Genomic DNA, 55624 nt, shown 5'->3' on the forward strand with positions numbered 1-55624 from the left:
CTTCCTATTACGGCTTATCCAAATTGACAGCGGAGTCATACATAAGGCTCTTCTACGAGCTTTATAGATTACCATATACAATATTGCGGTATGCAAACGTATATGGTCCAAGACAATTGCCAAAAGGTGAAGGTGGCGTTATCGCTGTCTTTTTAAATCGATTAAAAACTGATGGTACTTTAAGTGTCCATGGTGACGGTGAACAAACCAGGGATTTTATTTATGTGACGGACATTGTTGCTGCCAATATTGCGGCATTAGATCGAGGTGCACAACAAACCATTCAGATAAGTACATCGAAGAAAACATCCATCAATGATATTTTAAAACGTTTAGCAGTAATCCATGGCCAATGTATTCAAACTGTTTTTACAGCACCTCGAGAAGGTGATATTAAGCATAGCTGTCTTAATAATGAAAAAGCACAAAATGTACTTAACTGGCATCCAACTGTCGATATATTAAATGGATTAAATGAAACCTATGATTTTCATCAAAGAAATTCATAATGTTAAATTTTTTAAACTCCTCATATAGCTGCAATATAAATCCAACAGTTTGGGCTGGAAACCGATTATTCCTTTTGAAGATTCTTAGAAAGCAATCCTTGATTACTATAGAGAAATTGATTCTTCCTAAATATTTTTGAATCCTATAGTTGATTTTTAATTCTTGAAGTTTATTTCATATGAAAAGGGCAACTCCAAAGAGTCGCCCTTTTTCATATCATTTTTATTTTTTCACAAACAATTCTTCCAAAACTTCACTAACAGCGGCTTTCCCTTGATCGACACAATCCGGTAATCCAAGACCTTCATAAGAACTTCCTGCAAGCTTTATCATTGGGAAATGCTCCTGAATTTCTTTTTTCGCCTTAGCTACTCGGTCTTTATGTCCTACCACGTATTGGGGAGAAGCATTTTTCCATCTAGTAACCACTGAAAATAGAGGATTTTGATCAATATTAATTGTTTTGCGTAGATCTGAGAGAACCACTTTTTCGAGCTCGCTGTCGGATAAGCCCACTGCAGACTCATCACCTGCACGACCTACAAAACCTCGAAGCAACACATGACCTTCTGGTGTGGTAGTTGGCCATTTACGATGTGTCCACGTACAAGCAGTGATGGAATAATCACTGTTTCTCGACACTAAAAATCCAGTGCCTTCTTTTTCTTGTTTGACCGCTTCTTCTTTAAAAGCCATAGCGACAGTAGCTACTGAAGTAGCAGGCATGTCCCGAAAATCACTCATCAATCCATGCTCTTCAAATAATGAAAGAGCTGCGAAATGGGGCGTTGCAATAATCAATTGATCGAGAAGTATTTCTGATTCGTTGTTGAGGAACAGATTTACTTTATCCCCTACTCTTTCGAAACGTTCCACACGGACACCTTTCATCACCGAGTCAGGTTCAAGCTGTTCTTCTATTGCTTCCACTATTGTTTCTAAGCCATTTTTAAACGTACGGAAAATACCTTCTTTGGACTTTTGTACAGGTGGTTTTGGTGTAGTTTTTTTCGAACCGATAATCAAGCTACGATGTTCCTGTTCCAGCTTATAAAACTGGGGAAACGTTGCGTGGAGGCTCATTTTATCAATGTCTCCTGAATAGATTCCTGATAATAAAGGCTCAATTAAATTTTCAACAACTTCTCCTCCGAAACGTCTACGTAAAAATTGTCCAACCGATTGATCTCCATTAACAGAAGACTTAGGTAAAATAAAATCACAAGCTGCGCGCAATTTTCCGCTCCATGAGAACAATCCCGATGTGACGAAAGGCGATATTTGTGTAGGAATGCCCATGACAGACCCTCCAGGAATGGGGTGAAGACCATCATTGACGAGAATATATGCTTGGCCAGTTGCATTGCTTACAAGTTGGTCACTGATGCCAAGATCCTCGGCTAAAATGCCAAAGCTTTTCTTACGTGCCAAAAACGAGTCAGGTCCCCGTTCGATAACAAACCCGTCTTTGCGGACTGTCTGGATCTTTCCACCAAGACGATGTGACGCTTCAATCAAAACCACGTCAAGAGGATACCCTTTTTCTCTCGCTTCTTTCTGCAAGTAAAAAGCAGCCGCTAGTCCAGTAATTCCGCCACCTATTATTGCTACTTTTCGTTTTTCTCGAGACACAGTCATCATCACTTTCGATTTCAGTTTACTTATTTTTCACTTAAATATTTTAATACAACGTCAGACATGGCATCGATAAATAATGGCTGCGTATTTGGCATTTCAGGTCGGTAGTAATTAGCACCGATTTCATCCGTTACTACTTTACACTCATAGTCATTGTCAAACAGCACTTCTAAGTGATCTGTTACAAATCCAACGGGTGTATAAACGAATGTATTATAGCCTTTTTGTTCGTGTAATTCACGAGTTAAATCTTGTACGTCCGGTCCAATCCAAGGCTCTGGAGTTTGCCCAGCACTTTGCCAACCAACTTCATAGTTTTCTACACCTGCAGCTTGCGCTATTAAATCAGCTGTTTCTTTTAATTGGTTTGGATATGGATCGCCATTTGCGATTATTTTTTCTGGTAATGAATGTGCAGAAACAATTAAGCATGCTTCAGCACGTTCTTCCGTTGACATCGAGTTAAACGTTTCAGATACTTTTTCTGTCCAATACTGGATGAATTTCGGTTCATCGTACCAACTTTCAACAGAAGTAATTTGAAGACCGCCTAATTTTTCTGCGGTTTCTTTCGCACGTCCATTATAAGATTTAACTGAGAATGTAGAAAAATGAGGTGCTAATACAATTGAAACTGCTTCTGTGATTTCGTCTTTATGCATTTGCTCAACTGCATCTTCTACAAATGGTTCAATATGTTTTAAGCCGATATATAATTTAAATTCGATCTCATCTTGAACTTCATTCAACCGGTCGCGAAGGGCTGCCGCTTGATCTTCTGTTATTTTAGCTAATGGAGAAATTCCACCGATAGCACGGTAGCGATCTCTTAATTCAGTTAAAGCTTCGGGACTTGGCGGACGGCCATGACGAATATGAGTATAATAACGTTCTAAATCTTCTTCCTTGTATGGCGTACCATAAGCCATGACAAGCAGTCCCATCGTTTTCTTAGACAACTTCATCACCTCATTCAATTATTTACAACATTCATTTTGCTCTGTTCAATTTATTCATGCGAACATAAACGACTTATGAATGTGCTTTTATTTGTTTACGGCTATAATCATGTACAAATTCAGTCAATCGTTTTAAGATATCCGGGTTTACTTCTGGGAATACACCGTGACCTAAATTAAAAATGTGCGAAGGATGTGCGAGACCTTGATCAACGATATCTTTTGCACGTTCCTCAATTACCGACCAATCAGCAAGTAATAGTGACGGATCCAAATTACCTTGAAGTGTTTTCGTTAAGCCCATTGCACGAGCATCTTTGATCGATAAACGCCAATCTAAACCTACAACGTCTACAGGAAGGTCATGCCATTCTTTGGCTAAGTGACTTGCACCTACACCAAATGTCGTTACGGGAACACCTAACTCTTGAATCGCAGTAAAGATACGTGTCATTACCGGTTTAATGAAGATACGATAATCTTCAATATTCAAAGCACCTACCCAAGAATCAAAAATTTGGATAGCTTTTGCTCCAGCATCAACTTGAGCTTTTGTATAGACAATGATCATATCTGCAAGCTTGTCCATTAATGCAAACCAAGCTTTTGGTTCAGATACCATAAATGCTTTTGTTTTATTGTAATTTTTTGAAGGACCGCCTTCAATCATGTAGCTTGCAAGTGTAAACGGAGCTCCTGAGAAACCAATTAACGGTACATTCAGTTGTTCTTGTGTCAAAATTTTAATCGTTTCTAAAACGAATGGGATATGATCCTGTGGGGAAAGCTCTCCAAGTTTCTCAACATCTTGAACTGTTCGTATTGGATTTGAGATAACAGGACCTATACCTGATTTGATTTTCACATCAACACCGATTCCTGGAAGTGGTGTTACGATGTCTTTGTATAGAATCGCTGCATCTACATTGTAATTTTCAACAGGTAAACGAGTAACATACGCGCAAAGTTCCGGTTGATGTGTGATTTCTTCTAATGAATACTTCTCTTTAATTTTTCGGTATTCCGGTTGTGAACGTCCTGCTTGACGCATATACCATACAGGTGTGTGATCAACTTTCTCGCCTCGTGCAGCACGTAGAAATGTATCATTAAACTTTGTCATGATTTTCTTTCCTGCCCTTCAATTTCACATTTTTGTTGTCGCCCTTTTATATTCGTTCTAAATATAGACGTTCTCTACACTATTGTATAGATTTCAGGTGCAAATGTCATAGAATTGTCTAGAATAGAAGACACTCTTTTGACAAAGGTTTGTTTCGAGCTTTTTGATTTGGGGAAGATTATACTGTACATATAGATACGGAGGGAAAAACATGAACATTTATTTAACTTCTGGTACAACTGAATTCATGAATTCTTTAAGAGAAAAACATGCCACAGAACAGATGGTTGTTCTTCACGGCGAAGGTAACGCAGTTCTCCTTCACGAAACAACTGGGCAAACTGTTTTTCAAACACCTCGAAAATACGAAGTCATTGACTCGTCTGGTGAATTAAGTGATCAAGGCTTTTTCGTCTTAAATAACATTCCAGTAACTGATGAAGGGCGTCCAATATTTGAACATCGTTTTAGTAATCGCGCACGTGCAATTGAAAATGAACCTGGATTTATTGCGATTCGCGTATTACGTCCTGTCGGTTCTGATACGTACGTCATTTTGACAGAGTGGACTGGACCAAGTTCATTTGAAGCTTGGCAAACATCTCAAGCCTATAACAAAGCCCACGAAAAACGTGGAACTGATGAAGGCATCGACAAACGCCCTAATATTTTCTCTAGCGCTTCATATGTTACGAAGTATACGACCGCTAAGAAGAATGACTAATCTTTATGATTGTGAAAACGCCAATTCCTATTAAGGAGTTGGCGCTTTTATTTGCTAGGTTAAAATTCGGAGGAATTTTCTAGGGAAATATGTCATTTTGTACAACCTGTATCCTCACTTCGTCAACCTGGAGCATCACTCCGTCAACCAGCACTGTGACTGAGTCACTTATTGAGACAAATCCTATATAGGCAAAAAGAAAAGAGAGTCAGCTCATGCCAACCCTCTTCTTACATATTTGCCATTAGTCGTTTGGCAATTTGTTGATACTCATCTGGTCCAATTCCTGGAGCGAATTCTTCAGGAAGATCTTCGAGGTCTGGAATTTCTGCTCCTTTAGGTGCGCCATCTTTAACGATTAGTGGCTGCCCGTTGCTCGGATTTTCGCCTTTCCAGATAGAGCGAATATCTTTATATTGTCCTTCATCATTCCATGTAAATAAGACGTTTCCTAAACCTTGATCTTCAAACTTTCGCGCGTGATCAAATGCACGATTATCTAAACTTGGAATTGGGAGCATCTTTGTTATATCGACTCCGGTAGCCATTTCAATTGCCCTTGCATATGCAAGTACGTGTGTACCGCCCCGTACAAGTAAATAACCAATCATTTCTCTGGCAGTTTCGTGACTTGTCATTTCATAGACGCGCATCTTATGAGTCCTCGCGCCACATTCCAAGAAGAAATTGTGTAATAAATCCAATACTAGATTACCACTGGAAAATACATAATCCCCACGCCATGGGTTACCCATTGAATCACCGGTCAAAGAGGTTTGTGCCGTTGCGATAAATGCATACGTATTTCGTTTGTCTTTTCCATTTTGCAATGGAGATAAATCTGGATCACCAGCAAACGTAGTCCCTTTTTGCAATAAATTAATGGTATTAGATACCAACTCTACATGCCCAAACTCTTCCGCTGTAATGCTTGCAACAAGATCATAAAACGGCTTAAATTTTGTTTTTTGACGAAAATTAAAGGATTGATACATATAGTTATTCAATGTAGACATTTCACCAAATTTTCCGCCTAGCAATTCTTGTACCGCAGCAGCGGCATTCGCATCCCCGTATTCAGGTATCGGAAGGTCAATCGCCAATCTATTCATACGTTTAATCATGGAATTTCCTCTTCTCATATTTAATCACCTTAGGGAATTAAACCCTTATCGTTATGTGTATGACTGTGATAAAGAGAATATGTTGCTTTAATGTTTATGAGAAAGCCGGTGACACCCATATGATTTGTTGAGTACGTATAAAAAATGGAGTTTTATTCTTTTCGACCACAATATGATCTGGCAACACTTGACTAAGTACTCCTTGCACTGCACTATTATTTGATAACTGAACAACAATATTTTTTCCAATAATTGACGTTAATGTTTGATACACATACGGATCGTAACTGCTGACGTACTCCACCGATTGCTGTGGTTGACCATTCATTAAATTCACACTCCTTCCAATCAATAGTCATAGTGTATGGAAGAAGAAGTTTTATTGTGAATGCAGGTAATTCATAATTAAAGTTGGATTTTATTCATTCGAAATAGGTCTCTATTTCTGCTATTTCTTCAATTCACTCGCACGAGATACTAAAAAATTTCTCATATACTTTTCCAAAAACAACTTATCGGCTAGTTGTCCGATGATGCCAAAAGGAGATTTATATTCAAAAATATCCTTCATAATCGTTCCGTAGCCATTCTCAATAAATTCGTGTGTATGCGTAAAAGAATGAAAAGCACCTTTTACCATGACGTCAGTAAATGACTTTGGTTCTTCTATCTCCGAAATCTTGGCTGTTAATCTTTGTTTCACTCCAAAGTGAATCGCCTCCCAAGTGACTTTATCACCCTTCTTCAAAAATCCCTCTGTAGTGCCATCGACTGCTCGTTCTTTCGTTTGAGATGTTGTCTTCGTATGGATTTCTACGTTGCGAGCAAAATCGAAACATACTTCGACTGGTGATTCTATGTAAGTTTCGATTATTATGATTGGCACCATGAAACACTCCTTTTTACGAAGAAAATAGCAATTTTCTACTATCCAATTTCATACGTTAATCAATAGGTCTCTCGCTAAGTGTTTTGTTCTCCGTTTAAAGTCGAATTTTGCTCAGTTTTGTGAAACTATGAAACTTCAATTGTTCTGCAGTATCCGTAATGTTATAATAACAAACATTCAAACTATTTCGACATTCGAAAGGAGCTTATTATGAAAAATCAATTATTCGAAAAACTGGATACTGCTTTTGAGGAAATGCAAATCATTCGCCGATATCTACATATGCATCCAGAAGTTTCTTTCCAAGAAACCAATACAGCAAAATATATTCAAGATTTTTATGCTGAACTAGGTATTGATTTCACTCCAAATGTTGGTGGAAATGGTGTAGTTGCTCGTGTAAAAGGTGCACTACCCGGCAAAACTGTGGCTTTACGAGCAGACTTTGATGCATTACCCATCCAAGATGAAAAAGAAGTTGAGTACAAATCGACGATCCCAGGTGTTATGCATGCATGTGGTCACGATGGTCATACCGCTACGTTATTGGTTCTAGGAAGAACATTGCATGAAATGCGTGAACAACTATCTGGTGAGTATGTTCTTATACATCAACATGCTGAAGAGTATGCCCCAGGTGGAGCTAAACCGATGATAGAAGCCGGATGTTTAGAAGGTGTCGATGCGATTTTTGGAACTCATTTATGGTCATTGACTCCTGCTGGGACGATTGAATATCGCGTTGGGCCAGTAATGGCTGCGGCAGATCGATTCGAAATCACCATTCAAGGACGTGGCGGACATGGAGCAAGCCCCCACCAAACTAAAGATTCAATCGTCATTGGTGCTCAACTCGTCACAAACTTACAACAAATCGTATCTCGTCGCGTAAATCCCGTGGAATCAGCTGTATTGTCTGTTGGTTCATTCGTTGCTCACAACGCATTTAACGTAATCGCAGATTCGGCGAAGTTAATCGGCACAGTTCGCACATTCAACCCCGAAGTGCGTGACTTAATTGAAAAAGAAATGGAACGTGTTATACAAGGTACGTGTCTTATGAATGATTGCACATATGAATTCTTATTCGAACGCGGATATAACGCTGTCGTTAACCATGAAACTGAAACACAGTTCCTAAAAGAAGTAGCAGAACAAATACCCGGTGTTAGCGATGTTCTTGAATCTGACCAACACATGGGCGGTGAAGATTTTGCTTATTACTTAGAAAAGGTTCCAGGCACTTTCTTCTTCACTGGGGCTCAGCCAAAAGGTGAAGTATTCCCACATCATCATCCGAAGTTTGATTTTGACGAAGGCGCTATGTTAATCGCAGCAAAAACGCTAGGAGCAGCAGTTGTAGATTATCAAGAAGTAAAATAATAAGTTTGCCCGACACCTTTTATCAGGTGTCGGGTTTTCTTTTTGTAACCTATTATCGAAATGGATATAAAGAGCCTTTAAGGATGACTTCATTAATAACAGGTTACTTTAAAATGAGCTATCTTTATCAGGAGAATGATTGACCATTGACCCATAATTCGAATAATCGAGGGTTATAGGCATATTATTAAAAAACAACTGTGTAATCGGAGGCTCAGAATGAGAAGGTCTAATAAAGGAGTATTGCTGCTAGGTTTCGCATTATTTTGTATTGTCGTCTTGGTTATTATCCTATCGTCCCTAACATCTGAATCTGACCAGGACCTTTACCTCCGTGATGTACAGGAGGTTGAAACCGTCACTAGTAAAATGATTGATGCAAACTTTCAACAGGAGCTCATTACTAAATTAAAAGATGAAGGATATAAACCTACCGGGAGTATTGCTTACACGATTTTTAGTATGGATAAAAAAGAAATCACGATTGTTTTACATGGAATCGATACAAGCCGAAAAAAAGCTGAAAAATATATTGAGCAACTAACAAATCAACTTTCTACTTCTTTAGGTTTAGGTACGTTTAAAGTAAAAGTTGTAGAAGATAAGGACTAGGATCCAAAGAAATACCAATTACCTATTGGAAAGGATGTATACATGGACTTGCCAGTTTCAGTTGGCTACAAATCACTTCAAAAACAAACGCCAAAAGTTAACGTTTATTATCCATTCGTAATAGGTTTGGCCAATCATCAGGCTGAATTAACGATAAACTCAACCATTGTTTCTACATTAAATAAAACAATGATTGAGCTTGGGTATCATGATTCAAACCTTCAAGAGATGGTTGGAGAATTTGAAATCAAAACAAATGAAAGGAACATATTTAGTTTGACTCTAACTGTGTATTCGTTCACAGGTGGCGCACACGGCATGACCATAGTTAAATCCCTATCGTTTGATGTAACAACAGGGAAACAGTACGAATTAAAGGACTTATTCAAACCAGATAGTGATTACGTCACGGCTTTATCGTCAATTATTCAACAGAAAATTAAAGATTGGGAAATCCAACTTCTTGGTGAATTCACTAAAATTAGACCCGATCAAGATTTCTACCTTGCTGACCATTCCCTGGTTATTTATTTCCAACTCTATGAAATCACGCCCTACGTTTGGGGATTCCCATATTTCCCTATTCCCATCCTCGACATTCAAGATATCATTCAGCCAAATGGGCCGCTTGAAAAATTATTACCTTTTTGATTTATTAAGAACAACTTCAATTCACATGCTTAACGCTCAAATAATAATGGTCTCATACCCCTGAATCTATAGGGTTATGAGACCATTTACTATTTTCATTATTATTTACTCATCCGTAAGGTAATCTCACTTACAATCAATACAACGATAGGCAATGCGTATAAACTTGCTTGTTCCACACCAACAATCACTAAAGTCACTAGCACAATCAAAGCTTGTAAAACTTGAACCACTCGCACTAGTTTTAAAATACCATTGTTTCTTGCATTTTCTGCAATTGGGAAAAGCATATCCATCCGGAATTCACTAGATGCTGACAGTGCTTGTTTGATTTGAATCGCAGAAGCAAATGCTAACGCTCCAACAAAAATCATCACAACAATAGGAATGTCAATAAATGCTGCACCTATAGCTGACAGTAAAGTTAATCGTAACCATAAGTAAAACGTATCATCAGTACGAACGAAGGTTCTGAATACTAAATAGTCTTGAGCATTCTTCTGATGACTTGGCACTAATCGGTACAATCCATTAAGCCATGGGCGACGGTGAATGCTTCCTTGTATATGAGGTACATCCGTAAAATAATTAGCAAAGCGATAGAAACGTAACATCCGATTTTGTTCCATTTTCACGAAGTGCTCATATGGGAAAGGTTGTCCTTTCAGTTGACGGCTCCAGGAAATAAAATAAAATACAATAGGTATAATTAGTAACAACAAATACAATGGATTCATTGTAAAGGCACTAGCAAGTACAGCGATAGAAATAAATGCACGTACAATGCGATCTCCCCATACCCCTTGCCCTCGGTTCGCCCATCTGAATGCAAACTCTACTTGCACGTTCCACCATTTCAATAGCAACATAATGATAAATACAAGACCTAATGTTTTAGGCTGAATTTTACTCACTTGGCTCAATAACGGAATTGCGACGATAAATGGCACAATTACGATAAAAAGTTGTGACCAGAACGTCCAAGACAATGCCTTTTTCATATACGTCATTAATTTCGTTTCAAGTGGAAGTAAATACACTTGGTCTGGTTCACGTATCAATGTTGTTGGCATACTAAATGAAAGTAAAACTCCAATAACAGTTGCTACCAACCAAGTACCTGGAAAATCACTTGGTACTGTTTTTAACCATTCACTATATTGATAACCACCTGCTCCAAGTACGAACACTACGACAATAGCAAGATGACCAGTGAAAACATATTTTAAGTATTTTTGAAGTTCGTTTACGTAATGAAGAAACCGTTTACGCCAGACGTCATGTAGGTTCTTCATTGTCTCGCTCCTTAGTCATCGCGATGTACAAGTCATCGAGAGTAGCTAGTGGCATGTTAAATGCAACTCGTAAATCTTTCATTGTCCCTTGCGCTCGAATTCGACCGTTGTGCAATAACAAAATGCGGTCACAATACCGTTCTGCTGTAGATAAAATATGTGTAGACATAAGAACGGAAGCACCCGTTTGTTTCTTTTCATTCATTTGATCCAGCAACGATTGAATCCCGAGAGGGTCCAGCCCGACGAAAGGTTCATCAATAATATATAAGGAAGGATTCACTAAGAATGCACACATAATCATCACTTTTTGACGCATTCCTTTAGAAAAGTGTGATGGAAACCAATTTAAACGTTTTTCCATTCGAAATTCTTTTAATAGTACTTCGGACCGAGCGGCTAATGTTGCTTCATCCAAACCATACGCCATAGCTGTAAGTTCCAAATGTTCCTTTAAGGTTAATTCGTCATACAATACAGGTGTTTCAGGAATATATGAAAACGAAGAACGATACGCATCCATGTCTTCTTCCATCGTCACTTTGTTTAAACGAATTTCTCCGTCTCTTGGATTCATTAATCCAATAATGTGCTTAATTGTTGTGCTTTTCCCTGCCCCATTCAGTCCTATAAGACCGACTAATTCTCCGGGTGCTATTGAAAAAGATAAATCATGAATGATTGGTTTACGAGTATAGCCACCTGTAACTCCACTTACTTCTAATACGTTCATCAAATGCACCCCTTTTATTCTATATCTTAACAAAAAAATAACGAATTAGCTTTTCACTAGTCACTTCCATTTATGATAAACTTAGGACCATATCATGAAAGGACGTGACCGCAATGAATGATTGTTTGTTTTGTAAAATTGTAGACGGTTCGATTCCAAGTACTAAAGTGTATGAAGATGAACATGTGTTAGCCTTTATGGATATTATGCCCCTTACAAAAGGCCATACATTATTAATTCCAAAAAAACATCATGAAAACGTCTATGACATGTCCTCTGAAGTAGCGGGACAATTATTTTCCGTTGTGCCGAAAATTGCTAATTCGCTTAAAGCTTCATTCCAACCTGTTGGCTTAAATTTACTGAATAACAACGGTGCTCCTGCTGGACAAAGTGTTTTCCATTTTCATCTTCATTTTATACCGAGATATGATCAAACAGATGGTTTTAAAGCTTCATGGCAAACAAAAGAAAAACAGTATACGAGCGAAATGTTTGCAGAGTATGCTGAACAAATCCGATTAAATCTAAGCAAGTAATCTTGCATTTATCGCTATTAAACTGTAACATGAAATATAAGTTTCTCGCTGTCGATCACAGGATACCTCAGGAGAATCCAAAAATTACATTAGAATAGTTGAGGAGAGATGAGAAAATGAATACAAAAAATTTAGTGTTAATGTCCCTACTGGTTAGTGTAGGAGCAGCATTGTACTTAGTAATCCCAGGTTTTAATGGTGGGATGAAACCAGACTTTATGTTAACGATGATGTTTATTGGGATTCTACTTTTCCCTAAAGTATCACATGTCTTTCTATTAGCAATTACTACCGGCGTTATATCTGGGCTGTTTTCTACTTTCCCAGCAGGATTTATTCCTAACGTCGTCGATAAATTCATTACCGCATTTGTATTTTTTGCAGTAGTTGTGGCGTTGAAACATTTAACGACAAAACTTCCTGTTGCAGTAGCACTTACAGCAGTTGGCACATTCTTATCAGGCGTTATTTTCTTGTCCGTTGCGATTTTTGTACTCGGTGTAGAAATTCCTTTATCGTTTGGGTTCCTTGTTACAACGGTAGTCTTACCAACAGTTGCATTAAATTCCATCGCATTTGTCTTTATTTTCCCGATTGTAACTCAATTGGTGAAAAGATCGAAATTTAAAACAGCTCTTTCAAACTAAATATATAAGTGGTCTGCCATTCTCGGCAGGCCATTTTTTTTACCTCACTTCCGAATTCGAATGGCGTTTTCTTATTCGCTCGTTAAAAGGCTAGTCGTCACCTAGATTGCCGTTTCAATTTCCGATTTTTCTTGTTACAAGCACCCACTCGCACCTAAGTTTGGGCCCACAGGATGTGGGTCATGAAGGCTTTGCGAAATTTCTTAGCACTGCATTTTGCGACGAGTAACCGCAGGAGCACCTCGACGTCGCGGTCTTAGCCTTCGAACCTTAAAACTCATTCATAAACGAGTTTTGACTCTTTTCTTCCAAGGCACTTTGACGACCTAGAATAGCGCTTTTTGCATTTCGTGTTGTCTTAGCTTGTCCAACATGTTTTAATTAATTGAAATGAAGGAATAGTATACATATATATGAAGGGAGTGCTTCTAAAATGAAAGCATCTACATTTTTTATTGGTTTAGTAACAGGTGTTGTTGCAGGATCAGCAGCTGCCTTATTCTCTACTCCTCAATCTGGTAGCGAATTACGATCTAATGTCAAAACTGCATCTTCAGATTGGAAAGAAAAATTATCTCAAGTGAAATTTCAAATAAGTGATTTAAAACAATCTATTGCCCGCTTATCAAAAGAAACGAAAACAGAAATTCCACAAACGATTGATGAATTAAAACAGTCTGTTCAATTGTGGCAGAATCAAACCGAGCCAATACAAGAAAATTTGCAAAATGAAATTTCTTCAATTCAAATGGCTATGGAAGAATTAGAAAAATCGATAGCTAAATATCAAAAAAACCCTTCGCCTATTAACTGAAGGTAAATCTCTGTCCTACATTTATTTGTAGGACTTTTTTTTTTGATAATCTGCTTCAACACACATAGTCAGCAAAATAATGTAAAGCTATTATTGGATGATTTATAAAAATTATTATTGTCATCATAATATTTCAAAAATTCCAACTATGCAGGACTTTACTTTATTGCTATAATGATAGAAAATGATTTTCGCGGAAGAAGGTGGCGACATGTCTGAACAAATGTACACAATGAAAGAGGCAATGCTCTACAGCCAGCGGATTGCACAGCTGTCGAAAGCACTTTGGAAAGCAGTGGAAAAAGATTGGCAGCAGTGGATAAAACCTTATAATTTGAATATTAATGAACATCATATTTTATGGATTTCTTATCATTTAAAAGGTGCTTCTATTTCAGATGTAGCAAAATTTGGTGTAATGCATGTGTCTACTGCATTTAATTTTTCAAAAAAATTAGAAGAACGAGGACTTTTATCTTTTTCAAAACGTGAAGCTGATAAACGAAATACATATGTCGAACTTACAGAACAAGGCCAAGAGTTATTGATGAATATGATTGAACACTACCATGACTCCCAACATTCCGTAATTGAAGGTTCTCTTCCTCTTAAAGACTTGTACGGGAGATTTCCAGAATTTATGGAAGTAATGGCTGTAATTCGTAATATTTACGGTGATGACTTCATGGGGATATTTGAACACTCATTCAAAAACATAGATAAAAGCTTCGATGAAAAGATTGATAATATCAGACCAACAGTGAGGTAAAACTAAGTAATCTAAATGGATGAAAACGCTGTCTAAAATGTAATATTAGTAGACTTGCTTTTTTACCCAAAACATCGTAATGTATGTATCTGCAAGCATATTATTTTATTATAGGAGATGCATACATTGCACTGCTGGAAAACCATTAACGTAAAAAAACAATACGGCTTCGATCGTATTTTCATGTTGTCATTGTTACTTGTCCTTGCCGTATTTTCATTTTTCTATGTAGTAATTGAAATATTAAACGATAATCCCCTTTCTGATGATAGATTTACAATTTTTCTACTAAGTTTTATTTTATTATATCCGACACATAAAGCTATTCATTACCTACCATTGATTCGTTATCGTAATCGAATTCATTTTTCTGTAAAAACACAATTTGGTATTATTCCAATTTTATCTATTCGTGTTAAAGAACCGGTTCCAAAAACACTTTTCTTATTCGCTTTACTTGCTCCATTTTTTATCATTAACACCATTTTAATTACGGGTGCATTTACGTTTCCGGAATTTGGACATTACTTTACAGTGCTGCTTTCATACCATTGTGGTCTTTGTCTAATTGATTTGTTATATATTAAGAATCTTGCTCGGTCACCGAAAAAAGCGTTGATTGAAGAAACGGAAACTGGATATGAAATATTAGTCCCTCCTACTATCTAGTCAGTTTACTGTTCTTTTTCTCGTGATTTTGATATGATTGTGTAGATTGGCAGAGGGGAGGAATAAGCGTGATTATCACAATAGTAGTGCTATTCTCGATAGTGTATTTATTCCAAATAAACCGCATGACCTATGCGTTATGTGCACAACGAGAAATTCCTGAAGAAAAGCAAAATAAGATTTTCAGAACAATAAATGTATTGGTAACGATTTTACTTGTTTCCTTTTACGTAGAAATTTTATTTACAGCATAAAAAAGTCCATTCGCCTGAACTAGGCAAATGGACTTTTTCTTTTTACCAGTAAGAATCTAGGTAAAAAAGCCTTTATTGGAGGCTTTATAGTTGGTTTCAAGCACTAAAATAGCACTCTCCACTCTTTTTCATTAGCACAAGAACGCTGCACCAACGATAATTAATAAGATAAATAGAACTACAATTAACGCAAAGCCAGATTGATCATGATGTCCACCACTCACTTCGCACACCCCCTCTCTCTTTGTTAGAGTATGCTCCTTTGATTGTCTTTCGTAGGCAAATATGGGAACCATTTTTGTTTTTTCTTCGTTTATGTTATAGTAAACACTGCATCAAGAAGAGAAGTTAGGAGAGATTTCCCATGAAAAAATCCGTATTAACATTAACTTTAGCAGCATCAGTTTTAGCTTTATCAGCTTGTAGCGGTGACTCTGCATCTGATGATTCACCTGCAATTGTCACTTCTAAAGCTGGCGATATTTCAAAAAATGAATTATATGAAGAAATGAAACAGTCTGTTGGTAAACAAGCACTTCAAGTATTAATTATCGAAAAAGTCTTAGCTTCAGAATATGAAGTTTCAGACAAAGAAGTAAAGGCTCAATTTGACAAAGAGAAAAAAGAAATGGGCGAAGGCTTTGCTCAATACCTTGAACAACAAGGTCAAACTGAAGAAGGCTATAAAAAGTATATCCGTTTGAATTTATTGCAAGAAAAAGCTTTGACTGAAGGCATTAAAGTTACAGATAAAGAAGTTGAAGCTCAATATAAAAACATGCAAACAGAGTTAAATGCACGTCATGTTTTAGTTGCTGACGAAGCAACAGCTAAAGAAGTTAAAACTAAGCTTGAAAAAGGCGCAGACTTTGCTGAAGTAGCAAAAAAATATTCTACTGAGCAAGCTGCACAAGAATCAGGTGGCGAACTTGGTTGGTTCACACCAGATAAAATGGTAAAAGAATTTTCTGATGCTGCGTTGGCTTTAGAAAAGAATACTATTAGTGAGCCTGTGAAATCGGAATTCGGATTCCACATCATTGAAGTTACAGACAAACGTGAAAAAGATATTGGCACGTTAGAAGAAAATAAAGCTGAAATTACGAAAACTCTAAAAGTACAAAAAGCAGATACTAGTTCATTACTTCCGAAAGTATCGAAATTAATGAAAGAAGCTGACATCAAGATCAAGGATGAAGATTTGAAAGGCGCAATCGATCAAATTTTAAACCCTGAACCAGCAGAACCAGCTGCAGCTGAATAAAAGATTACACATTAAAGGCGCTCCCATAAATGGGAGCGCCTTTTAGTTATTATTTTGATAAGGTATGTGCGCTGTTACGCTTTTCTTACTGTCTAGCTCCCCGGGGCAGGCCGCACCTAAGCTTGGGGCCACAGGACGTGGGTCATGAAGGCTTTGCGAAATTTCTTAACACTGAATTTTGCGACGAGTAACCGCAGGAGCACCACGAAGTCACGAACTTAGCCTTCCTTCCATTTCAATCGGGAACAAGTTCCCGTTTCGAATCTTCCAGCGCCGGTGTCGCCCTAAAATGCCCCGTCACGCTATTCTTACTCAAATGTTGGTTTATAGAATGAACGATTTTCGAGCGGGAATAGTCGCTCTGAGAACTCACCAGGATTCGTTTTATTTAATGCGCGGTCTAGCATGTTCATTTTCGCATCAATATTATCGATGTAGTGAAGCATTTCCGCTTCACGTAGCATTGGTCTTTTGGGGCTTCCCCATTCTTCTTTACCATGATGAGATAGCACCATATGTTGAAGAAGCATGACCTCTTCTCCTTCAATTTGCAATTCTTCTGCAGCTTTTGAAATTTCATTTACCATAATTGTAATATGACCCAGTAAATTCCCTTCAATCGTATAAGAAGTAGCAATAGGTCCAGATAACTCCGTTACTTTACCAACATCATGTAAAATGATGCCTGCATATAGTAAATCTTTATTTAGTGATGGATACAACTCACATAAAGACTTCCCTAGTTTCAACATCGATACAACATGATCAATTAATCCCGAAACGTAGTCATGGTGATTTTTAGTAGCTGCTGGATAAGTCATGATGGCTGCCTGATGTTTTTTCAACAAGTGTCGAGTAATTCGTTGAATGGCGGGATTTTTCATTTCGAAGAAAAATTGCATTAATTCCTCAAACAATACTTCTTTCGGCTTTTCAGCAGATGGTACTAAATCCGCTAGCGAAATTCCCTCTTCTTCTTTTACGACACGAATACTCTTAATTCGCAACTGGTTCTTCCCTCTATAGTGTTGAATTTCACCGCCTACTCGGACAATTGCCTCTGCATGATATAACGTTTCATGTTCTTCCGTTGTGTCCCAAAGCTTTGCTTCAATATCTCCACTCTTATCCTGTAAAATGAGTGTCATAAATTTATTGCCAGTAGTAGTAAATGCTTTGGTAGATTGTTTAATTAATAGAAAGTGGTCTACAGCTTCTCCCACGGCTAATTCTGTAACGCGTTTCATATCGATGGCACACTCCTTTCGTTTTGCAATGCTGCGACATCAATGATGTGCGCTTGCGGCCAAATTGTTGTCATATCTTCATGACATGTAAAGTATAAGAACTGATGATTGTTTTCTAAATCTGTCATTAATTGTACCATTTGTTTCACTCGAAAACGATCGAAATGGACAAATGGATCATCCATTACGATTGGAAGTGGTATCGTGTTTACTAGAGATTCCGACAATGCAAAGCGCAATGAAATATACGCTTGTTCTTTGGTCGCTTGGCTAAGTTCGGCAATTCGATAACGTATACCTTGTGGATTAACAGCTTCAAAAATCCCATCCTCATTTACCTCAAGCGAATCGTAGCGCCCATTCGTTAATTGGTTGAAGAATTCTTGTGCTGTATCAAGAACAAATGGAAGTCGCTTCTCTTTTAAGTTATACATAGTTTGATTGATGGCTTCAGTTATTGCCTTATTGACAGACCATTTGTGAGCGAGTTCTGCGAGTTCTGCTTTCTTTTGTTCAAATTGTTGAAGAGACTGACCATAACCTTCATCACTTAACATAGAATTTGTTTGCTGTCTCAGCGATGCTTTTTCCTCCAACAATTCATGGCGAATCTTAAGAAAATCATTTGATTTCGCACTAAGTTCTTCTGAGGATAAATGCTGTTGTTGTTCGTCATCAATTGCTAAATGAAATTCTCCAATCGAATCTAACTGTGCTTTTATAGCTCGTAAATCATGGTGTAGAGATTGTTTTTCTCTAAATTCACTATCGGCCTGATAGAAAGCAGATTCATCGCTAACTTGAGCTTCATTCCAGAGCAATTGAACTTCATTTGACTGAATCTCAAATAATTGTTGTTTCTCTGTCAATTGCGATACCCATTCTTTTTGTTTTATTTGCGCATTTTCTTGCTCTTTTTGGTCCTCTTTTAGAGAATTGGCAACATCCCTTAATGACCTATATGCTGATTCTACAGAAAGCGATTTGCCCGTAACATCTTTCATAATTCTAAGTCGTTCATGAATTTGATCACCCATCGATTGAAACTCCAGTGATTTCCGAGAAATTAGATGGTGAATTTCTTGAATTTGGCGAATCCGCTTAAAGAGTTCAGGAAACATTTGCGGCTGTAATAAACCATCAAATCCATGGAGTCTAAGAAATTGGCTTAGTGATTCTTTGGCTTCACTATGATTCTGATTAGCAGCTAATAAGTTTTGCTCAATTTTTGTACTCATTTGTTGTTTATCTCGTCGTTGCTCAATAAGCTGCAAAAGTCGATCGTTATATAATCTTACTTGTTCCGCTAGCTGTTCAGTCTTTGACAGCTGTTGTTCCAGTGACACTATTTCTTCACTATAGTCTTTTGTATGTTTTTCAGATTTAGGTTGATTCATGCTCTTTATTAGACCAAATATTATTCCGGTTAATAGAATGCCTCCAATAGCGATTCTCCAATCCCCAAAAGAAATAGCTCCAATAAGAGAAGTAAGTAAGATAAGCGCACTTACAATAAATTGCGTATTTTTCTTCTGAGTTGTTGGCTCTTTCTCAATTTGCTGACGCGCTTTTAATTCTGCCAATTGCCGAATCGAATTTTGTAGTTTTCCAACCTCTTGCTCATCTGCTTCACTTGGTGCTGATTCCTTAAGCTGGTTTAGTTTCCTTACACTTTCTTCACTTTCAATTTGCAAACGTTCCAGACTTTGCATCTCAAAACGAATACTTTCTTCTGCTTGTTGCAACCGGAGCATGACTTGTTGGAAGTACTCTTCTTTTTGAAGAGACACATCCATTGCCATTACCAGATTAAAATGATTTTCATCCTGAATGCCGAGCAAACGAGCTTGTTGTTCTATGTCGAGTTTCAATTGCTCTAACTCATTTGATAACTGTTGCTTGCGAAGATTCCAATGATGCCACTCTGTTTCTTTTGACAACAAATCATCTATTTCTTTTAATCCTTTAGAATTGTGTATGCCATTTGATTGTTGCTCAACTTGTAAAATAGCTTGTTGAAGTTGTTCTATTTGAATGTGGAGCTCTTGTACACGAACTTTTAATGTTTCATATCGTCGAATTCCTTCTGAAGGAAATGATTGTTGATTTATTGCAAAAAGCTTTGTTTCTAGTTGTATTTGCTGTTCGAGTAAAGGTTTTGCTTGTCGGTACTTTGCATATTGCTCGTTGCTTTTTTGAAGTAAACGCTCTTCAATTTTCAAGGAGTCCAGTTGCTGGTCTATTTCGGAGATTCGCAAAATTGCGGGCTCATACTGGTCAAGTTTCATTCTAGCTTCTTTTAATGTTTGCTCGAGTCTTCGAATTTCTTCAATTTTCACGTTCATTTCCGGAATTTTCCCCGACTTTTTAAATAAAGAATTCATTTCTTTTATCGCACGTTGCTCCAGTTTTGTAATAGCATCCACTCCAGTAGTGCCCGATGCGAGGAGTGTTCTGCTTAATTCTTCTTCTGTCATTTTGTCAAAGTGTTGTAATTGATGAATGGAAAACGAGAAAATCGACTCAAACGAAATGCGATCATAGCGATAAAGCACTTTTTTCAAAGCTTCTTCTTCACCTCTTGTCCCGTCCTCAAAGTATAGGGTTACGTCACCTGCAGACTTCCCTTTAACACGTTCAATAACAACTTTTCCGAATTCTGTATGAGTAATATGCACTTGTCCACCGTGCCTACCTCCACCCTTTGGTTCGTATCTAAGCAACCCTTGATTTCGAAGTGGGAACCCAAACAGTACTGATAACAAGAACTGCTGAATGGTTGTCTTACCTGCTTCATTCCACCCAAAAAATACATTAATACCATCTTTAAGTTCAATCGTAGTATCTTCGTGTTGGCCAAAACCATAAATCACAAGCTTGTCTATGCGCATATTAGGTTTTTCACTCCTTTACTACAAGCTCTTTTTGTAACAATGCACTGGCTTTTCTTCCAATAGTCTTATAGTCTTCTTCTGTTAATGGTTCCATGAATCGACTCAACCTAGGGTGTTGATAAACATCACTAACGATTTCTTTCCATTCTTTTGTGTTCCAATTATCCATTACTGAAATCACATTTTCTGTTAGTCCACTCGATTCCATTTCAAAAGTTTCTGAAGTTTCAAATGAAATTGACTGCACCCAAATTAAAGGGTCTCTCATTTCTTGGGTTTCTCGCACCATTGAAAGCCACTCATCCATGGGTGTACCGTCAAGCATTGCTAACGTATTCGCATCAACCTCGGTTAATTTCACTTCTAACACGCCCGCTCCATAATTGTTACGGAATTGATTAATAACTTCTTCAATAGCTTCAAACCATTCATTGGCATGGACGATATCTTTACAAGAACATGTAACTTGTTCGTAAATAATTGCAGATGTAGGAATGAATGTTAGCTGTGCGTTTCCTTTTGTAAGTGTAACGTCATAAAAACCTTTTGGGCCTTTTTCATTCCGATGACGACTTTGAATGTTGCCTGAATAAACAATTGGTGGTTCCATATGTAAAACTTGCTGTTTATGAATATGACCAAGTGCCCAGTAATCATAATTTTTACTAATAAGTTCGTCTTTAGTGAAGGGTGCATAGACGTCATGTGTTTTATCTCCAGCCAAACTTCCGTGCAACATGCCAATGTGAATCGCATCGTTATTGTTTGCCTCTGAATAAGAAGAAATCATAGACTCTTTAACATGACGTTCTTTATAGCTAAACCCACTTATGTAAACGTCTTGTTGTTGAATACGAATATGGACCTGTTCTGTTTTCTTTTGAAACACATGTACATTTGAAGGAAGTTGAAAGCGAGTCCATTTGCCACCAAGATGATCATGATTACCATGACAAATAAACACCGGAATTTGATGATTATTTAATTCTTCCATTCCTTGTTGAAACTTATGTTGTGCTCGTAAGCTACGGTCTTCCCCATCGTATATATCTCCTACGATAAGGATGAAATCCGGTTTTTCATGGACAGCAGATTGAATAAGTGTTTGGAAAGCATTGAACGTACTATCCCGAAGAGTTTTTAATTGATGCTCTGGCATCGACGTAATTCCTTTAAATGGACTGTCAAGATGCAAGTCGGCTACATGAAAAAAGCGAATGGATGTCATATGGGACCCTCCTTCAATAATCGAATACTTGTTCTTATTTTATCATTTGAACGGGTAAATTACTATCTTATGGAAGTATTATGATAAACACTCTTAATAGGGTAGATCGTTCTTATCAAATGTTAAAGAATGCTGTTGATATTTAAAACAAACAAAAGAGTACATTTGCGCCTGGCATGCCGCAAGAGCGTTAAGAATGAGACCCACAAGATGTGGTTTTCATACTTGTTGGCTCATTCGAAGCGTGCAGCAAGCGTAAATGTACGATAGACAACAGGATAGTTTAACAGAGCCTTTATTTTCAAAACATCTCATTAAAATTCAATTTAAGAAATATCACTTCAACTACAAATCGAAACCTTGATTCCATTTACTGAGGATGACAGGTTTCCAGTTCGCTTCGGACGCTTTACCTGCTGCACAATAATCTAGAGAATAAAGAGAGTTGGGCTTGTGACTGCGTCAATCGCCCAACTCTCTTTTTAAAGATTATCCTGCGGCGGGTGTGCACCCTTCGCTCCCTTGCAACCTAAAAGGACACAGTAATTTTGGTTTGGTTTACTACAGAATAGAAGGTTTCTTTAAGTAGATGTTCGTCCGAAGATGCTATTTCGCCTCTATCTGCTTTTTTTATTTTGGCTAAGTTTAAGAATGCTGTCATTTTTAAAACAAACAAAAAAGTACATTTGCGCCTAGCATGCCGCAAGAGCGGCTAGCGCAAATGTACGATAAACAACATTTTAGTTTAACAGAGCGTCACAATAAAAAAACGAGGCATCATCTGCCTCGCTCAAACATTCTATTTCTTGCCTAATTGTATCGCCTTTTTGATATCTTTCAACGATTGAGATGCACCATACATTAACACGCCACCACGGTAAACCCTGGAGCCGAACCAACCTAAGATAAATATCGTTATTAACAGGATGACAATTCCGAGTACTGGTTCCCAAAATGGCAACTCCAGCATACCTACACGCAAGAACATCACTAGAGGGGTAAAGAATGGGAAATACGAAGCCACTGTCACATAGCTAGCCTCTGGATTACCGAGTCCTGAAAACGCAATAAACGATGCGATAATAATGATGAAAGTCATCGGTAATAAAAGTTGTTGTACATCTTCGGTTCTACTTACGAGAGATCCAAGTAACGCTGCAAGAGTAGCATATAGGAAGTATCCAAGTAAAAAGAACACAACTGCAAATATCATCGTGGTTATACTGACGTTTGAGAAACCGAAGAAAGAAAATACTCCGGATGTTAAGTCAGAGGAACTCGTTTTTAATGCGACAAATCCGATCAATCCAAATAATGCGATTTGCAATAATCCAAGAGTTCCAACTCCCGAAATTTTAGCAAACATATGTTTAACCGGAGACACACTTGAAATGATGATTTCCATTACTCGCGACGATTTCTCTGTCGCCACTTCCATCGCAATCATATTTGAATAGTAGAATACAGCGAAATAAATAACGAAGATTAAGACATAAACCAAACCACGTGCTTGGCTTAACTCCTCTTCCGATTTTGAAGAAGCACTCACTGCATCTTGTTCGAATTGAATCGGTACAAATAACTGTGCAACTTCTTCTCCAGTAAGTTTTAGAGAATTCGCTTTAAGGTTCGTTTGCACGGTTTGCAGAGCTTCCCGAAGAGTTATGGGTTGTTCAATAGCATTGGCATTCTTTGACGTGTAAGTTGCTTGAATAGTATCAGTATCATTTAATAGCAAGACGAGAAAACTCGTAATCTCTTCGTCAGTGACCTGCTTCTCCAACTCCTGTATTGATTCAGTTGTTGCTTTCAAAGTTAAGCCACTGTCTTTCGCGTCCAACTGCTGTTGCAGTTGACCCATTAGACTACCACTTTCATCAAGTACGTAAATAGTATCCTTTTCTTTCCCGTCACCAAAAACCCCTACCTCTTGAACTTTTGAAATAATACTAGAAAGGTTAGCCATTAAGAAAATACCGGCTACTACAATCATAGTTGTAATGACGAAGGATTTAGTTTTCGCTTTAGTCCAGAAAGATTGTTTAAATATCGTCCAAAAATCACGCATGTTCTTTCCCTACCTTTTCAATGAAAATATCTTGAAGGGATGGTTCTTCGATTGCAAAATAACGAATATCACCTTTTGTTAATGCTGTACGTAATAGTTCATGTGCCGTCCGTTCTTCTGAAATTTGGAAAAGACCTCCTTCAATTGAAGGTTTAAATGAATTGACACCATCCAATTCCCCTAAAGAGGAAAGGTCGAAATCTGCTTTTATTCTGACATTTTGACGTCCAAACCCGCGTTTCACATCACGTAACGAACCACTGACTATGGCCTCTCCATGATGCATGATACACAGTTGTTCGCACAATTCTTCCACATGATCCATTCGATGACTGGAGAATACTATTGTAGCTCCTTCTAATTGGATGTCCAATATGGCTTTTTTCAACATTTCTACGTTGACCGGATCCAGCCCACTAAATGGCTCGTCTAAAATGATTAAGGATGGCTTATGTACGAGTGATGCTATTAGTTGAATTTTTTGTTGATTTCCTTTAGACAGTTCCTCCACTTTTTTGTTTGCATAATGTGGTACTTCAAAACGTTCCAACCAATCGTTTGAAGCAATTTTCGCATCACTTTTTTTCATGCCACGAAGCTGTCCTAAATAAACGAGTTGATCTTCTACTTTCATTTTCGGATACAATCCCCGTTCCTCAGGTAAATAGCCGATATGTGAACTATTTGCATACGTAATGGGTTTCCCCTTCCAAGTGATAGACCCTTCTGTTGTATCAAGTAACCCTAAAATCATGCGAAATGTAGTAGTCTTCCCTGCACCATTCGCGCCTAAAAATCCGTACATACTTCCCTGCTGAACAGTCATGGTTAAATCACGTACAGCTACGAAATCACCAAACTTTTTTGTCACATGTTCGATTTGTAATGTCATGCTTCCACTCCTAATAAATTTTATCTCGACAACTATTCTACTAATCAAATACATAAACTTATTCTAGAATATATAACGAATTAATTGAAATTTCTTTATGCATTTACTAATTAGAGTTTAGGCTTACAATGTCGAGCTGACTTTCAACCTATTTTTTTGTTTTGAAAACTTGTATAATGAACATACATTCAATTCAGAAAGGTTGGACATTTATGAAACCTTATAAATTCACAGCATTTGAACCAACAGGAAAATTAATTCTTGAAGAAACATGGAATTTTGAATCTGACGTTGAAGCAAAATCAAAAGGCCAAGATATGATAGATGAAAAAGATTTCACTAACAAGACGCATCGATTAGTAAACACTGCCGGTAGACTTATTCTTTTTCATAGTTAAGTTAGATTTGAAGTTTTATTTAACAATAATAATCAAAAAAAGTCTGCTATGACGATAATTCGCTGTAGCAGACTTTTCAATTATTCCCCTTTAAAACTCGGTTTACGTTTTTCTACAAATGCTTGGATTCCTTCTAAGTGGTCTTTCGATCGGCGCATTGTAGATTGTGATGAACTTTCTAGTGCTAAAACACGCTCTAATTCATGAACATGTTGTGTATGTAATATTTGTTTAGTAGCAATCATCGCCTTAACAGGAGAAGATAAGAACTTCGCTGCTGCTAATTCCGCTTGCTCATAAGCTCTCCCTTCGGCAGTGACTTCGTCAATTAACCCTAACGCCAAAGCATCGTGACCATTTAACACTTTCCCTGACCAAATCAATTGTTTCGCTTTTGGAATTCCTACACGTTCTTTTAAGAAGAAATGTCCTGCACCATCAGGGACTAACCCTATCCCGATAAAGTTCATGGCAAGTTTACTATTTTCTTCTGCGATAACGACATCACATCCAAGGACTAAACTAAAACCTAAACCTGCAGCAGCACCATGAACAGATGCAATTGTAATCATTGGAAGTGTATAAAGCGCTTTGGCTAAACGAGAAACTTCCCCCATTACCGTGTCAATATCTAACGGATTTGTTGGATCCATCATAGCTTTTATATCACCGCCAGCTGAAAACGCACGACCTTCTCCTTTTATCAATAAAACCTGTAACTCTTTTTCATCATGTAACCCTTCTAATGCATCGGCGATTTCCTTCATCATTGTGCCATTCATCGCATTCATACTTTGTGGTCTATTCAATGTTAAAATTGCTAATCGACCGTTCTTTTCTAAAGTTAATGTTTCATATGTAATAATAGACACCTCTTTCCGAGTGAATAGTCATTCATAAGATTAATATTCGAGATTCCTTTTGGAAACCCTTTAAATTCGTATAATAATCTATTAAAGAACCTTTTCATGCTAATCTTATTATATTGCTAGAAATTCCAATATCAGCTATATTTAGTTTGAATATTCAGGACTGTTGCATCCAATACTAAGATTGGTGTCTTATTGTAAAACGGTAAACCAGGAGGAACTATGAAGAACGTAGTCTATTTGTTTGGTCCAACTATAATGATCTTTATAGGACTAAGTTATTTTGAGTCCATCCCTATAACATTCGTCTTGTTTTATGGCTGGTTATTTTTTATTCCATTTATAACTTATTTAAGACATTCAAAATTAAAAGAAGCATTTGTTCAGTCCATTAAAAATGGGTTTGCGGTAAAACCTATATTGATTGGCATGATCAGTGGCGTTATTTGTTTACTTTCCATATATGGTTCAGTCGCATTGCTACAAAATCATTTATTTGATATTGATCGACTATCCAAAATACTTATTCAGTGGGGATTCAGTGGGACAAGCGTGTGGGGATTTATTCTAGTATTAATTTTGATTAATCCAATGTTAGAGGAATGGTACTGGCGTGAATTTATGTTCAAGCGTTATCTGGACAAAATAGGCGTACCGAAAAGCGTTATTCTTACATCTTTTTTTTATGCTCTCTACCATATGTTATCCTTGATTCCACTATTTGAGATGCCCTTTAGCTTAATTGCAACAATTCCCGTTTTCTTTGCAGGCTTACTATGGGGATATTTCAGAGTGAAATTTTCATCTATTATCGCACCAGTAATAAGTCATGCGCTCGCTGACATCGGTATTATATTAGTTTACTTGAACTATCTTATGTAATTAAGTTATTTATTGAAACATTTTCCTTTTTAGTAAGTAACTTAAAAAGAAAGGGTGTTTCTATGAACTTTTAATTCAAGTATTTTTTGTAATGACTATCAATCAAAACAGCGATTTACTTCAAAATAATGTTTCTTTTGGTACTATTGATGTTTCAAATCCCTATCCGTATTCATTTATTTGTGCCTTCATCGCTTTCATATCTGCTTTTAAGATTTATGTATAGGGTTAAGAAAACGGCTTAATTTGTTTAGAAATTAGTCAAAAGTAAAGAAAGATTTCTTATTTACACATAAAAAAGACCAACTCCCGAAGGAATTGGTCTTAACATTTAAAGTTTAAAAGCCGCCTTTGCCGTAAATTAAAATAAGAAAGTTTTAGACCACCACTTCTCAAAGTGGGTGTTCGCAGAAACGATCCTGTTTGTCCTCATTGATAATAAAATGAATGAGGCATGCCATTCCAGTTTCTTTAAAAACTCCCTGTTACAGATTAAAGGTTAAAACTTAATATTATTACGTACAATGCAGCTTGTATGATTATTTTACAATACTTGATTTAAACTTTCAATGGTAATTTTGACCTCTTATATATTTTTTTCTTAAGTGACTTATTGAGATTGTCTACTCATTTTAATCATAGGTTATTTTTATAAAGAAATTTTTTTAGTTAGGAGAGAGTAAACATAATTGAAAATATTTTTGCTTTTTTAGGCGTTTTGTCCTTTTTTCTTTTATTTTTATTTGGTTTGCTGTTTCACTTAAGAGACCGTGATTATGATGTAAAGCAAATCAGAATTAAATCAAAGAAATTAGTTCTTGGTTACAAACTTTCAATTTGGGGATTTGTTGGATTTCTATTTTTTTATTCTATCCATCTGTTAATTAGCTTTGGGTTACTAAATAACGACGTGATATTAAAAGGCGAGTCTGCTCAATTGTTTATTTATATTTCGTTAGTTTGTATTATTCTCGGAAAGTATTTGGTGTATAAATCAAAAAGTTCATTACCAAAAACATTATTTTAATTAAGCCCTCTTCTATTCTATAGAAGAAACACTCCTTTAATAAAAGGAATTCTTAAAGAGAAAGCTATGTTAAAGAATACTGTTGATATTGAAGAGATGGTATTTCTTACGTGATTACCGTCAGATTGAAACACTTTTATACTGACAAACACCTGTTTATTTTTTAGAGTAAAACAAAACATTTGCTAATCGGAAAGTTTGGTGCTATGATAAAGAAGAATTATTTTTGTCGGTGTAAAAGATTAGTATACGTTTCAAACTTATCGTCTTAATGATCACTTTGGGCAGGGATAGTATTACATTGTGTGAATTTCACACTAGGAGGCAACAAAAATGGAACAAGGTACAGTAAAATGGTTTAATGCAGAAAAAGGTTTTGGTTTTATCGAGCGTGAAAATGGGGACGATGTATTCGTACATTTCTCAGCAATCCAAAGTGAAGGTTTCAAATCTTTAGACGAAGGTCAAAAAGTAACTTTCGACGTTGAGCAAGGCGCTCGTGGAGCTCAAGCTTCAAACGTAAACAAAGCTTAATTTTAACTTTCAAACAGACTCTACTTAGTAGAGTCTGTTTTTTATTTGTCTAAAATTAAAATCCTCCACTCAACTTCTGAGCAGAGATGTCTTTATACTATTGAATTTTCGAGTATTACGTTTTGTATGAACTCATTTTAATCTACTTTACGATTAAACAAACAAAATCAGTAGGGTGTAAAACACTACACCTAATAGATACGCTCGCAAACTACTTAGACGATTTTCAGGTAGCTCTTCTTTCAGAACGTTTAATATAATAGCTCCTGCTATAAAGGCCGCTAATAGAGATACCATAACTTCTTGAATCCCTAAAAAAGTCCCTGCAGTCCAACCCAACAGAACTGCTAATGACAGTAACCATCTTCCATAACGATCATATACATCTTTATGTGAAGTTCTTAAACTCCAATCATTAGTAATGAAGTGTACAGCCATGGCTATAAAGTAAAAAGTTAGACCTAAATACCCACCATACTCCCCTCTTACTAGTAAATACCCAATAATCGTATTGTAAATAAAGAACATACCTATGTGTATTTGAAAAATCCTCATTGAAGCTTCTGCATTTTCTTCAGCTTTATTTACATGTTTCATTTTCCTCACGATTAATTCTAAACAATAGAAACCCACCAAACCAAACATCGCCATCATATAAATATGATCTTCAAGTAAAATCAAAATTTTATTATCTAACGTATTTTCCAGAATCCCTTGATATGTATTTAACTCTGGTAGTAAATGCACGAAGACATATGCAACTGCCACCCCAGAAGAAAGGGAGAGAAATTGATGCCTTTTATCAGAGTGTAAAAAATGCAGTTTTCTTGAAAAGATATGAACAAACATAAGACCAATGGTAAATAAAAACGTAACAAGTATCATCATTAAGCCAACCCTTCGAAACCATCTATATCACTTTGGATACCCTGTTTCATTCAGAATATCCATCTTCATTGATTTTTTTAATCTAATTTTCTCAAAAAGAAAAACCAGCACTAGGCTGGTTTAAATTCCATCATATAATGATTGAACAGGTTTCATTAAAACACGATTTACTTCTTCAATTAGTCCACTAAGCGCCATTTCTGCTTGAAGCATTTTTTCAATCTTCGGATTTGCTTGTGCGAGCTGCGCTGTTTTTTGTGCGTATTCGATTTCTTCACCTGAAATTTCTACACCTTGCATTTGTTTTTGTTGTAAGGTCATTTGCAAGTCACGAAAGCTCTTGAACAACGCAAGTGCTTGCTCATCATTTTTCACTTCTGTTACAGCTTGTTTAACGGCTGCATACTCTGAAGTATTTCTAAATGTGTTCTCTAAACGATTAATATCGTCATAAATGTTGACTGTCATGTGATCACTCCTACATCAAATTAATTACGTACATGACTCCACCTTGAATTATACCAATTAGTCCTCCAAGTAAAGCACCTAGTACTGTAATCATTTTAAATTCTTTTCTAGAAATACCTAAAATTAAATCTTCTAGACGTTCCACTGGGAAAGTATCGACTTGCTCTTGCACCATCTCTTCAAGCTTTAACCGTTTGATCGTTTCTTCAAGCTTTATTTCACCTTGGGTAAATGCAAATTCCGTTAATTTCGGAGTTAAATTTTGTGACGCCCAATTTGCACCTTCTGGCCAATATGATTGTAACGTAACATTTAGTCGTTTTTCAATAGCTAACTCTTTTTTCAAATACAATTTCACTTGAGTTAATAATGGTTGGTAGTCAAATCCACCCATTAATTCATTTAAAGGTCGATCTTTTAATTTCTCCCATTCTCCTCTAATTACATTTGCAAGAAGTTCAGACGTTCCTGGAGCATTCAAGAATTTTTGTATCTCTGGCTGCACACGATCAACAATAGATGACGAATCACCCATGAACATTTGAATCATGTTTCCAAATGTTCCTTTAGAAGCAAGAAAATTATCTATTAATCGTTTAACCGTTTTCCGACCTTCTTCTGAGGCAAAGTAAGCTTCCCCTTTGCCAATCATATAGGTAACAATTTCTGGAATACGTTCTTCAGCTTGTTGTTGCCACTGCTCAGGGGCAAGCTCACGTACTGTTTTAGAAGCGAATCTTGACTCGAGAGACGTCATCTGCTCATCGAGTATTGAATCTATTTTCCCTTCCAAACGGCTGGGCACATGTTCAATACCAGCTTTGAACAACCATTGGTTTAAGGTCATCTCAGATTCAAACAAGTGTTTTGTAAGTTGGCCTTGAATCCAGAACTCAGCTTTTGTCTGCATATCAATTGAGAAGAAACGTTTTTTAAACGTTTCTGGAGTTAATAAATGTTCAACAACGGTTCGACCAAGTTGTATTGCTAACTCATCCCGCCGCTTTGGAATTAGTCCAGGTGTAAATGGTACTCGCCATTTTCCAATATATTTCGCTTCATGCGGATGAAACAACATTTTAATCGCAAGATGGTTCGTATATCCTCCGATTAAAGCACCAATAAATGCCATGAAAAGTAATGTCCATATAAAGTTCAAGTTCTTCACCTTTTTCTGTCAATCTGTTTTCCAGTATAACAGAAAAGGAAAATTTATTAATAATGTAAAACCTTCATCTATAATGCATTGTACATTGTTGAAAATCTAATTGCGTGTTCCATTTCGTCATGCATCGCAATAAATAATGGATTGTATGCTTCGGGTATCGGCACAGTTAGAAGCATTTCTTTGTAAAAATCAGTTGCTTCGAGTTCATTCTCAAGTGCTTCTTTCGCCGCCTGCTTAAGATTTGTTGGTGGTCCAGGTTTAGGGGGATTTTGTACAAAATCACCTGTCAGCATATAATGAAGTTGTTGAAACATTTCATAATGACTTTTTTCATCTTCAATAGCATGTTCGATAAATCTTTGCCAATAAGGATCATCAGTTAACTTCAGCAAGGATTTATAGTAATAATAATCTCGATACTCGTCTTCAATGGCTTGTTTCAGCTGTTCATTAAACAATAGGCCACTCCTTTTTCGCCTTTTTCCTAGCGTATGCGGGTGCGTCTACACCTATGAAAGGAGCAGAATTAATGCTACAACATTTTAGTTTTAAACCAATGTATGAAAACAAACAATTGCCCGGTTGGATCTTTTCTTTTTTTTACAAGCAAACCCGATATAGTGGTGAATATTTACCGGATGGCTCAATCACATGGACAAGTACTTCCCCCCCTGCTGATGAAGAATCTGTAAAGAAAATGATTCACGAATTAATGCTATTTCACGTATACGAATAATTCGTTGTTTTTTTTCAGCTCGCTGTAAGTAAACAACATAAAAGCTGGAGACGTAAGATATCTACGTTCCAGCTTTTTAGATTCATCTATTTTTTCTTGAATGGAAGCCAGTAGCAGTACTCTTACCCAACTTGAGGATTAAGAGCCACTCCAGATTGTAAACGATACATTTGTTCATAACGTCCACCTTGTGTTACTAATTCATCATGCGTACCTTGCTCCACAATTTCACCACGATCTAAAACTAGAATACGATCTGCATTTTTAATAGTAGAAAGTCGATGTGCAATAATGAATGTGGTACGTCCTTTTTTCAAGACATCCATCGCGTGTTGAATGATTTCTTCAGTCTCAGTGTCTATATTTGATGTCGCCTCATCTAAAATCAAGATGGCAGGGTCAAACGCTAAAGCACGAGCAAACGAAATTAATTGACGTTGTCCAGAAGAAAGCGTACTTCCTTTTTCAATTACTGGTTCATCAATGCCATTAGGTAAATGTTTGAGAACACGATCTCCGCCAACTGCATCTAAAGAAGCTTGCACTTTTTCACGAGAAATTCTGGCGTCACCTAAACTAACGTTAGATTCAATCGTTCCAGTGAACAAATACGGATCCTGTAACACAATCCCCATATGGTCACGAACGGTTTGACGAGACAAGTCTTGAATATTCAAGCCATCAATTGTGATCGCCCCTTTGGACACATCATAGAAGCGGAACAATAAGTTCATAATTGAACTCTTACCAGAGCCCGTGTGCCCAACTAAAGCAACGGTTTCCCCCTTCTTTGCCTCAAAAGAAATATCTTTTAATACATATTCTTCTTTATTATAAGAAAACCATACTTTTTCAAATCGAACATTCCCTTGATAACGAGGGATTTTTTCATCACTAACTTCTTCACCTTGTCGATCGAGTAATCGGAAAACGCGTTCTGCCGCCACTAGAGCTTGCTCTAATTTTGCTAATTGGTTTACGACACCTGTCACGGGATTAAACAAACGTATGATGTAATCCACAAACGCATACAACACACCAACTGAAATTACGGAAGTAGCCGTTAATGAAGCACCTCCAAAGTACCAAATAAACAACACAAAGGTAATGGAGCGAAGAACTCCGACTAAATTGTGAGACGTACCGGCATCTAAATAAAGCAATTTATTTTGATATTTATAATGTTCACGGTTAATCACTTCGAACTCTTCCTGCATTTGCTCTTCACGACGGAATGCTTGAATAATCGTCATTCCTTGGATAGATTCATTAATCATGGCATTCATATCACTTACTTTCGCTCGAACAATGTGATTATATTTGGATGCGTATTTTCGATATAGGAACATCCAAATAAATAAAACAGGTAAGACGAATAAAGCAATCGTCGCCATTTTCCAATCTAGGAAGAACAATGCCACATAAATCCCTGTAATATACATCGCACTTGATGCAAATTGAGATAACACAGTTACATACAATTCACGAATGGCTTCTGTGTCATTCGTAATACGTGCTACGACTTTACCTGCAGGTAAGTTATCAAAGTAGCGAATCGGTAAAGTTTGGATATGCTGATAAACGTCATTCCTCATTTTTTGAATAACTCGATTCGCTGCTTTTTGTAGTAATAAATATTCTCCATAACGGAACACTGCAGCTACGATTGTTAAAGCAAAAAATACAGCTAGTAATAACGCAATTGGTTCAAAGTCAATTGACCCAGCAGTCGTATCAGCAATATGATCGTCAATAATCTTCTTGGCAATTAATGGACCTGCCAAATCTGCAGCCACTGCAATGGTTAACAATGTAATTCCCATAATCAACAGTTTCTTATAATGTAAGGCGTAAAGCCATAGTCTTTTCCCTGTACTCATGATGGCACCTCCTCAATTTGCTGACGGTCGAACTGTTCTTTATACCAGCCCTCATTCGCAAGCAAATCTTCATGCGTACCTTCTTCTATCATTACTCCATCATCTAATACGATGATCCGGTCTGCATGTTGAATGGCAGATAGACGATGTGTTGTAATGATGGTTGTTTTGTCTTTTCGTTCGAGTTGAATATTTTCAATAATTCGTGCCTCCGTTTTTGCATCGACTGCAGACAACGAATCATCTAATAATAATATTTCTGGATTTTTAATGAGTGCTCGTGCAATCGAAATACGTTGCTTTTGTCCTCCAGATAAAGCCACACCTTTTTCACCAACAAGCGTCTCCAAACCTTGTGGTAACATTTCAAGATCTTTTTGGAAATGTGATAACCGAATTGCAGTTTCTATATCTGCGTCAGTTCCATCCGGATGACCAAAAAGGATATTCTCTTTAACTGTTCGTGAGAATAAGACATGATCTTGTGGGACATAACCAATCCAGTTACGCACCTGTTCCTTTGTTTGCTGTTCTATTGGAATGTTTGCAAATGTCAGGGACCCTTCACCCGCAGGATACTCACGTAATAACTGTTTAATTAGTGTGGTTTTCCCACTTCCAGTTTTACCGACTATTCCAAGCGTCTGCCCTTGTTCTAACTGTAAGTTAATATTACTTAAGTTCACTGTAGTGGACTGTGGATATTGGAACTTCACTTGGTCAAAGCCAATTCTACCTGGTTTAAGAACCGTAATTGGATTGGATGAATCTTTGACATCTTCGTCATAATCAAGTGTTTCTTGTACACGATCGAGAGATGCATTCCCTCGTTGCATCACGTTGATTAATTCACCTATCGCAAACATTGGCCAAATAATCATTCCGAGGTACACGTTAAATGCGACCAAGTCACCGAGCGTCATTTGACCATCCGATACTAAGAAAGCACCATATCCAAGACCAATCATGTAACTAACCCCTGTTAATATTTTGGTAATAGGGTTAAATAGGGCATCAATTTTTTCAACTTCCATGTTTTTCGAGTAGACATCTTCTGTCATTTCATCGAATTGTTTCTCCGAAGCACGTTCTTGGACATATGCTCGAATAACTCGAACACCTGAGACTGCCTCTAAAACACTATCGTTCATATCGCCAAAAGCATCTTGGGCCTTCATATATCTCTCATGAATTCGTTTTCCGAGAATTTGCATGATGATTGCCAAGATTGGCAAAGGTAAAAGTGCAACAAAAGTTAATTTCCAGCTAACTAAAATTCCCATAGTAACTAAAATGGTAAGCATATAAAGGGATGAGTCAACTAATGTTAAAATACCAAATCCTGCAGTAGTTGATACTGCTTTTAAATCGTTAGTGGCACGTGCCATCAAATCGCCTGTACGATTCTTTTCATAGAATGTCGGCGTCATACGTAAAAATTGTTTCATCAAGCGGCTTCGTAATTGTTTTTCAATGACATATGCGCCACCAAATAATTGGTACTGCCATACAAAGTTACTTAAGTAGTTCACTACGGTTACAGCAATTAGTGAGAGTAAGAATACCATTAGTAATTTTGATGTTAATGTTTGTTGATAAATGGCATCAATGGATTCACCTAGTAACCATGGTGGTACAACCTCGAGTACGTTTGTTACCATTAGCAACGAAATCGCAATTGTATATCGTTTCCAGTTTTCTGCGAAAAACCATTTCAATTTAAATAATACTGAGAACATGTAATTTCCTTCTTTCTTTTAAGGTTTGGCATTCACTAGCCGCCTTCTAGAGATTCCTTGATTAATATTTGTTTCTGTTTCTGCTGCTGATAGTTCATCTTCAGCACTCCTTTTCCTTTTTATTTGTTTCGTTCCGAAGCAAGCTTGCACTTCCTGGTTTATATGAGACAGTTTTACACTGTGAAACCAAAATATGGGTAATAAAAAAACACAAAAAAGCACACGACCTGTTTCCAGATGCGTGTGCGCATGAAAAAAGGAAAGGTATCCATACCTATCCCTTGATTTAATTAAATCAACGAGAATTTATTGGCAGGTACGGACGAACTATATAATTTATTGCAATATCAATTGATTTAATCATGACACGTACCTCCTCTTCTCAAAGTTTATTTACTTACTAAGATTATCATGCCAATTTTTTAATTGTCAATACATTTAGAAAAAATATATTATTCTATTAATCACTTGTGTTTATCAAGTTAACGGGAGGGTATTTAGAAGATAACAAAACGTTCAAATAAGGGAACGAATAATCAAGGAACAAAAAAGTTTTCCCTATGTTCAGTTGAGATTGGGACACGCTAATTGATTGCTCATTGCCAATAACACGTTTGGTTGGCTATGAGCATCAGGAAGTGGCCCTGAATCTGCACCGTATTTCCGTATTTTCAATCCTTATTTACAAAGTGCAAAGTTTGATGGAGAAGCGGTGTATATTCGAAAATGGATTCCTGAACTTCGTCATCTCTCAGATAAAGACATTTTGGAACCTGATCAAGCCTCTGAAGATTCACTCAAAGAAGCCGGCATCATATTGGGCGAAACCTATCCATACCCCGTGGTAACGCATAAGGCTGGACGTACTCGTGCATTACTCGCATATGAAGAGATAAAAAAAGGATGAACCCAAAATGCATGGGTTCATCTTTTTTGACGGAGTATTTTACCTTATGAGTACTCGCGTTTTGTTTCCGACCATTCAGACGGTGTTTCCGGCCATCCTTTGTTCGTTTCCGAAAACTCATCATGGCTTTGCGACCATTCAAATGCTGTTTACAACCAACTTTTAAGTGATTACGACCATTCGCCCTGAGATAGACACGATTCTTCTCTAGAAAGACACTTCTTCAAGTAACACGGCACGGACAGGGCTTCCATCTGCCCCTTCTATTTTTAATGGCAACGCAATTAATTTATAAGTACCTTCTGCTATTTCATCTAATACAAGTCCTTCTAAAATATAGCGACCTGCCGTTCCTAAAGCGTGATGCATAGGTAGATCTTTACTTGTAATCGCATCTACTGATGGCAAATCTACTCCAAACAACACAATACCATTTTCCACCATCCACTCTACCACTTCTACTTCAAAGGCAGGAATTTCTTCAGGGAAAAGCATTCTATTATTCCATGCATTCGTACGGAAAAGAACAGCTTGTGCAGAGGCTGTATCAACTTCTTGTATTGATGCTCGAGAAATCACATCTTGCCCGCTCACATCAATGACAATCGCATCAACGATATAATTTTCTAAAGGCAGTTCATGTACTTTCTTCCCTTGTTCATCAAAATGAAATGGGGCATCAATATGAGTACCGATATGTGTGCTTGTCGTGATTTGACCTACATTCACTGACCCACTTTGTTGCTTCGTCCAGTTTACAAGGAACTGAAATGGCGTATCACCTGGCCACTCAGCTACATCACTATTTAACATCATGGATATGTCATGTATTTTCAATTAAGCCACCACGTTTCGTTCATTAGAGAACGTTTTGAACGATTCTTCCACCATGATGGTTTTTAATCGTTGAACCATTTCCCACACGTCTTCAAAACTCGAATAGAAGCTTATTGGTGCCAATCGAACGATGTCCGGTGCACGGAAATCTGGCACAACATTTGCTTGTTTCAACGCTTTACAAATACGAGCTGCTTCTGGATGAGCCAATGCAATATGGCCACCTCGATCTTCATCCGCAACAGGCGTGACATCGACAAAACCAAACGAGCCCACTTCCATTCGAATTAAGTCACGTAAGTACTGAGTCAATGCAAGCGATTTATTTCGGATATTATCCATTCCCGCTTCTTCAAACATTTCAACACTTCCAGTTAGTGGTGCTGTGCTAAATAAATTGGGCGTGCCGATTTGATAAGCACCTGCTCCGTTTGCTTTAGAAAAGTCATGTGACATATCAAATTGTTTTGTTTTATCAGAACCGAACCAGCCAGCAAGCCCGGGTAGCTCATTATGATGTCGCTCATGAATATAAAGTCCACCTGAGCCTCCGGGACCACTATTCATATATTTATAATGACACCATATGGCGAAATCCACGTTATCTGTATGTAGTTGATGAGGAACTGCTCCAATTGAATGTGCTAAATCAAAACCGACTAAAATTCCTTTTGCATGTGCCAGTTCTGTGATACGTCCTAAATCTAGCAATTGACCGCTTCGATATAACACTGATGGCAACATCAAAATGGCTACATCCTCAGTCAGCATTTCTTCAATCGCATTCAATGTCAAAGTGTAACCATCCTCACTTTTCACTTTCCGCATCGACACAGCTGGATCCAGTCCACGCAATCTTAAATGACTTTCTACAGCATAAATATCTGAAGGGAAATTCAGTTCATCTACGACAATAACTGATCTTTCAGCAGTTGGATGAAACAAAGTAGAAAGCATTTGGTGTATATTAACCGTAATCGATCCTGTAACCATCACTTCATTACCCTTAGCACCGACTACCTTTGCTACTTTTTCACTTAACTTTTCTGGATATGTAAACCAAGGTTCTTCCCCTTCAGTCCATCCGTCAATTCCTTTATCACGCCAGCTTGATACTAACTTTTCAAGTGATTTCTCAGAGCGCTTTGACATGAGTCCTAAAGAGTTGCCATCCATATAAAGTTGATTTTCTGGTAAATAAAATTCACTTTTATACACACCTAACACGTCTTGTTTATCCATTTCTTTCGCAAACTGCACAGTTGTATCCACAGTCATATCTCCTTTTAGCCAAATATGGCAAAGCTTAATGCACCTAAAATCGCAGTGATAATTACAACAATCCATGGTGCTAGTTTATAAAATACTAACAGAGTAAATGAAATTAACACAATGACAAAATCAATTGGGTCATGCACAGCACTTGTAAAGACAGGGTCATAAAGAGCTGCTAATAGAATTCCAACTACCGCTGCATTAACACCCTTTAAAGCGGCTTGTATTCTTGGCTTAGTGCGAATCACGGCCCAAAATGGCAATGTTCCCACTACAAGTAAAAATGATGGTAAAAACATCGCGATAACGGCAATGGCGGCACCTGAAAAGCTCCCCATAATTTGTCCAAGGTAACCAGCTAATGTAAACAATGGTCCAGGAACTGCTTGTGCGGCACCATATCCAGCAATAAACGCTTCTGATGACATCCAACCTGCTGGAACAACTTCCCGCTCAAGCATAGGCAACACGACGTGTCCGCCTCCAAAGACAATCGAACCTACCCGATAAAAAATATCGAAAATCGCATACCAAGTAGCTTGAACGAACGGTCTGAATATAGGTAGTAATATCAGTAAAACAAAGAATAGAAGCCAAGCGGTAATCCCCGTCTTCTTTCCGAATGACAATGGCATATCAACAGCGTCTGGTGCTTTTTCATTTTTGTAATACAACACACCAAAAATCCCAGCCAATACAATAATTGAAATTTGTCCCCATGCTGTAGGGATCAACAGTGTTGCGGCGGCGGCAATCATTGCTACCGTGATCCTGGTCCTGTCAGGTGTTAGTGATTTCCCCATTCCCATTAAGGCATGTGCTACAACGGCAACAGCTACAATTTTTAGACCTTGAATCCAACCACTTTCAAATGAACCAGTTTGCATAATGATCCATGCAAATGCCATTAGCAAAAAAACCGAAGGCAAAGTAAAGCCAACCCATGATAATATTCCTCCGAGTAATCCACCACGTAACATACCAATTGAAATCCCTACTTGTGAACTTGCTGGTCCAGGTAGAAATTGGCATAAGGCTACCAAGTCCGCGTACAATTTGTCATCAAGCCATTTTCTTTTTTGAACATATTCGTCTCTAAAATATCCGATATGAGCTGCAGGTCCTCCAAAAGACGTAAGTCCAAGTTTTGTTGATGCAACTAAGATTTCAAGATAGCGATTTTTTTTATTTGTTGCCAAATCTTCATCACTTCCTACATAATAGTTTACTCTTGTATGATACTAGAGGATGAAACACGTTAACAGTATTAATAGCGTTAGAAAGTAATATTTGTTTTTTATAGGTAAGTATTTTATTATTATAGGTATTACTATTTTTAAGAAAACAGGAGGTGTACACTTTGTTCTCCCCCTCATTCGGGTTTGGAACAAAGGAATTCTTTGGACATAGCCATACGATTGACAGCATTTGCTGTCTTAATCGCCTTTACGGCATTCTTCGTTGCAAGTGAGTTTGCTATTGTAAAAGTGAGAGCAACCCGCATTGATCAATTAATTGAGGAAGGGAATAAACGTGCAGTACGAGCAAGACGCGTTATTTCAAATTTAGATGAATATTTATCAGCATGTCAGTTAGGTATTACAATGACCGCATTAGGTCTTGGTTTACTCGGAGAACCGACTGTCGAGCTTTTATTACATCCGTTATTTGAACGTTTCGAGCTTAGCGAAAGCATGTCGAGTATCCTTTCTTACGGAATTGCGTTCTCATTCGTTACATTCTTGCACGTAGTTGTCGGTGAATTGGCACCGAAAACGTTAGCTATTCAAAAAGCGGAGGAAGTTGCTTTAGCTACTGCAACTCCATTAATTTGGTTTTACCGCATCATGTATCCAATTATTAAATTCTTGAACGGTTCTGCTCGTACTCTTACTGGTCTATTTGGGTTAAAGCCAGCATCAGAATCTGATCTTGCGCATACTGAGGAAGAACTCCGTATGATTCTTTCCGATAGCTTGAAGAGTGGTGAAATTAACCAATCAGAATATAAGTTTGTAAACAAAATTTTTGAATTCGACGATCGGATTGCCAAGGAAATTATGGCGCCACGTACTGAGATGAGCACCATTGATAAAGACACAACTCTTCGCCAAGTGTTCGACCAAGTCAATGTTGAGCAATACACTCGTTATCCAGTTACTGATGGAGATAAAGACCACGTAATTGGTTTGGTTAACATGAAGAACTTATTAACGGCCTACATTAAAGATGAATCAACGATCAATCGTCCAGTTATTGATTATATGCAGCCTATTATTCGTGTTATTGAAACGATTCCTATAGGTGAATTATTACTTAAAATTCAACGTGAACGTATTCATATGGCAGTTCTAATGGATGAATATGGTGGTACTTCTGGATTGGTTACCATCGAAGATATTCTTGAAGAAATTGTTGGTGACATTCGTGACGAGTTTGATAACGATGAATTGCCAGACGTTCAGAAATTAGGAGATCATCATTATATCCTTGATGCGAAAATCTTAATTGAAAATGTCAATGATCTTTTAGGAATTGATATTGATGAAGAAGATATCGATACAATCGGCGGTTGGTTCTTGACCAAACATTTTGAAGCCATTAAAGGTGAAAAAATAATTGAGCAAGGCTACGAATTTACAATTAAAGATATGGAAGGTCATCATATACTGTATCTAGAAGTCAACAAATTAACCAAACAAGAAATTGCTGATATCCTCGAAGATCAATCAGTGGAATCATAGAAATAAACGACTCTCACTTAGAGAGTCGTTTTCTTATGTCTAAGAGTGTTGCAGGAGGGAAACAAAATGGAGCTATATACACAATTAAGAGAAGGGGAAAAAGGTGCATTAGTTAGCATTGGAACTTATCTTGTACTTAGTGCATTAAAGCTTACGATTGGGTACATAGGGACATCGGAAGCCTTAAAAGCAGACGGTCTGAACAACACGACAGATATTGCCGCATCTATCGCCGTTTTGATTGGACTACGTATTTCTCAAAAACCACCTGATGAAAATCATCATTACGGACATCTTCGTGCAGAAACCGTTGCCTCCCTTGTGGCCTCCTTTATTATGGCTGCTGTTGGATTACAAGTGTTAATTAATGCAAGTCGCAATTTGCTTCATCCTATACATGAAACCCCTTCCCTTTTAACTGCTTTTGTTGCAGGGGGCAGTGCTATCGTTATGTATTTCGTTTATCGATACAATTTAAAGTTGGCGAAGCGCATCAACAGTTCAGCAGTCCGAGCAGCAGCTTATGATAATCGATCAGATGCTCTAGTAAGTCTTGGAGCTACTATCGGGATACTAGCATCAATCTTTGGAGTTCCAATCCTTGATACTATTACCGCTATCCTGGTCGGTTTTCTAATTATGAAAACGGCATATGATATATTTATCGAAGCTGTTCTTACATTAACTGATGGCTTTAACGAAGATGAAGTCGAAACATTATCAGTCCTGGTGAGAAAAGTTCAAGGTGTTATTCACTTAGAAGATTTTAAGGGCCGCATGCACGGGAATTTAATGTTCGTCGATTTAACAGTTAAAGTAAACCCATTATTAAACGTTATTGAAAGTCATCGGATCACTGAAGAAATAGAAAGAAAAATTCATCTAGTTAAACCATTTTGTATGGTCTTAGTCCATATCGAGCCACACCTAATGGAAGCATCTAAAGAATAATGAATAAATATCCCTTCAAAATAGAAAAACGGCTCCGGTAGATTATTACCGGAGCCACTTTTTTGTCATATATGCTTTTCTAGAATTTCTATTTCCATGTAATTAACCAGAACGGTATACGTAAGGCTCTTTCGGTTCTTTCGTTTTCTCCCATTCTTCCACAATTAACACTGGTATGGTCGATTTAAAAGGTTGATAATATTCGGATGAAAGTGTTCCTTTTACATGTATCCATTCGTCATCTTTAATATCGATAGCCTCTGGAAATTCAACTAACATCCCGAATACACCGGAATCTGCTACACAATGTATGATACCGAATCGAAGGACAAACAGTTGTCGATCGTTCACTGACTCCCCTTTAAAAGAAAAACCATCAAATTCGATTGTTTTACCGAGGAAGTCACCGGGATATTTATAAATTGTCTCCAATCCTTTCAAATAATCGGTATCTTTTAGAACCACACTCTTTTTAGATAAGTATTTATTTTTTTCAATATCCATTAGCTCATCGTAACCTTCCTTACCATAATAAATACTGGTATCTGGTTTCAAATATTGAGTTACTGCATACTTTTCAGTTGTTTCCACGGCTTTAAATGTGAAGCCTTTCGATTTTACAATCGTCGAGTCCAGTGTTGCAATAGGTAGGAAAAAACCTGTTAATAACGGAAAAATAAATATACCGTAGATGAACCATCGTTGATACCAAGGTTTAGTTCGTTCATCACTATGATCTTCCTCACAGCAAGATTCATCAGGAACATCTTTTGATTGTTTAATATCTGTATAAGCTTGAACGATTGTTAGAATAGCAAATATAAAAATAGCACTATATGATAAGTACGCATATTTCATATTAATATATTTCGTTATATTTCCTGAAGCATGTAAATGTGCAAAGAAAAAAGTGAAGACCAGTAGAATATAGACTCTTAACATTCCTTCACCTCTTTCATATAAATAGTGAACCAACTAAAACAAAAATGGCAATATAGCAAATCAAAATGAAAACAAAGCGTTTATTAAATACGCTAAGCATCATGAGAGTATTTTTAATATCTACCATAGGACCGATTACAAGAAATGCTACGATTGATCCTACTGAAAAAGTACTACTAAAAGAAGACGCAATAAAAGCATCTGCTTCTGAACAAAGTGACATTACAAAAGCAAGGAACATCATTACAATCGAAGAGGTCACATCAGTTTGTCCAATCTCTAAAAGTGTAGAAGTTTTCAAGTACGTTTGCATTGCCGCTGCAATAAAAGCCCCAAGAATTAAGTATTTACCTACTGAGAAAAATTCGTCTACTGCATGACTAAGCATATCAACAAATTTTTTCTTAAACGTTTGTTTTGTAGAATGATGATGATGGTGGTGGTGAGTGTTCCTCGTTCCCTTTTCCAATAGTTGATTACCTTTGAATTGGAACGATAAGATTATTCCTACTAGAAAAGCTACAACGAGAGCAAGTCCACTACGGTATAACACCATATCTATTTGATTACCAAAAGCGATATAAGTAGAAAATAGCACGATAGGATTTATGATAGGTGCCGTTAACATAAAAGGTATTGCCGCGTGCAGAGGCACCCCTTTTAAAAGAAGCCTGCGCACAATCGGCACAATTCCACACTCGCAAGCAGGGAATAAGGCACCAAATAAGGTGGCATATAAAACAGCTAGAAAACGATTCTTAGGTATTATCCGTGCAATCATTTCTTCAGAAACAAACATCTGAATAAAGCCAGAAATAAATACACCGATAAGTATGAAAGGTATGGATTCTATTAATATGCTAATAAAAATTGTATTGAGTTGTAAAAATGATTGTGAAAACATTAACATTCCTCATTATCTATAAAACTGTGATGGACAAAACGCAATTATATCATAGATACACCTCATAGTTAAAACACGAAAGGCTTCCATTTATGATGTGATTCTTTAGCTATTTTTACGAACAATATTTGTCACTTCTAATTGGACGCTTTAGATAGTATTTTGTTTCAGATGCGATTATTATTACTACATATTTTCAAAAATAATAAGTAGTTAAACCTTTATGACAAGTAGAAAAGAATTGAATATATGCAAAAAAACCGCCACTTGGGCGGTTTTTTTATTTAGTTTATTCTGCGTCTTCCTCTTCTACTTCTTCTTCCACTTCATCATCTACCTCAGAATTATTGTCTCAGTCTCCACATGCCCCTAATAATCCTACAGATAGGAACGCTGCAGCCCCTATTTTCCACCATTTTTGTCCAGCTACTGAATTTATTGTCATTTTAATATTCCTCCATTAAATATGATTTTTCGTTCCTTTATAACTTAATAAAAAGATACCCATTTAACACTTAAAATTAAATGTCATTTAATTTTTTTCAGAATAGGTACAAATTTCTTATTTTAATGGTTGACGAGACGAATATACTTTTGATACAGTTAAATTATTAAAAGAAAGCAGGTGAGGTATTATGGCAACTTTATATGAAATTGTAAAAGAGCGAATTGGCATGTTCCAGGTATCTCATCACACGTGTGCTTTCTAAAAAGTAGACCTTATCTTGTGATGTGTATTTTAACCGTGGCTGCCTTTTCGCAGACACGGTTATTTTATTTACACAAAACAGGAGGAATACACATTGAAAATAGTTGAAAATTACGGATGGAACGATTCTTGGAAAGCTAAATGGGCGGACCAATCCAATAATGAAAAATTACAAGCATGCATCGCTGGACGTATTTTGCTTGAGCATAAACATATGTATCGAGTTGTAACTGATGAAGGTGAATGGTTAGCTTCTCTTTCGGGTAGTTTTAAGCATTTAGCTCAAGACCGTAGAGACTTCCCTGCTGTTGGGGACTGGGTGGCTATAGAAAAAATGCCAGGAGAAGAAAAAGGTATTATTCGAAGTATACTTCCACGAACATCACTCTTTTCTAGAAAAGCTGCTGGTTTAACCACCGCAGAACAAATAGTTGCAGTTAATGTCGATATTGTCTTTCTAATAATGTCTTTAAACTTAGACTTTAATGTTCGCCGACTTGAGCGGTATATAATTGCGGCTTGGGATTCTGGGGCTAACCCAATTATTGTACTTACAAAAAAGGATCTATGTGATGATCCACAGTTCTATGTGGATCAAGCAAAAGCTGTAGCATTTGGTGTTCCCATTCACGTCGTCAGTAGTGTTACTGACGAAGGTGTAGCTGAACTACAAGAATTATTAAAAGACGGCAAAACAGCGGCTCTCCTCGGATCATCTGGAGTAGGTAAATCCTCTTTAACAAATGCGCTATGCGGTGAAAACGTAATGGTGGTTCAAAACATTCGAGAAGATGACGACAAAGGACGTCACACCACTACTCATCGTGAATTATTCCGCATGCCTGGTGGAGGATTGTTAATTGATACACCAGGTATGCGCGAGTTTCAAATGTGGGACAATAGTGAAAGTCTTGATACCGGATTCAAAGATGTTGAACAATATGCCAGTTCATGTCGCTTCTCTGATTGCCAACATAAAAATCAGCCAGGTTGCGCCGTGCAAGAAGCCCTTGGAAATGGCTCTTTAACTCGTGAACGCTATGCAAGCTATGAAAAGTTAAAACGTGAACTTGCTTACGTTGAAAGAAAAGCAGATGCTGCTGCTCAAAAAGCAGAACGTGGAAAATGGAAACAAATTACGAAAGACATGCGTAATCGTCCAGGAAAAAAGAAATAATACGTATACAGTCGCCAGTCCATTAGATATGGGCTGGCTCTTCTGTTTTGTAGGAATAGAAGATTTTCATAAAGGTTTATAGGTCGCTTTTTGAAAGCACCATGCTGTACCTTTACCTAATGAATAAGTAAGAGGGGATGTGCCTTCGTCACATCCCCTCTTACTATTACAGGTAATCTTACGGCTTTGATGGCTTCATCGCTCCCCTTCAACCTTTGGGCAAATTGTCTCTTGATTTTGGTTTACTAAGGAATCGTCACTTTCTTCAGCTACCAAGCAACCGAAGATGCCATTTCGGCTGCTACTGCACTTCTTTATTTTGGATGGCTCTTACATTAACGAGTCCCACGAAAGTGATCACGAAAATAAGTGAAGGAGAAAGAGGCCGAATATCGATATAGAAGGACTATCGATTCTCAAGTAAACCAAACCATCCTAACTACGTCCGTCGAGATTGCAAGGGAGCGAAGTGACACAGTCACAAGCCCATCCCCTTTGTTATCTAGACCATAGTGGTTCAGGCATAACGTCCGATGAGACCTGAAAACCTTACAGCATGTAGTTATCAGTATTCGAAAAACCGCATCCCATGAGGAATGCGGTTCTTACTTTTAACTATATCAACTGTCGTTCTTTCACTTCTTTTGCTATTCGAGCATAAATCTTTAATTCTTCAACTAACCCATCAACTTGTTCTGCAGCTTCCTTTGTAAGATCATCGCGGTCGTAATCAAAAACACTTGGATCAAGAACTAACTGACGAGGAATGGCATTTGCATATACGCCACGCATGACTGTACGCATATTATTTAGACAGTTAATCCCACCTTTTCCTCCACCAGCAATAGCAATTAAGCCCACTGATTTGTGTAAGAATTGTGTACTGCTTAAGAAATCGAGCGTATTTTTTAAAGCTCCACTCATCGCACTATGATATTCAGGTGATAACAACAAAACAGCATCTGCATCAAGAACAGATTGTCTTAATGATTTCACAACAGGATTAGACGCTTGATCTTCTTCTCCAGTGTACATCGGCATTTCTACAATACTTAAATCTACTGTATGAAATCCATAAGTACGTTCAATAAATCGAGCCACAATTGCGCTCCGTCCATGTTTACGTGGTCCACCACTAATAACTAGTACTTTCATCTCTATTCTCTCCTTTTTGACAATGCAATCACAACGAGCTAGGTTCGGTTAACCCATGTTTAACTGCATAAAGTGCAGCTTGTGTGCGATCTTGTACAAGTAATTTTGAAAATATATTTGATATATGAGTCTTCACTGTTTTCTCAGTTACGAATAAAGCAGAAGCAATTTCTTTATTACTCTTCCCTTTTGTAAGCTCGGACAAAACATCTTGCTCCCTTGGAGTCAGTGGGTAAAGTTTATGCGGTGGTTCAATTTGCGGCTCTCTCACTTTCATAAGTTGTGAGGTCGCTTGAGGATGCAATGTATTTTCTCCACGCATTAATTTACGAATGGATTCCACTAAATCGTCTGGTTCAATATCTTTTAATTGATAGCCCGCTGCTCCCGCTTCGATTGCTGGAATAACGTGATCACGGTCTGAAAAACTCGTTAACATTAAAACTTGTGTTTGTGGATACTGTGCTTTGATCTTTTTGGTCGCTTGAATCCCATCCATTATTGGCATGACCAAATCCATTAACACAACATCGGGTCTAAGCTTGGCTGTTAATTCTACGGCTTCTTTCCCATTCGTAGCTTCACCCACGACATCCATGTCTTTTTGCGTTTTCAAAAAAAATAATAAGCCTCGTCGAACTACATGGTGATCATCCGCAATTAGTACTCTAATCATGCAGATTCCTCCTTAATGTGGCAAACGGATTAATAATTCCGTTCCTTTTTCAATGTTACTTACCCAGTCAGCGGACCCTCCGGCAGCTTTGGCTCGGTCCTTCATACTTTGCAAACCGATGGATGGGATTTGTACATTTGCATCCATCTGGAATCCGCACCCTTCATCTTTTAAAACGAGTAATACATCAGTCAGAGTAACGGTAATAAATAATTCTGCTTCCTGTACCCCTGCATGTTTTCGAACATTGTTTAACCCTTCTTGCGCGATACGGAACAATGTTTCTTCGGTACGAGATGGTAAATTGATTACACCTGAAACATTAACTTTTAGCGTCAGCCCTAGCATTTCTGCATAACCTTTAATTCCTTCAACCAGTCCCGTTTCTAATCCTTTTGGACGTAACTGCCAAATAAGTGCGCGCATTTCAGTTAATGCTTCTTGTGTTAAATGTTGAATTTCACGGAATGTTTCTTTGACTTCTGTTTGTTCAGCCATTTCGCTACCACCTCGTGCAGTTAAGGTAACGGAGAATAATAGTTGGTTTACCGAATCATGTAAATCTCGAGCTAAGCGATTTCGTTCCTGAACAAGCGCCATTTCTTGTTCTTGTTTCGTTAACAAGATGCGCTTGATCGCCGATCCTAGTTGAAATGCAACAGACTCTAGCAATGAGAGTTCATGGTCTGTAAATGCTACGGTATTTGGAGAGGCTACATTTAACAGACCGAATTTTTCTTGACCTGATTGTAAAGGTACGGTGGCGTGATGTGTAACGCCAGCATGATCTCCCACTTTTGCATCAATCGCACTTTCAATTCGTTGACATTCAATCATATTCGAAGCTTTTTTTAACTCTCCATTGCGATACTTGGAAACACACCAGCAACCGCCTTTTTGCAGATGACGACAACCGCCGTATTCTAGAGCATCCGGAAGATTTTCATGGGCAAGTAATTGATGCTTTCCTTTTGTATCAATAAAGAAAATCCACCCTGTTTCAAACTGAGTACCTGCCAAGAATTTTCGTAATGCGCCCTGCAGCATGGGTATCATTTCAGTTTCTTCATTCAACAATTCGGCTATTTCTTTCAATAATCCGATGTTTGAATGCTCGTTTGATTGCATACAGTCGCCTCCATCTTACCTTTCATTATATCTTCTATCATACCACTCGTTTTCATGTATTTGCATGAGATGTAGTTCATACTTTTGAATGATATGATTACTCTTGAAGGGTTCTCCACAAATAAAATGTCGCGTAAGCCCGCCAACCACTCCAGTTTTTAGCCCATTCCTCAATTTCAGCCAGTGAAGGTTTTTCAGATTGATTAAGCACTTTTTTCAACGCATTATGTAAACCTACATCCGCTAAAGGAAATGCATCTGGATGTCGTAAACATCGCATGATGACATAATTAGCAGACCACTTTCCAATACCTCGAATGGCAGTTAACCTTGTTTCCATTTCTCCCAAAGACATTACCAACAGTTGTTCCTTGTTTAACTGATCAGTTGCAATTAATTCAGCAACACCAATGAGGTATTCTGCTTTTCGTTGGGTAAAGGACAGATTGCGCAATTCTTCTACATTAAGAGAAGCAACTTTTTCTGCTGAAGGAAATAGCCAATACTCTATATCGTCATGTACAACCGACTCTCCAAACGTTGTAACAAGCTTTTGTTTTAAACCATATGCAACTTGTAAACTAATTTGTTGTCCCATAATGGACCAGCTAAGTGCTTCAAACAGTTCCTCTACAGCGATTATGCGCAGTCCCTTATATGCTAATACGACTTCCTTCAAAATCTCATCACGATGTGCTAAGTCATAGAAAGGTTGTAAATCACGTGATAAATCAAACCACTCATCAACAAAGTCAGTTGCCGCCTTGGCAATTTGCATGGTGGGATGAATTAGTTGTGGAAAGGATAGGATAAGCTCTTTATCTAATATAGCTAGTTTAATCAGTACCACTTCTTTTTGAATTCGAATCGCTTTCATTACGCTTTTATTTTCCAAATTAACTCGGTGTAATACTTCTTTTTGATTACGTCCTAAATAAGCCAACATATCGGCCCCATTGACGTCTTGTATTTCTCTCCTAAACTCAATTCCTTTATGTTTCCACATTTCTATCACCCCTATAAAATAAAACCCCATTAGCACGTTCACTAATAGGGTCCACTTTTACAAGCTGAAACGTTTTTCCATTTCAGCCGTGAATTGCGATTTAATCGTATTGAGTTTTTCTTTACTTTCAGCTTCACTTGGACTCATGACACCAATATAGTATTTTATCTTCGGTTCAGTCCCACTTGGTCGTACACATACCCATGAACCATCTGCTAAGAAATACTTTAATACGTCTGATTTTGGAAGTGTCAGATTTTCATCCTTACGTCCATCAGTAAAGCTTCGTGTTTGCTTTAAATAATCTTCTTGCGAAGAAATGGCAATGCCTGCAACTTCAGTTAAAGGTTGATTTCGCAAATTGGTTAGCAGACTTTGTATTGCACGTGCACCGTCCGCTCCTTTTTTTGTTATCGAGACTAATCCTTCGAAGTAGTAACCGTGACGTTCAAATAAGTCATGCAAGACATCGAGTAGCGTCTTGCCTTCCATTTTGTAAAAGGCAGCTGCTTCTGTGATCGCTAAAACAGATTGAATCGCATCTTTATCACGAACGAATGGTTGAATTAAATAACCATAGCTTTCTTCATATCCAAACAAGAATGTATATTCTTTGGATTCAGTGTATTGTTTAATTTTTTCTCCAATAAATTTAAAACCAGTTAGCACATCTTCTGTAGAAGAGCCATGGTGTTCTGCAATCACACGACCTAAATCAGACGTAACGATGGTTTTAAATACCCGACCATTTGCAGGCATTTGGCCTTTCTCTTTTAATTGAGTCAGTAAATATTCAATCAAAATAGCGCCCGTTTGGTTGCCTGTTAATAGTATGTAGTCTTCTCCTTGGCGAACAGCTAAACCTACTCGGTCTCCATCTGGATCAGCAGTAATTAATATATCTGCAGTAGATTTTTTGCCTAATTTCATCGCTAACTCAAAAGCACCTGCTTCTTCTGGATTAGGCGATTTTAGCGTTGGAAACTCACCATTTGGCTCCATCTGATCTTCAACGTACATAAAGTTCTGGTATCCCGTTTGTTTCATTAATTGACGAACGGTAGAACCTGAAGCTCCATGAAGAGGTGAAAATACTACCTTTAATGCCTCTTTATCTGCAAATTCTTGTTGATGTTGAATAGATGCAACCCTTTCAAGATAGGCCTTGTCTAAATCATGCCCAATCACTTGAATCAAGCCATTTTGTAAATACTCTTCTGTTTTACCTGTTTCGATAGCTAGCTCATCACCAACTTGTTGAACATACTCAATAACTGCTTCAGCATCTTCTATATTAAGCTGTGCACCATCTTCACCATATACTTTATAGCCGTTATACTCAGGTGGATTATGACTTGCCGTAACTACGATCCCCATAAACGCACCTAATTCTCGTACACTATATGACAATTGTGGTGTGGTCCTAGGTTCTTCATATAAATAGGCTTGAATACCATTTTTCGCAAATGTACTCGCAGCTTCTTGTGCAAACTCTGGTGACTTCCTTCTACTATCATAAGCAATTACAATACCTTTTTTCATTGCTTCTGCACCGGCTGCTTTTACGTAATCTGCTACACCTTGTGAAGCTTTGCGAACTGTATAGGTATTCATGCGGTTCGTACCTACACCAATTTCCCCGCGCATTCCACCTGTGCCAAATTCCAAGTCCTTATAAAATGCATCTTCCAAGCGTTTTTCATCTTGAGCAATTATAGAAAGTTGATCCTTCCATTCAGCTTCAAGCTGAGCGTACTCCATCCATTTTGTGGCAGTTTGTCGATAACTCATACATTCTCCTCCAATAGAAACGATGGAAATGCTGCTTCTAGCCCCGAGAAGCATAGAAGCACATTCTAACAATGAAAAGTATGACAGGACTCGTAGATTTCACCTTCTACTTTCAAACTGAAAATCAGTTATGAATGTAGGAACAATCTAGCTGGCATAGCTAATCACTGAGAGATGCGGCACACGTTTCACCCTTTTTTATAATCAATACGATAAATATCATGACGACGGTCTTTCAACTGTTTTACCGTTCCGTCTTGTCTTTGGCGACGTAAGATTTCTAAATCCACATCTCCTATTAATACCATTTCTAAGTTAAGGCTCGTTTCACCAACAATACCATCACGAGCAAACTCAAAATCAGATGGTGCATAAATACCAGACTGTGCGTATTGAATATCCATATTTTCAGTTTGAGGCAAGTTTCCAACCGTTCCTGAAATAACCGTATAGATTTGATTTTCAACAGCACGAGCTTGTGCACAATATTTTACGCGTAAAAACCCTTGGCGATCTTCTGTACAGAAAGGTACAAAAATAATATTGGCACCCATATCTGTTGCGATACGAGCAACTTCAGGGAACTCGATATCGTAGCAAATTTGGATTGCAATTTTTCCGCAATCTGTATCAAAGACACGAACTGAATCACCAGCACTAATGCCCCACCACTTGCGTTCATTAGGTGTGATATGAATTTTATATTGTTTCTCAATCGAACCATCACGACGGAACAAGTAGGCAATGTTGTAGATCTCATCATTTTCTTCTTTAACAAAATGGGAACCGCCAATAATATTGACGTTATAGCGAACGGCTAAATCGGTAAATAGCTCAATGTATTGAGGTGTGTATTCAGTCAAACGTCGAATGGCACGACTAGGTGAGGGTTCATTCAAAAATGACATTAATTGAGTTGTGAAAATTTCCGGAAACACGACAAAATCGGAATGTGCATCGGAAGCTACGTCAACAAAGTACTCACATTGATTGGCTAAATCGTCAAACGATTCAATCGCACGCATCATATATTGAACTACACAAATTCGAACGGGATAACTCGTTTTAAAATGTCGTTTTGACATTGGTTTATAGTCAACGTTATTCCATTCCATTAACGTGGCATATTTGCCTGAAGCAGTATCATCCGGTAAATAGTTCGGGTTAATACGCATTAGGGTAAAGCCATTCATGATTTGGAAGGTTAATACAGGATCATAAATTTTATGTCTGGATACTGCATCTACATACTCACGTGGCAACATCTCTTCCGAGTGTTTGTGGTAATTTGGAATACGTCCACCAATAATAATGGATTTCAAGTTAAATTGACGTGCTATTTCTTTTCGTGCCTCATATAACCGTTGTCCTACTTTCATGCGACGATATTCGGGGTGCACCATTACTTCGATACCATACATATTGTATCCTTCTGGATTATGATTCGTAATATAACCATCATCCGTTACGTCTGACCACGAATGTCGATCATCATATTCATCAAAGTTTATGATTAAACTTGAACATGATCCAATGATATGTCCATCGAGTTCGGCAACAAGTTGACCTTCTGGGAAAATACTTAAGTGACTACGTAGTTGATCAACTTTCCATGGATCCATTCCAGGAAAACAGAGCCTTTGCATAGCTAACATTGGTTCTATATCTTGCATGGTTGTTTGTCGGATAACCATGCTTACTTCAAACTGGGATAAATCAAATTCTTCTGACATGTGGATCGTCTCCTTCACAAAAGCTACATATTTCATTATATAGAACTTCAGAGTTCGTTGAAAATATTTTACTTGTTTAATACTTAGAATTATAATTTGATAAGGGTTTATACTCAGAATAGGAGATTTGGTATGACAAAAAAATCAGAAAATACTTTATTGTTTATGTGGGTAGTTTCAGTAATAGCCACTATGGGTTCCCTATTCTTTTCAGAAATTAGGAACTACGAACCTTGTGAGTTATGTTGGATTCAACGAATATTCATGTATCCACTCGTACTTATTTTAGGCATAGCTTATGTGCAGAAAAATGCACGAATCGCTACAACTACCGCAATTTTCTCCGTTATTGGTGGGGCTATTTCTTTGTATCATTATGGTTTGCAAAAAGTTAGCTTTTTATCCGAGAATGCACCAGCTTGTGGGCGCGTGTCATGCACGGGTGAGTACATCAATATCTTTGGCTTTATCACTATTCCATTTTTAGCTTTAACTGCATTCGTTCTTATAGCTATTTCCAGCTTCATGCTTTTAAAAGATTTAAAGGGGGAAAAATAAAATGAAAAAATTATTAATTATAGGCGGTATTATTGTCGCAGTTTTCGCATTAATTATAGTCCTGAATAATATGTCTAATAACAATAAATTAGCGGACAATCCTTATGGAACAAATGATTTAAAACAAGAAACAATTGATCAACTAGACGATGAAAACTATCAAAACATTATTCTACCTGATGACTTGAAAGCTAAAGTGGAGAGCGGCGAGCCTGTAACAGCTTACTTCTTCAGCCCAATTTGTGTACATTGTAAAGCCATGACTCCTGTATTAATGCCTATAGTTGAAGAAATGAACGTAGATTTAACCCAATATAATATTTATGAATTTGAACAAGGATGGGAAGATTACGCGATTGAAGCAACGCCGACTATGATTCATTTTGAAGATGGCAAAGAAGTTGATCGCTTGGTTGGTAATCAACCTGAAGAAAAGATTAAAACATTTTTAAGTGATGTTGTATTAAAATAGAAGATAACGTAGACCATGTCATCGTACATGGTCTATTTTTAGGAGGAATAAAAATGATTACTACCTTTCAATATGCATTACAACAAGATAACATTACCATCGAACAGCTTCTCCGAGATGATTTTCAAATTGGGAAGAAAATCATGCATGAAATGCGCATGGCTAAAAGTATTTTGAATGAAAGTGGAGAACCTGTTGTTTGGCAACACCATCATCCAATCGGTACTAAGCTTACATTCAATGTAAATGTGGAGCCATCTTCTTATGTGGCAGCTGACAACTGCGAAGTACCTATTTTGTTTGAAGATGCTCATGTACTTGTCGTTTCAAAACCTGCAGATATGGCTACACATCCGAACGAACCAGGTCAAACTGGAACATGTATGAATCATGTCATAGCCCATGTGAATAAGAAAGGTGGCGTATATGCTGAACACGTCCACCGTCTCGATCAAGGGACAAAAGGTTTAGTTTTAATTGCGAAACATCCTCTAATCAAATCAATGCTTGACCGTATGCTTGAAGAGAAAAAAATTATTCGCACGTATGAAGCGATTGTGGACGGCTATATGACACAAAAAAGCGGATCTATTCGAACTTCTATTGGCACAGACCGTCATGATTCTGCACGTCGTGCTGTATCGCCATCTGGGCAAACAGCGATTACACATTTTGAAGTGGTGGGACAAGATTCCAACTTTACTAAAGTAAATGTGATTTTAGAAACAGGACGTACACATCAAATCCGTGTTCACTTTAGCTCAATTGGTCATCCAATTGCAGGAGACAGAATGTACGGTTCTAGAACGCGTGCCGATAACTACTCGTTGCAAGCTCGAAAATTGCAATTTGTCCATCCGATTACAAAAGAAATGGTCATTGTAGAAGATTACAAATAAAAAAAAAGAGATTCCCGAGTTTTATGAACTGAACCCCGAATAGTGGACACTTTAAAAAAAGTGACCCTATCCGGGGTTTTTTCTATTCATAGACCCCGTTATACTTGAAGATAACAATTATGGACGGGAGCTTTTCAGATGAGCAAAATTATATTCAATGAACATCAAAGAAGACAAATTGAATCAAATCCTAATGTGACCTCTGTGTCTGATCGTACAATCCAGTTTACTTATGACTTCAAAGT

The 55624-nt window shown here is 37.5% G+C and carries 55 protein-coding genes and 1 other RNA gene (1 of these 56 only partly in view); 23 read left to right on the forward strand and 33 right to left on the reverse strand.

Annotated features, from left to right (window positions below; all coding sequences use genetic code 11):
* Positions 1-509, forward strand: the 3' portion of a protein-coding gene (locus tag C8K15_RS04445) for an NAD-dependent epimerase/dehydratase family protein (RefSeq protein ID WP_108585228.1). 409 nt of this gene lie to the left of the window's left edge; the window shows 509 of its 918 coding nt (coding positions 410-918); its start codon lies beyond the left edge, outside the window; the stop codon is at positions 507-509.
* A gap of 223 nt (positions 510-732) precedes the next feature.
* Here the strand turns inward: C8K15_RS04445 and hemY are convergent, their stop codons facing one another.
* The 3 genes from hemY to hemE all read right to left on the reverse strand — a co-directional run bounded on the left by hemY (position 733) and on the right by hemE (position 4230).
* Positions 733-2142 (reverse strand): protoporphyrinogen oxidase, encoded by a 1410-nt coding sequence (gene hemY / locus C8K15_RS04450; RefSeq protein WP_108585229.1) that lies wholly within the window; start codon positions 2140-2142, stop codon positions 733-735.
* Between the two features lie 29 nt (positions 2143-2171).
* Positions 2172-3107: a ferrochelatase gene (gene hemH, locus C8K15_RS04455; protein WP_108585230.1), complete on the reverse strand. Its 936-nt coding sequence runs from the start codon at positions 3105-3107 to the stop codon at positions 2172-2174.
* Positions 3108-3180: 73 nt separating this feature from the next.
* The gene (gene hemE, locus C8K15_RS04460) at positions 3181-4230 is read right to left on the reverse strand and encodes a uroporphyrinogen decarboxylase (protein WP_108585231.1); all 1050 of its coding nucleotides are present in this window, start codon (positions 4228-4230) and stop codon (positions 3181-3183) included.
* Positions 4231-4441: 211 nt separating this feature from the next.
* Here hemE and C8K15_RS04465 point away from each other — a divergent pair, with 211 nt between their 5' ends.
* The gene (locus C8K15_RS04465) at positions 4442-4954 is read left to right on the forward strand and encodes an antibiotic biosynthesis monooxygenase family protein (RefSeq protein WP_108585232.1); all 513 of its coding nucleotides are present in this window, start codon (positions 4442-4444) and stop codon (positions 4952-4954) included.
* 230 nt (positions 4955-5184) lie between these two features.
* Here the strand turns inward: C8K15_RS04465 and C8K15_RS04470 are convergent, their stop codons facing one another.
* The 3 genes from C8K15_RS04470 to C8K15_RS04480 form a co-directional block, all read right to left on the reverse strand.
* Entirely contained in the window at positions 5185-6078 is an 894-nt protein-coding gene (locus tag C8K15_RS04470) for a manganese catalase family protein (RefSeq protein ID WP_108585233.1), read from the reverse strand.
* A gap of 94 nt (positions 6079-6172) precedes the next feature.
* A complete protein-coding gene (locus tag C8K15_RS04475) occupies positions 6173-6406 on the reverse strand; it encodes a YuzF family protein (RefSeq protein WP_108585234.1) in 234 nt (77 codons plus the stop codon).
* A gap of 120 nt (positions 6407-6526) precedes the next feature.
* Positions 6527-6967 (reverse strand): SRPBCC family protein, encoded by a 441-nt coding sequence (locus C8K15_RS04480; RefSeq protein ID WP_369973705.1) that lies wholly within the window; start codon positions 6965-6967, stop codon positions 6527-6529.
* A gap of 210 nt (positions 6968-7177) precedes the next feature.
* Here C8K15_RS04480 and C8K15_RS04485 point away from each other — a divergent pair, with 210 nt between their 5' ends.
* The 3 genes from C8K15_RS04485 to C8K15_RS04495 all read left to right on the forward strand — a co-directional run bounded on the left by C8K15_RS04485 (position 7178) and on the right by C8K15_RS04495 (position 9613).
* Positions 7178-8350: a M20 family metallopeptidase gene (locus tag C8K15_RS04485; protein WP_108585235.1), complete on the forward strand. Its 1173-nt coding sequence runs from the start codon at positions 7178-7180 to the stop codon at positions 8348-8350.
* Between the two features lie 219 nt (positions 8351-8569).
* Complete coding sequence (locus C8K15_RS04490; RefSeq protein ID WP_108585236.1) at positions 8570-8962, forward strand: SPOR domain-containing protein; 393 nt, start codon at positions 8570-8572, stop codon at positions 8960-8962.
* A 42-nt stretch (positions 8963-9004) separates the two neighbouring features.
* A complete protein-coding gene (locus tag C8K15_RS04495) occupies positions 9005-9613 on the forward strand; it encodes a DUF3298 and DUF4163 domain-containing protein (RefSeq protein ID WP_108585237.1) in 609 nt (202 codons plus the stop codon).
* A 101-nt stretch (positions 9614-9714) separates the two neighbouring features.
* On the opposite strand, the gene C8K15_RS04500 is transcribed toward C8K15_RS04495, so the two are convergent.
* Both C8K15_RS04500 and C8K15_RS04505 read right to left on the reverse strand, forming a co-directional pair.
* Positions 9715-10908 (reverse strand): ABC transporter permease, encoded by a 1194-nt coding sequence (locus C8K15_RS04500; RefSeq protein ID WP_108585238.1) that lies wholly within the window; start codon positions 10906-10908, stop codon positions 9715-9717.
* A complete protein-coding gene (locus C8K15_RS04505; RefSeq protein WP_108585239.1) occupies positions 10892-11641 on the reverse strand; it encodes an ABC transporter ATP-binding protein in 750 nt (249 codons plus the stop codon). The genes C8K15_RS04500 and C8K15_RS04505 overlap by 17 nt, the downstream gene beginning before the upstream one ends.
* 113 nt (positions 11642-11754) lie before the next feature.
* On the opposite strand from C8K15_RS04505, the gene C8K15_RS04510 reads away from it, so the two are divergent.
* The 6 genes from C8K15_RS04510 to C8K15_RS04535 all read left to right on the forward strand — a co-directional run bounded on the left by C8K15_RS04510 (position 11755) and on the right by C8K15_RS04535 (position 15333).
* Positions 11755-12180 (forward strand): HIT family protein, encoded by a 426-nt coding sequence (locus C8K15_RS04510; protein ID WP_108585240.1) that lies wholly within the window; start codon positions 11755-11757, stop codon positions 12178-12180.
* Between the two features lie 116 nt (positions 12181-12296).
* Positions 12297-12827 (forward strand): tryptophan transporter, encoded by a 531-nt coding sequence (locus C8K15_RS04515; RefSeq protein ID WP_108585241.1) that lies wholly within the window; start codon positions 12297-12299, stop codon positions 12825-12827.
* A gap of 433 nt (positions 12828-13260) precedes the next feature.
* A complete protein-coding gene (locus C8K15_RS04520; RefSeq protein WP_108585242.1) occupies positions 13261-13641 on the forward strand; it encodes a YtxH domain-containing protein in 381 nt (126 codons plus the stop codon).
* 211 nt (positions 13642-13852) lie between these two features.
* Complete coding sequence (locus tag C8K15_RS04525) at positions 13853-14410, forward strand: HTH-type transcriptional regulator Hpr (RefSeq protein WP_108585243.1); 558 nt, start codon at positions 13853-13855, stop codon at positions 14408-14410.
* Between the two features lie 126 nt (positions 14411-14536).
* The gene (locus C8K15_RS04530) at positions 14537-15079 is read left to right on the forward strand and encodes a DUF3267 domain-containing protein (RefSeq protein ID WP_108585244.1); all 543 of its coding nucleotides are present in this window, start codon (positions 14537-14539) and stop codon (positions 15077-15079) included.
* 68 nt (positions 15080-15147) lie between these two features.
* Complete coding sequence (locus C8K15_RS04535) at positions 15148-15333, forward strand: hypothetical protein (RefSeq protein ID WP_108585245.1); 186 nt, start codon at positions 15148-15150, stop codon at positions 15331-15333.
* Positions 15334-15464: 131 nt separating this feature from the next.
* On the opposite strand, the gene C8K15_RS04540 is transcribed toward C8K15_RS04535, so the two are convergent.
* Positions 15465-15557, reverse strand: a complete 93-nt coding sequence (locus C8K15_RS04540) for a YjcZ family sporulation protein (RefSeq protein ID WP_108585246.1) — start codon at positions 15555-15557, stop codon at positions 15465-15467.
* Between the two features lie 140 nt (positions 15558-15697).
* On the opposite strand from C8K15_RS04540, the gene C8K15_RS04545 reads away from it, so the two are divergent.
* Complete coding sequence (locus C8K15_RS04545) at positions 15698-16597, forward strand: peptidylprolyl isomerase (protein ID WP_108585247.1); 900 nt, start codon at positions 15698-15700, stop codon at positions 16595-16597.
* 308 nt (positions 16598-16905) lie between these two features.
* Here the strand turns inward: C8K15_RS04545 and yhaM are convergent, their stop codons facing one another.
* From yhaM to C8K15_RS04570, 5 genes are all read right to left on the reverse strand, one after another.
* Entirely contained in the window at positions 16906-17844 is a 939-nt protein-coding gene (gene yhaM / locus C8K15_RS04550) for a 3'-5' exoribonuclease YhaM (protein WP_108585248.1), read from the reverse strand.
* Positions 17841-20735, reverse strand: a complete 2895-nt coding sequence (locus C8K15_RS04555; RefSeq protein WP_108585249.1) for an ATP-binding protein — start codon at positions 20733-20735, stop codon at positions 17841-17843. Before C8K15_RS04555 ends, yhaM begins: the two co-directional genes overlap by 4 nt.
* Positions 20736-20745: 10 nt before the next feature.
* On the reverse strand, positions 20746-21966 hold the full coding sequence (locus C8K15_RS04560; protein ID WP_108585250.1) for a metallophosphoesterase family protein: 1221 nt from the start codon (positions 21964-21966) through the stop codon (positions 20746-20748).
* Between the two features lie 799 nt (positions 21967-22765).
* Positions 22766-24034 (reverse strand): ABC transporter permease, encoded by a 1269-nt coding sequence (locus C8K15_RS04565; protein ID WP_108585251.1) that lies wholly within the window; start codon positions 24032-24034, stop codon positions 22766-22768.
* On the reverse strand, positions 24027-24926 hold the full coding sequence (locus tag C8K15_RS04570; protein ID WP_108585252.1) for an ABC transporter ATP-binding protein: 900 nt from the start codon (positions 24924-24926) through the stop codon (positions 24027-24029). The genes C8K15_RS04565 and C8K15_RS04570 overlap by 8 nt, the downstream gene beginning before the upstream one ends.
* A 212-nt stretch (positions 24927-25138) precedes the next feature.
* Between C8K15_RS04570 and C8K15_RS04575 the strand changes: the two genes are divergently transcribed.
* A complete protein-coding gene (locus C8K15_RS04575; RefSeq protein ID WP_108585253.1) occupies positions 25139-25324 on the forward strand; it encodes a YhzD family protein in 186 nt (61 codons plus the stop codon).
* Between the two features lie 80 nt (positions 25325-25404).
* Here the strand turns inward: C8K15_RS04575 and C8K15_RS04580 are convergent, their stop codons facing one another.
* On the reverse strand, positions 25405-26187 hold the full coding sequence (locus tag C8K15_RS04580; RefSeq protein ID WP_108585285.1) for an enoyl-CoA hydratase: 783 nt from the start codon (positions 26185-26187) through the stop codon (positions 25405-25407).
* A gap of 228 nt (positions 26188-26415) precedes the next feature.
* Between C8K15_RS04580 and C8K15_RS04585 the strand changes: the two genes are divergently transcribed.
* On the forward strand, positions 26416-27075 hold the full coding sequence (locus C8K15_RS04585) for a CPBP family intramembrane glutamic endopeptidase (protein ID WP_108585254.1): 660 nt from the start codon (positions 26416-26418) through the stop codon (positions 27073-27075).
* A gap of 338 nt (positions 27076-27413) precedes the next feature.
* On the opposite strand, the gene ssrS is transcribed toward C8K15_RS04585, so the two are convergent.
* Positions 27414-27611, reverse strand: a non-coding RNA gene (gene ssrS / locus C8K15_RS04590) — 6S RNA.
* An 824-nt stretch (positions 27612-28435) separates the two neighbouring features.
* Here ssrS and C8K15_RS04595 point away from each other — a divergent pair.
* On the forward strand, positions 28436-28636 hold the full coding sequence (locus tag C8K15_RS04595) for a cold-shock protein (protein ID WP_108585255.1): 201 nt from the start codon (positions 28436-28438) through the stop codon (positions 28634-28636).
* 153 nt (positions 28637-28789) lie between these two features.
* Here C8K15_RS04595 and C8K15_RS04600 read toward each other — a convergent pair whose 3' ends face one another.
* From C8K15_RS04600 to C8K15_RS04615, 4 genes are all read right to left on the reverse strand, one after another.
* The gene (locus C8K15_RS04600) at positions 28790-29383 is read right to left on the reverse strand and encodes a hypothetical protein (RefSeq protein WP_233260375.1); all 594 of its coding nucleotides are present in this window, start codon (positions 29381-29383) and stop codon (positions 28790-28792) included.
* A 261-nt stretch (positions 29384-29644) separates the two neighbouring features.
* Positions 29645-29992 (reverse strand): YlbF/YmcA family competence regulator, encoded by a 348-nt coding sequence (locus C8K15_RS04605; RefSeq protein WP_108585257.1) that lies wholly within the window; start codon positions 29990-29992, stop codon positions 29645-29647.
* A 10-nt stretch (positions 29993-30002) separates the two neighbouring features.
* Entirely contained in the window at positions 30003-31124 is a 1122-nt protein-coding gene (locus C8K15_RS04610) for a DUF445 domain-containing protein (protein WP_108585286.1), read from the reverse strand.
* 104 nt (positions 31125-31228) lie between these two features.
* Complete coding sequence (locus C8K15_RS04615) at positions 31229-31618, reverse strand: ferritin family protein (RefSeq protein ID WP_108585258.1); 390 nt, start codon at positions 31616-31618, stop codon at positions 31229-31231.
* 71 nt (positions 31619-31689) lie between these two features.
* On the opposite strand from C8K15_RS04615, the gene C8K15_RS04620 reads away from it, so the two are divergent.
* A complete protein-coding gene (locus C8K15_RS04620) occupies positions 31690-31896 on the forward strand; it encodes a YheE family protein (RefSeq protein WP_108585259.1) in 207 nt (68 codons plus the stop codon).
* Between the two features lie 122 nt (positions 31897-32018).
* On the opposite strand, the gene C8K15_RS04625 is transcribed toward C8K15_RS04620, so the two are convergent.
* Entirely contained in the window at positions 32019-33776 is a 1758-nt protein-coding gene (locus C8K15_RS04625; RefSeq protein WP_108585260.1) for an ABC transporter ATP-binding protein, read from the reverse strand.
* On the reverse strand, positions 33773-35515 hold the full coding sequence (locus C8K15_RS04630; protein WP_108585261.1) for an ABC transporter ATP-binding protein: 1743 nt from the start codon (positions 35513-35515) through the stop codon (positions 33773-33775). The genes C8K15_RS04625 and C8K15_RS04630 overlap by 4 nt, the downstream gene beginning before the upstream one ends.
* 667 nt (positions 35516-36182) lie before the next feature.
* On the opposite strand from C8K15_RS04630, the gene C8K15_RS04640 reads away from it, so the two are divergent.
* A complete protein-coding gene (locus tag C8K15_RS04640; protein ID WP_233260378.1) occupies positions 36183-36422 on the forward strand; it encodes an FAD-binding domain-containing protein in 240 nt (79 codons plus the stop codon).
* A 207-nt stretch (positions 36423-36629) separates the two neighbouring features.
* Here C8K15_RS04640 and kynB read toward each other — a convergent pair whose 3' ends face one another.
* The 3 genes from kynB to chrA are packed head-to-tail and all read right to left on the reverse strand — an operon-like array spanning position 36630 to position 39733.
* On the reverse strand, positions 36630-37259 hold the full coding sequence (kynB, locus tag C8K15_RS04645) for an arylformamidase (protein ID WP_108585263.1): 630 nt from the start codon (positions 37257-37259) through the stop codon (positions 36630-36632).
* Positions 37260-38531 carry a kynureninase gene (kynU, locus tag C8K15_RS04650; RefSeq protein WP_108585264.1) on the reverse strand — a complete coding sequence of 424 codons (1272 nt, stop codon included), beginning with the start codon at positions 38529-38531 and terminating at the stop codon, positions 37260-37262. It abuts the gene before it with no gap.
* Positions 38532-38545: 14 nt separating this feature from the next.
* The gene (gene chrA / locus C8K15_RS04655) at positions 38546-39733 is read right to left on the reverse strand and encodes a chromate efflux transporter (RefSeq protein ID WP_108585265.1); all 1188 of its coding nucleotides are present in this window, start codon (positions 39731-39733) and stop codon (positions 38546-38548) included.
* Between the two features lie 201 nt (positions 39734-39934).
* Here chrA and C8K15_RS04660 point away from each other — a divergent pair, with 201 nt between their 5' ends.
* A complete protein-coding gene (locus tag C8K15_RS04660) occupies positions 39935-41278 on the forward strand; it encodes a hemolysin family protein (protein WP_369973707.1) in 1344 nt (447 codons plus the stop codon).
* 66 nt (positions 41279-41344) lie between these two features.
* Positions 41345-42229 (forward strand): cation diffusion facilitator family transporter, encoded by an 885-nt coding sequence (locus tag C8K15_RS04665; protein ID WP_108585266.1) that lies wholly within the window; start codon positions 41345-41347, stop codon positions 42227-42229.
* 102 nt (positions 42230-42331) lie between these two features.
* On the opposite strand, the gene C8K15_RS04670 is transcribed toward C8K15_RS04665, so the two are convergent.
* On the reverse strand, positions 42332-43171 hold the full coding sequence (locus tag C8K15_RS04670; protein WP_108585267.1) for a TIGR03943 family putative permease subunit: 840 nt from the start codon (positions 43169-43171) through the stop codon (positions 42332-42334).
* A gap of 13 nt (positions 43172-43184) precedes the next feature.
* Positions 43185-44075: a permease gene (locus tag C8K15_RS04675; RefSeq protein ID WP_108585268.1), complete on the reverse strand. Its 891-nt coding sequence runs from the start codon at positions 44073-44075 to the stop codon at positions 43185-43187.
* 803 nt (positions 44076-44878) lie between these two features.
* Here C8K15_RS04675 and rsgA point away from each other — a divergent pair.
* Positions 44879-45961: a ribosome small subunit-dependent GTPase A gene (gene rsgA, locus C8K15_RS04680; protein WP_108585269.1), complete on the forward strand. Its 1083-nt coding sequence runs from the start codon at positions 44879-44881 to the stop codon at positions 45959-45961.
* A 615-nt stretch (positions 45962-46576) separates the two neighbouring features.
* On the opposite strand, the gene C8K15_RS04685 is transcribed toward rsgA, so the two are convergent.
* From C8K15_RS04685 to C8K15_RS04710, 6 genes are all read right to left on the reverse strand, one after another.
* Positions 46577-47116 (reverse strand): NADPH-dependent FMN reductase, encoded by a 540-nt coding sequence (locus tag C8K15_RS04685; protein WP_108585270.1) that lies wholly within the window; start codon positions 47114-47116, stop codon positions 46577-46579.
* Positions 47117-47144: 28 nt separating this feature from the next.
* Entirely contained in the window at positions 47145-47792 is a 648-nt protein-coding gene (locus C8K15_RS04690; protein WP_108585271.1) for a response regulator, read from the reverse strand.
* Between the two features lie 12 nt (positions 47793-47804).
* The gene (locus C8K15_RS04695) at positions 47805-48920 is read right to left on the reverse strand and encodes a GAF domain-containing sensor histidine kinase (protein WP_108585272.1); all 1116 of its coding nucleotides are present in this window, start codon (positions 48918-48920) and stop codon (positions 47805-47807) included.
* Positions 48921-49017: 97 nt separating this feature from the next.
* The gene (locus C8K15_RS04700) at positions 49018-49926 is read right to left on the reverse strand and encodes a DNA-3-methyladenine glycosylase family protein (protein WP_108585273.1); all 909 of its coding nucleotides are present in this window, start codon (positions 49924-49926) and stop codon (positions 49018-49020) included.
* A 57-nt stretch (positions 49927-49983) separates the two neighbouring features.
* Positions 49984-51717: a phospho-sugar mutase gene (locus C8K15_RS04705; RefSeq protein ID WP_108585274.1), complete on the reverse strand. Its 1734-nt coding sequence runs from the start codon at positions 51715-51717 to the stop codon at positions 49984-49986.
* Between the two features lie 188 nt (positions 51718-51905).
* A complete protein-coding gene (locus tag C8K15_RS04710) occupies positions 51906-53450 on the reverse strand; it encodes a carbon-nitrogen hydrolase family protein (protein ID WP_108585275.1) in 1545 nt (514 codons plus the stop codon).
* A gap of 132 nt (positions 53451-53582) precedes the next feature.
* Here C8K15_RS04710 and C8K15_RS04715 point away from each other — a divergent pair, with 132 nt between their 5' ends.
* From C8K15_RS04715 to C8K15_RS04725, 3 genes are read left to right on the forward strand one after another with little or no spacing between them, the layout of a single operon-like run.
* Positions 53583-54008, forward strand: coding sequence for a disulfide oxidoreductase (locus C8K15_RS04715; RefSeq protein ID WP_108585276.1), 426 nt, complete (start codon positions 53583-53585; stop codon positions 54006-54008).
* 1 nt (position 54009) lies between these two features.
* Positions 54010-54480, forward strand: a complete 471-nt coding sequence (locus C8K15_RS04720) for a thioredoxin family protein (protein ID WP_108585277.1) — start codon at positions 54010-54012, stop codon at positions 54478-54480.
* Positions 54481-54533: 53 nt separating this feature from the next.
* Positions 54534-55379: an RluA family pseudouridine synthase gene (locus C8K15_RS04725; protein ID WP_108585278.1), complete on the forward strand. Its 846-nt coding sequence runs from the start codon at positions 54534-54536 to the stop codon at positions 55377-55379.
* Positions 55380-55624 lie beyond the last annotated feature (245 nt).

This window comes from Paenisporosarcina sp. OV554 (assembly GCF_003058165.1).
In the GTDB taxonomy this organism is placed as follows: domain Bacteria; phylum Bacillota; class Bacilli; order Bacillales_A; family Planococcaceae; genus Paenisporosarcina.

Bases quoted from the DNA above. Each gene is read 5' to 3' on its own strand.
- hemE (WP_108585231.1), bottom strand. From the start codon at position 4,230: ATGACAAAGTTTAATGATACATTTCTACGTGCTGCACGAGGCGAGAAA.
- C8K15_RS04465 (WP_108585232.1), top strand. From the start codon at position 4,442: ATGAACATTTATTTAACTTCTGGTACAACTGAATTCATGAATTCTTTA.
- C8K15_RS04470 (WP_108585233.1), bottom strand. From the start codon at position 6,078: ATGATTAAACGTATGAATAGATTGGCGATTGACCTTCCGATACCTGAA.
- C8K15_RS04475 (WP_108585234.1), bottom strand. From the start codon at position 6,406: ATGAATGGTCAACCACAGCAATCGGTGGAGTACGTCAGCAGTTACGAT.
- C8K15_RS04480 (WP_369973705.1), bottom strand. From the start codon at position 6,967: ATGGTGCCAATCATAATAATCGAAACTTACATAGAATCACCAGTCGAA.
- C8K15_RS04485 (WP_108585235.1), top strand. From the start codon at position 7,178: ATGAAAAATCAATTATTCGAAAAACTGGATACTGCTTTTGAGGAAATG.
- C8K15_RS04490 (WP_108585236.1), top strand. From the start codon at position 8,570: ATGAGAAGGTCTAATAAAGGAGTATTGCTGCTAGGTTTCGCATTATTT.
- C8K15_RS04495 (WP_108585237.1), top strand. From the start codon at position 9,005: ATGGACTTGCCAGTTTCAGTTGGCTACAAATCACTTCAAAAACAAACG.
- C8K15_RS04500 (WP_108585238.1), bottom strand. From the start codon at position 10,908: ATGAAGAACCTACATGACGTCTGGCGTAAACGGTTTCTTCATTACGTA.
- C8K15_RS04505 (WP_108585239.1), bottom strand. From the start codon at position 11,641: ATGAACGTATTAGAAGTAAGTGGAGTTACAGGTGGCTATACTCGTAAA.
- C8K15_RS04510 (WP_108585240.1), top strand. From the start codon at position 11,755: ATGAATGATTGTTTGTTTTGTAAAATTGTAGACGGTTCGATTCCAAGT.
- C8K15_RS04515 (WP_108585241.1), top strand. From the start codon at position 12,297: ATGAATACAAAAAATTTAGTGTTAATGTCCCTACTGGTTAGTGTAGGA.
- C8K15_RS04520 (WP_108585242.1), top strand. From the start codon at position 13,261: ATGAAAGCATCTACATTTTTTATTGGTTTAGTAACAGGTGTTGTTGCA.
- C8K15_RS04525 (WP_108585243.1), top strand. From the start codon at position 13,853: ATGTCTGAACAAATGTACACAATGAAAGAGGCAATGCTCTACAGCCAG.
- C8K15_RS04545 (WP_108585247.1), top strand. From the start codon at position 15,698: ATGAAAAAATCCGTATTAACATTAACTTTAGCAGCATCAGTTTTAGCT.
- yhaM (WP_108585248.1), bottom strand. From the start codon at position 17,844: ATGAAACGCGTTACAGAATTAGCCGTGGGAGAAGCTGTAGACCACTTT.
- C8K15_RS04555 (WP_108585249.1), bottom strand. From the start codon at position 20,735: ATGCGCATAGACAAGCTTGTGATTTATGGTTTTGGCCAACACGAAGAT.
- C8K15_RS04560 (WP_108585250.1), bottom strand. From the start codon at position 21,966: ATGACATCCATTCGCTTTTTTCATGTAGCCGACTTGCATCTTGACAGT.
- C8K15_RS04565 (WP_108585251.1), bottom strand. From the start codon at position 24,034: ATGCGTGATTTTTGGACGATATTTAAACAATCTTTCTGGACTAAAGCG.
- C8K15_RS04570 (WP_108585252.1), bottom strand. From the start codon at position 24,926: ATGACATTACAAATCGAACATGTGACAAAAAAGTTTGGTGATTTCGTA.
- C8K15_RS04575 (WP_108585253.1), top strand. From the start codon at position 25,139: ATGAAACCTTATAAATTCACAGCATTTGAACCAACAGGAAAATTAATT.
- C8K15_RS04585 (WP_108585254.1), top strand. From the start codon at position 26,416: ATGAAGAACGTAGTCTATTTGTTTGGTCCAACTATAATGATCTTTATA.
- C8K15_RS04595 (WP_108585255.1), top strand. From the start codon at position 28,436: ATGGAACAAGGTACAGTAAAATGGTTTAATGCAGAAAAAGGTTTTGGT.
- C8K15_RS04605 (WP_108585257.1), bottom strand. From the start codon at position 29,992: ATGACAGTCAACATTTATGACGATATTAATCGTTTAGAGAACACATTT.
- C8K15_RS04610 (WP_108585286.1), bottom strand. From the start codon at position 31,124: ATGGCATTTATTGGTGCTTTAATCGGAGGATATACGAACCATCTTGCG.
- C8K15_RS04620 (WP_108585259.1), top strand. From the start codon at position 31,690: ATGCTACAACATTTTAGTTTTAAACCAATGTATGAAAACAAACAATTG.
- C8K15_RS04625 (WP_108585260.1), bottom strand. From the start codon at position 33,776: ATGAGTACAGGGAAAAGACTATGGCTTTACGCCTTACATTATAAGAAA.
- C8K15_RS04630 (WP_108585261.1), bottom strand. From the start codon at position 35,515: ATGTTCTCAGTATTATTTAAATTGAAATGGTTTTTCGCAGAAAACTGG.
- C8K15_RS04665 (WP_108585266.1), top strand. From the start codon at position 41,345: ATGGAGCTATATACACAATTAAGAGAAGGGGAAAAAGGTGCATTAGTT.
- C8K15_RS04670 (WP_108585267.1), bottom strand. From the start codon at position 43,171: ATGTTAAGAGTCTATATTCTACTGGTCTTCACTTTTTTCTTTGCACAT.
- C8K15_RS04675 (WP_108585268.1), bottom strand. From the start codon at position 44,075: ATGTTTTCACAATCATTTTTACAACTCAATACAATTTTTATTAGCATA.
- C8K15_RS04685 (WP_108585270.1), bottom strand. From the start codon at position 47,116: ATGAAAGTACTAGTTATTAGTGGTGGACCACGTAAACATGGACGGAGC.
- C8K15_RS04690 (WP_108585271.1), bottom strand. From the start codon at position 47,792: ATGATTAGAGTACTAATTGCGGATGATCACCATGTAGTTCGACGAGGC.
- C8K15_RS04695 (WP_108585272.1), bottom strand. From the start codon at position 48,920: ATGCAATCAAACGAGCATTCAAACATCGGATTATTGAAAGAAATAGCC.
- C8K15_RS04700 (WP_108585273.1), bottom strand. From the start codon at position 49,926: ATGTGGAAACATAAAGGAATTGAGTTTAGGAGAGAAATACAAGACGTC.
- C8K15_RS04705 (WP_108585274.1), bottom strand. From the start codon at position 51,717: ATGAGTTATCGACAAACTGCCACAAAATGGATGGAGTACGCTCAGCTT.
- C8K15_RS04710 (WP_108585275.1), bottom strand. From the start codon at position 53,450: ATGTCAGAAGAATTTGATTTATCCCAGTTTGAAGTAAGCATGGTTATC.
- C8K15_RS04715 (WP_108585276.1), top strand. From the start codon at position 53,583: ATGACAAAAAAATCAGAAAATACTTTATTGTTTATGTGGGTAGTTTCA.
- C8K15_RS04720 (WP_108585277.1), top strand. From the start codon at position 54,010: ATGAAAAAATTATTAATTATAGGCGGTATTATTGTCGCAGTTTTCGCA.
- C8K15_RS04725 (WP_108585278.1), top strand. From the start codon at position 54,534: ATGATTACTACCTTTCAATATGCATTACAACAAGATAACATTACCATC.